Annotated in this window: 60 protein-coding genes, 3 tRNA genes and 1 pseudogene (1 of these 64 cut by a window edge); 35 read left to right on the plus strand and 29 right to left on the minus strand. The window is 39.6% G+C overall.

Going from position 1 to position 56,221, the window contains the following annotated elements; all coding sequences use genetic code 11:
- The 5 genes from EP1X_RS07700 to EP1X_RS07720 form a co-directional block, all read left to right on the plus strand.
- A partial coding sequence (locus EP1X_RS07700) for a 2-oxoacid:acceptor oxidoreductase subunit alpha (RefSeq protein ID WP_055283322.1) occupies positions 1–933 on the plus strand: 933 nt, incomplete at its 5' end.
- Between the two features lie 5 nt (positions 934–938).
- Positions 939–1,784, plus strand: coding sequence for a 2-oxoacid:ferredoxin oxidoreductase subunit beta (locus tag EP1X_RS07705; protein ID WP_055283324.1), 846 nt, complete (start codon positions 939–941; stop codon positions 1,782–1,784).
- Positions 1,781–2,341, plus strand: a complete 561-nt coding sequence (locus tag EP1X_RS07710; RefSeq protein WP_055283326.1) for a 2-oxoacid:ferredoxin oxidoreductase subunit gamma — start codon at positions 1,781–1,783, stop codon at positions 2,339–2,341. The genes EP1X_RS07705 and EP1X_RS07710 overlap by 4 nt, the downstream gene beginning before the upstream one ends.
- A gap of 59 nt (positions 2,342–2,400) precedes the next feature.
- Complete coding sequence (locus EP1X_RS07715) at positions 2,401–2,865, plus strand: DUF192 domain-containing protein (RefSeq protein ID WP_055283328.1); 465 nt, start codon at positions 2,401–2,403, stop codon at positions 2,863–2,865.
- Position 2,866: 1 nt separating this feature from the next.
- Positions 2,867–3,547 (plus strand): nucleotidyltransferase domain-containing protein, encoded by a 681-nt coding sequence (locus EP1X_RS07720; RefSeq protein WP_055283330.1) that lies wholly within the window; start codon positions 2,867–2,869, stop codon positions 3,545–3,547.
- On the opposite strand, the gene EP1X_RS07725 is transcribed toward EP1X_RS07720, so the two are convergent.
- Complete coding sequence (locus EP1X_RS07725; protein WP_055283332.1) at positions 3,525–4,517, minus strand: class I SAM-dependent methyltransferase family protein; 993 nt, start codon at positions 4,515–4,517, stop codon at positions 3,525–3,527. The two genes, EP1X_RS07720 and EP1X_RS07725, sit on opposite strands and share 23 nt — an antisense overlap.
- Before the next feature lie 86 nt (positions 4,518–4,603).
- Between EP1X_RS07725 and EP1X_RS07730 the strand changes: the two genes are divergently transcribed.
- From EP1X_RS07730 to EP1X_RS07745, 4 genes are all read left to right on the plus strand, one after another.
- A tRNA-Glu gene (locus EP1X_RS07730) sits at positions 4,604–4,681 on the plus strand.
- Between the two features lie 89 nt (positions 4,682–4,770).
- Positions 4,771–5,769 carry an iron ABC transporter permease gene (locus EP1X_RS07735; RefSeq protein WP_055283334.1) on the plus strand — a complete coding sequence of 333 codons (999 nt, stop codon included), beginning with the start codon at positions 4,771–4,773 and terminating at the stop codon, positions 5,767–5,769.
- Positions 5,762–6,481, plus strand: a complete 720-nt coding sequence (locus EP1X_RS07740; RefSeq protein ID WP_055283336.1) for an ABC transporter ATP-binding protein — start codon at positions 5,762–5,764, stop codon at positions 6,479–6,481. Before EP1X_RS07735 ends, EP1X_RS07740 begins: the two co-directional genes overlap by 8 nt.
- A gap of 64 nt (positions 6,482–6,545) precedes the next feature.
- A complete protein-coding gene (locus tag EP1X_RS07745) occupies positions 6,546–8,759 on the plus strand; it encodes an alpha-amylase family glycosyl hydrolase (protein WP_082391529.1) in 2,214 nt (737 codons plus the stop codon).
- Here EP1X_RS07745 and EP1X_RS07750 read toward each other — a convergent pair.
- Positions 8,739–9,260, minus strand: a complete 522-nt coding sequence (locus EP1X_RS07750; RefSeq protein ID WP_055283338.1) for an NTPase — start codon at positions 9,258–9,260, stop codon at positions 8,739–8,741. The genes EP1X_RS07745 and EP1X_RS07750 overlap by 21 nt on opposite strands.
- A gap of 93 nt (positions 9,261–9,353) precedes the next feature.
- Complete coding sequence (locus EP1X_RS07755; RefSeq protein WP_055283339.1) at positions 9,354–10,529, minus strand: cell wall-binding repeat-containing protein; 1,176 nt, start codon at positions 10,527–10,529, stop codon at positions 9,354–9,356.
- Positions 10,530–10,826: 297 nt separating this feature from the next.
- Here EP1X_RS07755 and mtnA point away from each other — a divergent pair, with 297 nt between their 5' ends.
- The 3 genes from mtnA to EP1X_RS07770 are packed head-to-tail and all read left to right on the plus strand — an operon-like array spanning position 10,827 to position 15,841.
- Positions 10,827–11,891 (plus strand): S-methyl-5-thioribose-1-phosphate isomerase, encoded by a 1,065-nt coding sequence (gene mtnA, locus EP1X_RS07760; RefSeq protein ID WP_055283341.1) that lies wholly within the window; start codon positions 10,827–10,829, stop codon positions 11,889–11,891.
- Positions 11,892–11,918: 27 nt separating this feature from the next.
- Positions 11,919–13,061 carry an iron-containing alcohol dehydrogenase gene (locus tag EP1X_RS07765; protein WP_055283343.1) on the plus strand — a complete coding sequence of 381 codons (1,143 nt, stop codon included), beginning with the start codon at positions 11,919–11,921 and terminating at the stop codon, positions 13,059–13,061.
- Positions 13,062–13,090: 29 nt separating this feature from the next.
- Positions 13,091–15,841, plus strand: a complete 2,751-nt coding sequence (locus EP1X_RS07770; protein ID WP_055283345.1) for a DEAD/DEAH box helicase — start codon at positions 13,091–13,093, stop codon at positions 15,839–15,841.
- Positions 15,842–15,848: 7 nt separating this feature from the next.
- Here the strand turns inward: EP1X_RS07770 and EP1X_RS07775 are convergent, their stop codons facing one another.
- Entirely contained in the window at positions 15,849–16,901 is a 1,053-nt protein-coding gene (locus EP1X_RS07775) for a M20/M25/M40 family metallo-hydrolase (RefSeq protein ID WP_055283348.1), read from the minus strand.
- A gap of 175 nt (positions 16,902–17,076) precedes the next feature.
- Here EP1X_RS07775 and EP1X_RS07780 point away from each other — a divergent pair, with 175 nt between their 5' ends.
- Complete coding sequence (locus EP1X_RS07780; protein WP_055283349.1) at positions 17,077–17,766, plus strand: MBL fold metallo-hydrolase; 690 nt, start codon at positions 17,077–17,079, stop codon at positions 17,764–17,766.
- Positions 17,763–18,026 carry a DUF504 domain-containing protein gene (locus EP1X_RS07785; protein ID WP_055283351.1) on the plus strand — a complete coding sequence of 88 codons (264 nt, stop codon included), beginning with the start codon at positions 17,763–17,765 and terminating at the stop codon, positions 18,024–18,026. Before EP1X_RS07780 ends, EP1X_RS07785 begins: the two co-directional genes overlap by 4 nt.
- Here the strand turns inward: EP1X_RS07785 and EP1X_RS07790 are convergent.
- A complete protein-coding gene (locus EP1X_RS07790) occupies positions 18,003–18,953 on the minus strand; it encodes a DUF835 domain-containing protein (RefSeq protein WP_055283353.1) in 951 nt (316 codons plus the stop codon). The genes EP1X_RS07785 and EP1X_RS07790 overlap by 24 nt on opposite strands.
- A gap of 80 nt (positions 18,954–19,033) precedes the next feature.
- On the opposite strand from EP1X_RS07790, the gene EP1X_RS07795 reads away from it, so the two are divergent.
- Both EP1X_RS07795 and EP1X_RS07800 read left to right on the plus strand, forming a co-directional pair.
- Complete coding sequence (locus EP1X_RS07795; RefSeq protein ID WP_055283356.1) at positions 19,034–19,795, plus strand: YchF/TatD family DNA exonuclease; 762 nt, start codon at positions 19,034–19,036, stop codon at positions 19,793–19,795.
- A 5-nt stretch (positions 19,796–19,800) separates the two neighbouring features.
- On the plus strand, positions 19,801–20,100 hold the full coding sequence (locus EP1X_RS07800) for a DUF3216 domain-containing protein (RefSeq protein WP_055283358.1): 300 nt from the start codon (positions 19,801–19,803) through the stop codon (positions 20,098–20,100).
- Positions 20,101–20,206: 106 nt separating this feature from the next.
- On the opposite strand, the gene EP1X_RS07805 is transcribed toward EP1X_RS07800, so the two are convergent.
- Positions 20,207–21,721: a dihydropteroate synthase-like protein gene (locus tag EP1X_RS07805; protein ID WP_055283442.1), complete on the minus strand. Its 1,515-nt coding sequence runs from the start codon at positions 21,719–21,721 to the stop codon at positions 20,207–20,209.
- Positions 21,722–21,914: 193 nt separating this feature from the next.
- Here EP1X_RS07805 and EP1X_RS07810 point away from each other — a divergent pair, with 193 nt between their 5' ends.
- Positions 21,915–22,676 (plus strand): ABC transporter ATP-binding protein, encoded by a 762-nt coding sequence (locus EP1X_RS07810; protein ID WP_055283359.1) that lies wholly within the window; start codon positions 21,915–21,917, stop codon positions 22,674–22,676.
- Positions 22,677–22,685: 9 nt separating this feature from the next.
- Positions 22,686–24,167, plus strand: a complete 1,482-nt coding sequence (locus tag EP1X_RS07815; protein ID WP_055283361.1) for a hypothetical protein — start codon at positions 22,686–22,688, stop codon at positions 24,165–24,167.
- Here the strand turns inward: EP1X_RS07815 and EP1X_RS07820 are convergent.
- From EP1X_RS07820 to EP1X_RS07830, 3 genes are read right to left on the minus strand one after another with little or no spacing between them, the layout of a single operon-like run.
- Positions 24,157–24,510 (minus strand): Mth938-like domain-containing protein, encoded by a 354-nt coding sequence (locus EP1X_RS07820; protein WP_055283362.1) that lies wholly within the window; start codon positions 24,508–24,510, stop codon positions 24,157–24,159. The genes EP1X_RS07815 and EP1X_RS07820 overlap by 11 nt on opposite strands.
- A complete protein-coding gene (locus EP1X_RS07825; RefSeq protein WP_055283364.1) occupies positions 24,503–25,027 on the minus strand; it encodes an NUDIX hydrolase in 525 nt (174 codons plus the stop codon). Before EP1X_RS07825 ends, EP1X_RS07820 begins: the two co-directional genes overlap by 8 nt.
- Positions 25,028–25,073: 46 nt before the next feature.
- Positions 25,074–25,913 carry a PfkB family carbohydrate kinase gene (locus EP1X_RS07830; protein WP_055283366.1) on the minus strand — a complete coding sequence of 280 codons (840 nt, stop codon included), beginning with the start codon at positions 25,911–25,913 and terminating at the stop codon, positions 25,074–25,076.
- A 47-nt stretch (positions 25,914–25,960) separates the two neighbouring features.
- Between EP1X_RS07830 and dapA the strand changes: the two genes are divergently transcribed.
- From dapA to hypD, 3 genes are all read left to right on the plus strand, one after another.
- Positions 25,961–26,842, plus strand: coding sequence for a 4-hydroxy-tetrahydrodipicolinate synthase (gene dapA / locus EP1X_RS07835; protein WP_253276558.1), 882 nt, complete (start codon positions 25,961–25,963; stop codon positions 26,840–26,842).
- A gap of 77 nt (positions 26,843–26,919) precedes the next feature.
- A complete protein-coding gene (locus EP1X_RS07840; RefSeq protein ID WP_055283372.1) occupies positions 26,920–27,144 on the plus strand; it encodes a HypC/HybG/HupF family hydrogenase formation chaperone in 225 nt (74 codons plus the stop codon).
- A 2-nt stretch (positions 27,145–27,146) separates the two neighbouring features.
- Positions 27,147–28,256, plus strand: coding sequence for a hydrogenase formation protein HypD (gene hypD, locus EP1X_RS07845; RefSeq protein ID WP_055283374.1), 1,110 nt, complete (start codon positions 27,147–27,149; stop codon positions 28,254–28,256).
- A gap of 8 nt (positions 28,257–28,264) precedes the next feature.
- Here hypD and EP1X_RS07850 read toward each other — a convergent pair whose 3' ends face one another.
- Positions 28,265–29,089, minus strand: coding sequence for a DUF835 domain-containing protein (locus EP1X_RS07850; protein ID WP_055283375.1), 825 nt, complete (start codon positions 29,087–29,089; stop codon positions 28,265–28,267).
- 310 nt (positions 29,090–29,399) lie between these two features.
- On the opposite strand from EP1X_RS07850, the gene EP1X_RS07855 reads away from it, so the two are divergent.
- The gene (locus EP1X_RS07855; protein WP_055283377.1) at positions 29,400–30,593 is read left to right on the plus strand and encodes a pyridoxal phosphate-dependent aminotransferase; all 1,194 of its coding nucleotides are present in this window, start codon (positions 29,400–29,402) and stop codon (positions 30,591–30,593) included.
- A gap of 263 nt (positions 30,594–30,856) precedes the next feature.
- On the opposite strand, the gene EP1X_RS07865 is transcribed toward EP1X_RS07855, so the two are convergent.
- Both EP1X_RS07865 and EP1X_RS07870 read right to left on the minus strand, forming a co-directional pair.
- Entirely contained in the window at positions 30,857–31,060 is a 204-nt protein-coding gene (locus EP1X_RS07865) for a MoaD/ThiS family protein (RefSeq protein WP_055283381.1), read from the minus strand.
- 181 nt (positions 31,061–31,241) lie between these two features.
- Positions 31,242–31,319 (minus strand) — tRNA-Arg (locus EP1X_RS07870).
- Positions 31,320–31,434: 115 nt separating this feature from the next.
- Between EP1X_RS07870 and EP1X_RS07875 the strand changes: the two genes are divergently transcribed.
- Positions 31,435–31,878 carry an Lrp/AsnC family transcriptional regulator gene (locus tag EP1X_RS07875; protein WP_055283443.1) on the plus strand — a complete coding sequence of 148 codons (444 nt, stop codon included), beginning with the start codon at positions 31,435–31,437 and terminating at the stop codon, positions 31,876–31,878.
- Here the strand turns inward: EP1X_RS07875 and EP1X_RS07880 are convergent.
- The 6 genes from EP1X_RS07880 to EP1X_RS07905 form a co-directional block, all read right to left on the minus strand.
- The gene (locus EP1X_RS07880) at positions 31,867–32,217 is read right to left on the minus strand and encodes a hypothetical protein (protein ID WP_055283383.1); all 351 of its coding nucleotides are present in this window, start codon (positions 32,215–32,217) and stop codon (positions 31,867–31,869) included. The two genes, EP1X_RS07875 and EP1X_RS07880, sit on opposite strands and share 12 nt — an antisense overlap.
- Positions 32,218–32,245: 28 nt before the next feature.
- On the minus strand, positions 32,246–32,959 hold the full coding sequence (locus EP1X_RS07885; RefSeq protein ID WP_055283385.1) for a phosphoribosyltransferase family protein: 714 nt from the start codon (positions 32,957–32,959) through the stop codon (positions 32,246–32,248).
- A gap of 64 nt (positions 32,960–33,023) precedes the next feature.
- Positions 33,024–33,548, minus strand: coding sequence for a YkgJ family cysteine cluster protein (locus tag EP1X_RS07890; protein ID WP_055283386.1), 525 nt, complete (start codon positions 33,546–33,548; stop codon positions 33,024–33,026).
- A gap of 12 nt (positions 33,549–33,560) precedes the next feature.
- Positions 33,561–33,800, minus strand: a complete 240-nt coding sequence (locus EP1X_RS07895) for an Lrp/AsnC family transcriptional regulator (protein ID WP_055283388.1) — start codon at positions 33,798–33,800, stop codon at positions 33,561–33,563.
- Positions 33,797–35,143 carry a signal recognition particle protein Srp54 gene (locus EP1X_RS07900; protein WP_055283390.1) on the minus strand — a complete coding sequence of 449 codons (1,347 nt, stop codon included), beginning with the start codon at positions 35,141–35,143 and terminating at the stop codon, positions 33,797–33,799. The genes EP1X_RS07895 and EP1X_RS07900 overlap by 4 nt, the downstream gene beginning before the upstream one ends.
- 469 nt (positions 35,144–35,612) lie before the next feature.
- Positions 35,613–36,896, minus strand: a complete 1,284-nt coding sequence (locus EP1X_RS07905; protein WP_055283392.1) for an MFS transporter — start codon at positions 36,894–36,896, stop codon at positions 35,613–35,615.
- 69 nt (positions 36,897–36,965) lie between these two features.
- Here EP1X_RS07905 and EP1X_RS07910 point away from each other — a divergent pair, with 69 nt between their 5' ends.
- The 5 genes from EP1X_RS07910 to EP1X_RS07930 all read left to right on the plus strand — a co-directional run bounded on the left by EP1X_RS07910 (position 36,966) and on the right by EP1X_RS07930 (position 40,503).
- A complete protein-coding gene (locus EP1X_RS07910; protein ID WP_055283394.1) occupies positions 36,966–37,811 on the plus strand; it encodes a damage-control phosphatase in 846 nt (281 codons plus the stop codon).
- 82 nt (positions 37,812–37,893) lie between these two features.
- The gene (locus tag EP1X_RS07915; protein ID WP_055283396.1) at positions 37,894–38,103 is read left to right on the plus strand and encodes a hypothetical protein; all 210 of its coding nucleotides are present in this window, start codon (positions 37,894–37,896) and stop codon (positions 38,101–38,103) included.
- 101 nt (positions 38,104–38,204) lie between these two features.
- Complete coding sequence (locus EP1X_RS07920; protein ID WP_055283398.1) at positions 38,205–39,251, plus strand: hypothetical protein; 1,047 nt, start codon at positions 38,205–38,207, stop codon at positions 39,249–39,251.
- A gap of 41 nt (positions 39,252–39,292) precedes the next feature.
- The gene (gene mtnP, locus EP1X_RS07925; RefSeq protein ID WP_055283400.1) at positions 39,293–40,093 is read left to right on the plus strand and encodes an S-methyl-5'-thioadenosine phosphorylase; all 801 of its coding nucleotides are present in this window, start codon (positions 39,293–39,295) and stop codon (positions 40,091–40,093) included.
- 80 nt (positions 40,094–40,173) lie between these two features.
- The gene (locus EP1X_RS07930) at positions 40,174–40,503 is read left to right on the plus strand and encodes a cupin domain-containing protein (RefSeq protein WP_055283402.1); all 330 of its coding nucleotides are present in this window, start codon (positions 40,174–40,176) and stop codon (positions 40,501–40,503) included.
- A 62-nt stretch (positions 40,504–40,565) separates the two neighbouring features.
- Here the strand turns inward: EP1X_RS07930 and EP1X_RS07935 are convergent, their stop codons facing one another.
- From EP1X_RS07935 to EP1X_RS07945, 3 genes are all read right to left on the minus strand, one after another.
- Positions 40,566–41,201: a DUF257 family protein gene (locus EP1X_RS07935; RefSeq protein ID WP_055283404.1), complete on the minus strand. Its 636-nt coding sequence runs from the start codon at positions 41,199–41,201 to the stop codon at positions 40,566–40,568.
- A 519-nt stretch (positions 41,202–41,720) separates the two neighbouring features.
- Positions 41,721–41,798 (minus strand) — tRNA-Gly (locus EP1X_RS07940).
- A gap of 57 nt (positions 41,799–41,855) precedes the next feature.
- Complete coding sequence (locus EP1X_RS07945) at positions 41,856–42,563, minus strand: nucleotidyltransferase domain-containing protein (RefSeq protein WP_055283405.1); 708 nt, start codon at positions 42,561–42,563, stop codon at positions 41,856–41,858.
- An 83-nt stretch (positions 42,564–42,646) separates the two neighbouring features.
- On the opposite strand from EP1X_RS07945, the gene EP1X_RS07950 reads away from it, so the two are divergent.
- Positions 42,647–43,063 (plus strand): hypothetical protein, encoded by a 417-nt coding sequence (locus EP1X_RS07950; protein WP_055283407.1) that lies wholly within the window; start codon positions 42,647–42,649, stop codon positions 43,061–43,063.
- Between the two features lie 74 nt (positions 43,064–43,137).
- Complete coding sequence (locus EP1X_RS10025; protein ID WP_082391533.1) at positions 43,138–43,356, plus strand: winged helix-turn-helix domain-containing protein; 219 nt, start codon at positions 43,138–43,140, stop codon at positions 43,354–43,356.
- Here the strand turns inward: EP1X_RS10025 and EP1X_RS07955 are convergent.
- The 7 genes and pseudogenes from EP1X_RS07955 to minD form a co-directional block, all read right to left on the minus strand.
- Entirely contained in the window at positions 43,343–44,527 is a 1,185-nt protein-coding gene (locus EP1X_RS07955; protein ID WP_055283409.1) for a hypothetical protein, read from the minus strand. The genes EP1X_RS10025 and EP1X_RS07955 overlap by 14 nt on opposite strands.
- A 113-nt stretch (positions 44,528–44,640) precedes the next feature.
- The gene (locus EP1X_RS07960) at positions 44,641–45,666 is read right to left on the minus strand and encodes an L-threonylcarbamoyladenylate synthase (RefSeq protein ID WP_055283411.1); all 1,026 of its coding nucleotides are present in this window, start codon (positions 45,664–45,666) and stop codon (positions 44,641–44,643) included.
- Positions 45,617–46,699, minus strand: coding sequence for a glycosyltransferase family 4 protein (locus EP1X_RS07965; protein WP_055283413.1), 1,083 nt, complete (start codon positions 46,697–46,699; stop codon positions 45,617–45,619). The genes EP1X_RS07960 and EP1X_RS07965 overlap by 50 nt, the downstream gene beginning before the upstream one ends.
- 35 nt (positions 46,700–46,734) lie before the next feature.
- The gene (locus EP1X_RS07970; RefSeq protein ID WP_055283414.1) at positions 46,735–47,901 is read right to left on the minus strand and encodes a cell wall-binding repeat-containing protein; all 1,167 of its coding nucleotides are present in this window, start codon (positions 47,899–47,901) and stop codon (positions 46,735–46,737) included.
- A gap of 144 nt (positions 47,902–48,045) precedes the next feature.
- Positions 48,046–49,491, minus strand: coding sequence for an asparagine synthase (glutamine-hydrolyzing) (asnB, locus tag EP1X_RS07975; RefSeq protein ID WP_055283416.1), 1,446 nt, complete (start codon positions 49,489–49,491; stop codon positions 48,046–48,048).
- 125 nt (positions 49,492–49,616) lie between these two features.
- A pseudogene (locus EP1X_RS07980) lies at positions 49,617–50,360 on the minus strand (ATP/GTP-binding protein).
- Between the two features lie 11 nt (positions 50,361–50,371).
- Positions 50,372–51,094: a cell division ATPase MinD gene (gene minD / locus EP1X_RS07985; protein ID WP_055283418.1), complete on the minus strand. Its 723-nt coding sequence runs from the start codon at positions 51,092–51,094 to the stop codon at positions 50,372–50,374.
- A gap of 100 nt (positions 51,095–51,194) precedes the next feature.
- Between minD and EP1X_RS07990 the strand changes: the two genes are divergently transcribed.
- Both EP1X_RS07990 and EP1X_RS07995 read left to right on the plus strand, forming a co-directional pair.
- Positions 51,195–53,003 (plus strand): PINc/VapC family ATPase, encoded by a 1,809-nt coding sequence (locus EP1X_RS07990; RefSeq protein WP_055283419.1) that lies wholly within the window; start codon positions 51,195–51,197, stop codon positions 53,001–53,003.
- Between the two features lie 103 nt (positions 53,004–53,106).
- Positions 53,107–53,664 carry a Maf family nucleotide pyrophosphatase gene (locus EP1X_RS07995; RefSeq protein WP_055283421.1) on the plus strand — a complete coding sequence of 186 codons (558 nt, stop codon included), beginning with the start codon at positions 53,107–53,109 and terminating at the stop codon, positions 53,662–53,664.
- On the opposite strand, the gene EP1X_RS08000 is transcribed toward EP1X_RS07995, so the two are convergent.
- On the minus strand, positions 53,659–54,339 hold the full coding sequence (locus tag EP1X_RS08000; RefSeq protein WP_371180449.1) for a PHP domain-containing protein: 681 nt from the start codon (positions 54,337–54,339) through the stop codon (positions 53,659–53,661). The two genes, EP1X_RS07995 and EP1X_RS08000, sit on opposite strands and share 6 nt — an antisense overlap.
- Positions 54,340–54,444: 105 nt before the next feature.
- On the opposite strand from EP1X_RS08000, the gene EP1X_RS08005 reads away from it, so the two are divergent.
- The 3 genes in view from EP1X_RS08005 to mce are tightly spaced (at most 44 nt apart) and all read left to right on the plus strand, a layout consistent with a single transcriptional unit that may run on beyond the window.
- The gene (locus EP1X_RS08005; protein ID WP_055283425.1) at positions 54,445–54,879 is read left to right on the plus strand and encodes a cobalamin B12-binding domain-containing protein; all 435 of its coding nucleotides are present in this window, start codon (positions 54,445–54,447) and stop codon (positions 54,877–54,879) included.
- 44 nt (positions 54,880–54,923) lie between these two features.
- Complete coding sequence (gene meaB, locus EP1X_RS08010; RefSeq protein ID WP_055283426.1) at positions 54,924–55,883, plus strand: methylmalonyl Co-A mutase-associated GTPase MeaB; 960 nt, start codon at positions 54,924–54,926, stop codon at positions 55,881–55,883.
- Positions 55,880–56,221: the 5' portion of a methylmalonyl-CoA epimerase gene (gene mce, locus EP1X_RS08015; protein ID WP_055283428.1), read on the plus strand. Its footprint extends 60 nt past the window's final position; the window shows 342 of its 402 coding nt (coding positions 1–342); the start codon lies at positions 55,880–55,882; its stop codon lies beyond the right edge, outside the window. Before meaB ends, mce begins: the two co-directional genes overlap by 4 nt.

Below are 56,221 nucleotides of genomic sequence, written 5' to 3' on the forward strand. Positions count from 1 at the left end.
GCTGGTGCAAAATCAATGACCGCCACCTCTGGTCCTGGATTCAGTTTAATGATGGAAAATCTGGGTTATGCTATAATGACTGAGACTCCATTGGTTTTAGTAAATGTCCAAAGAAGCGGCCCATCAACAGGACAACCCACACTTGCTGCTCAAGGGGATATTATGCAAGCAATATGGGGAACTCATGGGGATCACAGTGTAATAGTGTTAACTCCTGCAACAGTTCAAGAGGCATTTGACATGACAATAAAAGCTTTCAATTTAGCTGAAAAATACAGAACACCAGTGATACTCTTAACTGATGCCGAAGTTGGACATATGAGGGAGAGAGTTTATGCTCCAAATCCTGATGAGCTTGAACTTATTTATAGAAAGCTTCCAGCTAATGAGGAGGAGTCTAAGTATCCTTTTGGAGATATTCACGGAGACTTAGTTCCCCCAATGCCGATTTTTGGGGAGGGACACCGAACATATGTCACTGGACTAACGCATGATGAGAGAGGAAGGCCCAAGACGGTGGAAAGTGAGATTCATGAGAAGTTAATAAAGCGCATAGTTGAGAAAATAGAGAAAAACAAAAAGGACATAATTGATTATAATGTGTACGAACTTGAAGATGCTGAAATTGCTATTGTGAGCTTTGGAATTGTTGCGAGATCTGCAATGAGGGCAGTTAAGGAATTGCGCAAGAGGGGAATTAAAGCGGGACTTCTTAAATTAAACGTTCTATGGCCGTTTGATTTTGATCTCATAGAAAATATAGCGAAAAAAGTTGAGAAGATCTATGTAGCAGAGATGAACCTTGGTCAGCTTTATCACATGGTTAAGGAAGGTTCCAACGGAAAAGCTCCTGTGGAATTGATCCCTAAGATCGGTGGCGAAATTCATACTCCTCAAGAGATAATAGAGAGAATTGAAGATGATTTGAGGTGAAGAGAATGTATCTAAAGTCAAGTTACGAGATTAGGGATAAGTACCTTAGAAAAGATATGCTTCCAACAATTTTTTGTCCTGGCTGTGGTATAGGGGCTGTTTTGCAGTATACTCTTAGGGCTATCGATGATCTTGGATTGAATCAGGATGAGATTGTGTGGGTAAGTGGAATAGGATGTTCCTCAAGAGTTCCAGGTTATGTTAACTTTGATGGTTTGCATACAACTCATGGGAGAGCATTAGCTTTTGCAACAGGAATAAAAATGGCCAACCCCAAGCTTAAGGTAATCGCCTTTATGGGGGATGGGGATGCAGCGGCAATAGGTGGTAACCATCTGATTCATGCTATAAGAAGAAATCTTGATATTACAGTGATTCTGATCAATAACTTTACATATGGTATGACAGGAGGGCAGGTGGCTCCAACAACACCAAAAGGACTTAGGGGGACTACAGCACCTTATGGGAGCTTTGAGAACCCATTTGACATAGCCGAGCTTGCTGTAGCTGCTGGAGCCAACTATGTTGCAAGGTGGAGTGTCTTTAACTACATCCAGGGTATAAACAGTATAAAGAAGGCCCTTCAGAAAAAAGGCTTTACTTTGGTTGAGTTCCTCTCCCAGTGTCCGATAAGCTTTGGAAGAAGGAACAGGTTGAAGACAGGTACAGAGCTGATAAAATGGTACCAACAAATAACAGTGCCTATCAGTAAAGCAAAGAATATGACTCCAGAAGAACTTGAAGGCAAGGTTGTAATTGGGGAATTTGTTGATAGAGATAGACCAAGTCTGGTAGAAGAGTACGAGGCATACAAAAAGAGAGCGAGAAAAATGATGGGGTGGGAAGAATGAGAAAGGAAGTTCTCATAGGTGGCTTTGGTGGTCAGGGCGTTATCTTGGCAAGTGTCATTCTTGGAAGGGCTGCAACGGTATATGAAGGCCTTTATGCAGTTCAAACTCAGGCATATGGTCCAGAATCTAGAGGAGGAGCAAGCAGAGCGGAAGTGGTTATAAGTGATGAACCTGTAGATTACCCAAAGGCATTAAATCCAGAATATGCACTCCTTCTTTCTCAACAAGCATATGAAAAGTACCTTCCTGTTGTTAAAGAAGGCGGTATAGTTATAGTGGAGAAAGATCTTGTTCCAAACAGAAATGAAGAACTCGAGAGAAAATTCAAAGTTTATGCGCTTCCCTTAACTGAAATAGCTGAGGAAACTACTGGTCTCAGTTTGACAATGAATATTCTTACTCTTGGATTTTTGGTGAAATTAACTGAAATAGTGAGTGAAGAAGCAATAGAAAAAGCTGTGCTTGACTCGATTCCTAAGGGTACAGAGCACCTTAATTTAAGGGCTTTAAAGAAGGGTTTTGAGCTCGGGGAAAAAGCTCTTAATGGGGAACTTTAATTTTCCTTGTTTTCTTTCTCCGCAAGATTTATTATGAATGTCCTGGTATTTCTCTTAGTATGCTGATAAACAAAACTAAGAACCAAGTATGGAATGGAAGAGTAAAAGTTGCAGACACATTTTTCAAGCGATTTAGGGGATTAATGCTTACTCCAGAAGTTAACTATGCATTGGTGTTTATTCTACCTACAGAGAGCAGAATAAATGCTTCGATTCATATGTTTTTCATGTTTCAGAGCATAGATGTTCTCTTTCTTGACTCTTCTCGAAAAGTGGTTGATCTTAAGCGCGCAAAGCCTTGGAGAGTTTATATGCCAAAGGAGAGTGCAAAATATATAATTGAAGCTCCAGTAGGTGTTATAAATGCTATTCATGCTGAAATAGGAGACGAGATTGACTGGCAAGTAGAGGAAGAGAGAAAAGCTGTTCCTTCTCCTGCAAGTGCGATTAATAAGATAAACATAAAAAGTTCAAATGGTGTTATAAGCTTGGCTGAACCTAAACCAAAGCTTAAAGGGAAATGACATGCTTGAGAGTATTATTGAATGCATAAAAAACAAAATTGAAAAGAACAGAGAACTTAGAGATGAACTTTACTCCTTGATTCTGTATGGCTCTTTTGTGAGAGGAGATTTTATTGAAGGAGTCAGTGATTTGGATTTCTTTGCTGTAATAAAGGATAATGAAAAAGTTATTGCTTCCTTAAAAATAGTTTTAGAGGAATGTTGTGCTAATCTAGGTGCTGTTGAGATTGACTTAGCGTGGGAGTACCTTGAGAATTTAGATGATCCATTACATAAAGGATTTCCATTTAAATTTTTAACAATATACCAGCAAGACTTTTTAGAGCATCATGTTGTAATATATGGAGATGATATAACTTCCTTACTTCCGAGATACTATTTTAAGGATCTTTTGAAGTGGAGAATTGAAAGGTTGCTGGCTTCAATAAATAAGTTCAGTGGAAATTTAAAGATGCTACATATAGGTGCCGGAGAAGTAGTCCGTCTTTTGGCCCTTATCCATGGTGCTAGAAGCCTCAGAAAAAAAGAGGTGTTAAGAGTTCTTGAGATAATTGGAGACATAGAAGCATTGGAAATTTATAGGGCGTATCTTAATGGCAGGGAGTTAAGATTTAGTGAAGATTATCTTAAAGAGTTCGTTCGTTCTAGGTGCGAAATACTCAAAAAACAGCAAAATCTATAGCGATGTTGTATTGATATGGAGCATAGGGCCTTACTTTCCTTTTCTCCAAGATCTTAATTTCCCTTCCAAGGTTTTTGGCAATTTCCTTTATTTTCTTCTCGTGCTCTCCAAAAAGATCATCCTCATGTGAGAAACCGTAATAGTGGATTATTCCTTCACGTCTCACACTTAGCATAGCCTCTCTTAGGAACTCGTGTGCGAACTTGGGAAGATTCATAATAACTCTATCTGCCTTTATTTGCCCAGCGACTTTTCTTACATCTCCGAGGATGGGAATGATATTGTTAACCTTGTTCAGTTTTTTGTTCTCTTCTAAATATCGTATGGCCCAGGGGTTGATGTCACATGCAAAAACGAGCTTTGCCTTCTTTGCTAGAAGAACCGAATAGGGCCCCACGCCTGCAAACATGTCAAAAACTATTTCTCTCCTTTGAACTTTTTTGAAGATTCTCATTCTTTCTGTAGCTAATCTTGGGGAGAAGTATACCTTTCCGACATCTAATTTTAGCCTGATTCCGTTTTCTCGGTGAATGGTTTCAGTTCTTTTCTCTCCAGCGAGATGAATAAGTTCCCTAACTCTGTATTCTCCTAAGACTTTACTACCTTTTGCAAACACGGCTTTTATATGCTTATGAACCTGTAGTATAGCCTCGCCAATATTTTTTCCATATGGGGTTAATTCTTCGGGAAGTTCTAGTATAGCTATCTCTCCAATAATATCAAATGAGGAGGGTAAGAGTGGGAGGAAATCTTTAGGAACTTCAACAACTTCTCTATAGCTATGGGGTCTTTTAGAAGCTTGCTCAAAACTTGTTTCAACTAGTTCAAATCCTTCTATTCTTTCTTTCACTGGAAAAATCACAAAATCCCCAGTAGTTTTGACTTTGAATCTATTATCCAGTAAATTAAGCTCAAGAAGAGTTTTTCTCACGTTTTCTGCCTCTTTTTTTGGGACTTTTATTCCGAGCATTTTCATCACTAAAAGAATTTGCAATGGACTTAAAAGAATTTTGAGCGAAAAGTTTTTAAATAGATTTCAAGGTTACGATATTGGACGCCCCGGTGGTGTAGCCCGGTCAAACATGCGGGCCTTTCGAGCCCGCGCCCCGGGTTCAAATCCCGGCCGGGGCACCAAAATTCTTCTGTATTGTAATCAAACACATCTAGTTTTAGAATAAGTTAAGCTTTTAAACTATGACTTGGATAAATAATCCAGTGGGAACATGAAAAAGTTAATATTCCTATTGCTCTCATCCATTGTATTAATACTCTTGGGAATAGCTGTGGGTTCTGTTAGGATATCCTTTGGAGAAATTCTTTCATCATTCAGTTTGAAAACTTTGAAAATGGCATTTTCAAATCCAAATTCACTTCGAGGCAATACTTACATTGTGCTTCAAATACGACTGCCAAGGGTTTTATTGGCGTATTTTGTTGGAGTAAGCTTGGCATCTGCTGGTACGGCTTCTCAAGCTCTCTTTAAAAATCCGCTCGCAGATCCATATATTATTGGGATAAGTGGAGGTGCTGCAGTAGGGGCTTCAATAGCAGCCCTTTATTTTCCTCCTTATATGAGTTTTTTTGCTTTGCTTGGTGCCCTATTAGCAGTTTTCACGGTCTACAGGATCGCGAAGGTAAATGGACATATTCCAGTTGATACGTTGCTTTTAGCTGGAATCGCACTTGGATTTTTCACAAGTGCTTTGACCTCTTATCTTCTTTATGTCGGGAGAGAGAGTATCCATAATGTTATTTTCTGGCTCATGGGAACTTTCAATGGAGCGATGTGGAAGGAAGTGAGAGTGGTTATGCTCTCATCAGTTTTAGGAACATTGTTCCTATTTCTAAGCTGGAAAGAATTAAATTTGCTTCTTTTGGGAGAGGAGAGTATTTCAATGGGGTTGGATATCAATTTGTATCGGAAACTTATTATAGGTGTTATATCGCTCCTCACTTCTTTTGCTGTAGCAACCAGTGGGATAATAGGTTTCGTGGGTCTAATAAGTCCTCATGCCATGAGATTGGTATTTGGGCCTAACCATAAGAGATTACTTCCAGCTTCTGCACTTTTTGGAGGTAGCTTAATGGTCTTCGCTGACCTTATTGCAAGAAGTTTACTCAGTCCTACTGAAGTGCCAGTAGGAATAATAACTGCCCTTTTTGGTGCTCCGTTTTTTATCTACCTTTTGATGAAGAAGAAGAGGGGTGAGCTCCTTGGTTAAGCTTGAAGTTAAAATATCTTTTTCCTATGGGGAAAAGGAGGTTCTTAAGGATGTTTTCTTCTCAACTAAAAGGGGAAAACTTCTGGCTATTGTAGGCCCTAATGGGGCTGGAAAATCAACCCTTCTCAAGTGTTTGGTTGGAATTTTAAAGCCTCGAGGTTATGCAAAATTGGATGGTATAGATCTTTTAAGCTTAAAACCGAAAGAGAGAGCTTACTATATCTCTTACGTTCCTCAAACGTCCTATCCAGAATTTGCTTTCACTGTTGAAGAGTTTGTTGAACTTGGAACTTATGCCACCGGAGGAAGTGTGGAAGATGCCCTAAAACGAGTTGGGATGGGAGATAGGAGCCATGAATTGGTAACAAAGTTGAGTGGTGGAGAATATCAGCTAATTTTAACAGCAAGGGCACTAGCACAAGGAAGCGAAGTTATGTTGCTTGATGAACCCACATCTCATTTGGACATTAATCATGCCCTTCAGGTAATGAACCTCTTAAAAGAACTGAAAGAGGAGAAAATTGTTATAGCTGTTATGCATGATCTGAATCTTGCTTTGAATTATGCGGATACTCTTTTAATTCTCAATAATGGGAAAGTGCATTGGATGGGCAGTCCATCAGAGCTCATTCCAGAAACTCTGGAAGAGGTTTACCATGTGAAAGCAAGGATAAAAGATGTTGAAGGCCTGAGGCTTGTCACAGCATTTTAATGTTTCCTTTTCCAAAAACCTAATATAAGAGATCATCAATATTCACTGAGGGTGATACTAGGCTATGGAAAAAAGATATCTTAGCCTGATTTTTATTCTGCTAATACTTAGCGTAACTTTCGCTGGATGCATAACTCAAACAAATACTAAAACAGAAACTCTCGTTATTCCGGAAGGAAACTACACAACTATTTATCTTAACGAGAAAGGCACCTCTCAATGTCCAGCTTCCAAAGTGCCTGTGACCTTCACATACACGCCACCGAAGAATGAATCTATAGACTCGGTAAGTCTCCGGGGAAGCTTTAATGACTGGGCGGAATGGCCAATGCAAAAGGAAAATGGAGCATGGAGCATAACAGTCTGTCTTGAACCGGGAAGATACGAATATAAGTTTTTCATCAATGGAGAGTGGGTTAAAGATATGTCTTCTGACAAGTATGGTAATCCAGTGGATCCAGAAGCTGACGAGTACGTGGATGATGGATTCGGCGGGAAGAATGCTGTAAGGATTGTTGAAGGCAACATGGGGTTTGTCCTAGAACATAATCCTAGAGATCCTGCTTATCTCTGTGTAGCAGATAATAGAACAGTTGTGAGGTTTAAAACTAGACCAGGTCAAGTGCAGTCAGCAGTACTAGTTACAAACTTGGGGGAATACAACATGTCGCTCCAACTGTGGTGGGGTTCAGGAGAGATGTGGAGGGTAGAACTTCCATTTGTTGAGCCGATTGAGTACTATATTAAGCTCACAACCCCTGATAATGAAGAATTCCTTGTACTGAATACTTCAACAGATGCATTTTTCTCTTTTGATGGCAATAACAGCTTTCCCCAAGTAGAGTGGGTAAGTAAAGGAGTAGGGTATCAGATCTTTCCGGAGAGATTTAACAATGGAGATCCAAGTAATGATGCATTAGCGTTACAAACAGACGAGTTTTGGTTTAATGAACTCATAGAGGATAGACCAATTCTTTCCAATTGGAGTGACCCAATAACACCCCTCCACTGTTGCCATCAGTACTTTGGTGGGGATATTAGAGGGATAATTGAGAAGCTTGATTATCTTCAAGAGCTTGGAGTAACTTTCATTTATCTCAACCCGATTTTCCTTGCTGGAAGTGCACATGGATATGACATTTATGATTACTATCGTGTTGACCCACAATTTGGAACGGATGAAGATCTTAAACTTCTCCTTGAAGAGGCTCATAAGCGGGGCATTAGGGTTATTTTTGACTTTGTGCCTAACCACAGTGGAATTGGCCATTGGGCATTTCTCGATGTAGCATCAAGGGGGAAGGAAAGTCCTTACTGGAACTGGTATTTTGTCCAAAAATGGCCATTTAAACTGGGTGATGGTAAAGCTTACATAGGCTGGTGGGGTATTGGGAGCCTTCCAAAGCTTAATACGATGAATCCGGAAGTTAAAGAATACCTTATAGGCGCAGCTCTTTATTGGCTTGATTTTGGGTTCGATGGCATCAGAGTTGATGTTCCAAATGAGCTTATAAATGCAGATGAATTCTTTTCAGAGCTCAGGCAAAGGGTTAAGGAAAAACATCCTGAGGCATATATTGTGGGAGAGATCTGGCAGCTTTCACCTAAGTGGGTTCAGGGGGATAAGTTTGACTCTCTGATGAACTACGCTCTTGGAAGAGATATTTTGCTCAATTATGCATTGGGCACATGGAATGGGGAAAGAACTCTTGAACTGCTTGGAAGATATTTTGCCAGCTATGGTGAAAATGTTGCAGCTATGGGCTTCAACCTGATTAGTTCCCATGATACGTCAAGACTCTTAACCGATCTGGGTGGAGGAAGATTTGGGGAAAATCCAAAGCCAGAGGCAATAGAAAGACTTAAAATGCTCTCTACACTGCTTTATAGCTTACCTGGAGCTCCAGTAACTTTTCAAGGTGATGAAAGAGGAATTTTGGGTGAAAAAGAGTATTATGATGCTCATAGATATCCTATTCAGTGGGATAAGGTGAACGAAGAAGTTCTTACTCATTATAAGGGACTTGGGATGCTGAGAAAAAGGATTCCAGCATTAACAAGTAGTGCAATAAAGCTTTACACAGCAAAAGATGGTGTGATAGCGTTTTTCAGGGGACACGAAAATGAAGTTCTAGTTTTAGCAAACAATGGAAAAACTTCAACTTCAATTGCACTTCCCCCTGGGAAGTGGAAACTCGTCTGGCCGGCTGAAGAGGGAATCTTTGAGGGAGAAATAGAAGTTCCACCAGTGATGACTTTAGTCCTTGAAAGAGAATAATGCCTTCAGTTCTTTGACAACTTCATCTTTAATTTTTTCTCTATTTTCAGTGGTAAGCACGTAGAGTTTTCCCATCCCTCTAAAGCGTTCTGTATATCTTCTGTGCACTGTTGCTAAGAGAGGTTTCTCTTTTTTGAGAACTTCGTTGATTATCATAGCAAATTCCCTGCTTTTATATTCCATGGCCCCTATTTCATCAATAATTATAAGGTCTGCTTCACTTATTGCCCTTCTTATCGCAGATACTCCGACTCTATTTAAGTCTTCAAGATTAACGACGTATTTTCCAACTCGTGGATAGCCTTCTCCAACCCATGCGAGGATTCCTTCTTCTTTGGTGTCAATTGCTTTAATCTTAAATCCTACTCTCCTACCTTTTTCTCTTACTTCTTGTGTCGTGAACCCTCCAATCTTTAGGCCCAAGCCTTGCATTTCTTCTGCAACTTTTAAAACAAGAGTAGTCTTTCCAACTCCCGGTAACCCGGTTACGAAGAGTCTCATATCCTCACCGAAAGAGTATAAAGAAAAGAGAATTTAATAATTTGTCGAAAAATAAATAATGAAGCAGAGATTGTTCAGTTTGTTTTTATCTATTTAACCCTTGTCGTGTCTATGCTTATTCCTTTCTCTCTCTTTCCATTTTTCTCTTATCATTAGTTTCTCTGTGTGGAACTTTTCTTTTATCATATCTCTCAACTGGTTAATTAACTCTTCCGCTCGTTCGTAGTCGCCTTCTTTGAAGGCATCCTTGAGTTCCTCAAGTAGTGTTCTTTCTTCCGTCATGTTAAGTCCTATTTTCTCGAATTTTGTCATGATTCTTTCGAGTTTCTCTATTCTGATTTCGATTCTAAGGGTTTGGTTTGTCCTGAGCATGATTTCTCGTTTTTCACCTGCCATTCTAATCACTGCTTCTGCGTGTGCTTTGGCTGCTATTGCCTGACCATAGGCTTTTCCGTATTTTCCTTCGTCATACGCTTCTTTAGCATTTTCAAGTTCCTTTTCGGCAAGGAGTAGAAGTCTCTCTGCAGCTGGAACTTTCACACTCTCGTTTTCCAATAGCTCCTTAGCAAGTAATGTTTTGTTCTCAGCAATTTCTATGGCCTCCCACGCCATTTCAGCTGTTATGTTGGCTTCCTCTTTGGTTACGTTGACTTTCAGCTCTTTCCTTATTCTTTTTTCCATCATTTCCGTCGCATTTTCTGAAAATGGGGTTTTTATTATTACAATATGAGTTACCTTGATCATGGCAAGTATTTGAGTTTGGTTCTCAGTCTTGTTAGTGTCTATATACACAGGAAAAGCCTTTTCGACCTTAATTTTCTTGAGGGCACCTATGTCTCGGCCGTGAGCAATAATGATCTTAACGTTATCTAAAATCTCTGGATAGTTTTCCAAAACATACTCTAGCACTTTAATATTTGTCTCATATCTGTCATTTCCCCATATTCTTGTCCATTCTATTCCCATATCGTCTAAATCTTCCTCATAATCCTTGGGCACAGCCGCCGGGCCACCTATGATTAAGACCTTATCTGGGGCAGCGCTCATTATTTCCGCTGTTATGTTTGGGTCGTACATTCCCCACGATGTTATGAATATTGTGAGGTTCATGCTCTCTCCTAACTTTTGTGCGAGTGTTAGGTCAGCTTCATTATCACTTACGAGTATTACAAGAGTAAGGTCACTTTCTTCAGTTGCGGTAGTGGTGGGTACTATGCTTAGCAAAAGGAGGATTCCAAACAGCCCAACAAATACTTTTTTCACTATCATGCTATATCACCTCACTTATTATTAAGGAAAAACATCTATTTAAGCTTTTTTCGTGAAATCGTTTTGTTTAGTTTTTGTTTGTTCAAAAATAATCCATTTCAAAGGAGTTTGAGTACCTCATCGTTAAATACCGTTTTTAAGTGTTTACGAATGTTTAAAGAGGGTTATAAGACCCCTTTATGCAAATTCTACACTTAATCTTTTAGTTTAGGCAATGAAACAATACTGGAAGTAAAAACTTGTTGAGTAAAAGCAAACTTTAAATCATTCAGTGAAGAAAGGATGGTGGTGGTTGGAATGAAAATAAAGTATAAACCTGAGGAATTGACGAGACTTCCTAGAAGCGTGGAATTTAGAGATGGGAAAGTTCATATAATCGATCAGCTCTTGCTTCCAAAAGAGTTTAAAGTAATATCATTGGAGACTGTTGAAGAGGTAGCTAGGGCAATAAAAACTCTACAGGTTAGAGGCGCTCCGGCTATAGGTGCAACCGCTGCCTATGGACTTGCACTGCTTGCTGAAAAGAGTAAAATGGAAAATAAAGAGAAGTTTTTAGATGAGTTCTACAGAGCTTTTGAAGTTTTAAAGAATACACGGCCAACAGCTGTGAATCTTTTCTGGGCTCTTAATAGAATTAAGGATATTGTGGAAGAACACAGAGAGGAGAGCCTTGATAAAATAAAAAGCCTGATCATTGAAGAAGCACATAAAATAGCAGATGAAGACGTAGAGGCAAACCTTAGAATGGGTCACTATGGAGCTGAGACTCTTCCTGAAGGGAACATTTTAACTCACTGTAATGCCGGAAGTTTAGCAACAGTGCATCTCGGTACAGTAGGAGCAGCTTTGAGGGTAATGCACAGAGAAGGTAAATTGAAGCTCTTATGGGTGGATGAGACAAGGCCAGTTCTCCAGGGAGCCAGACTTTCAGCTTGGGAGTATCATTATGATGGGATTCCATTGAAACTGATAAGTGATAATATGGCCGGTTTTGTGATGCAACAGGGAAGAGTAGATGCAATAATTGTTGGGGCAGATAGAATTGTGGCAAATGGTGATTTTGCCAATAAGATTGGGACTTACTCTTTAGCAGTACTTGCAAAGGAGCACAATATACCCTTCTTCACGATTGCACCGTTGTCAACAATAGACATGAGTCTTAAGAGTGGTAAAGAAATCCCAATTGAAGAGAGACCAAAGGAGGAAGTTTTAACATGCGGGGGATGTAAAATAGCTCCGGATGTCGATGTTTACAATCCGGCCTTTGACATAACTCCGCACAAATATCTCACAGCAATAATCACCGATAAAGGAGTAGTCTATCCTCCTTTCGAGAGAAATTTAAAGAAACTCTTTGAATAACTTTATAATTTTCCATGGTGGGGTGATATGAAGTTCTTTGGCTTAAAAACAAGGATAATAATTGGAGAAGGAAGCCTTCGATATGTTCAGAGTATTGCGAGAAATTATGAGAGAGTTATGGTCCTTTCCAGCAAATCTATGCGAATTCACGGATTTCTCAATGAGGTTATGGACTATGTAGAGGAAGCGGGAGCAGAGGTGGATGCCATAGAAGGTTTACCTGCTGAACCTGATTATGAAGATGTTGAAGAGTTAATACCGAGGGTTAAGGCTTTTTCTCCAGATTTGCTCATAGCTCTTGGAGGGGGAAGTGTAATAGATATCACAAAGGCCGTAAAGGTCTTCTATGATGCACCAGAACTTAGTTTTGAGGAGGTAGCATTTTTTAGTAGGTTTACGAAGCCTGTAAAGGTTATACCAAAACTTAAAACTCCATTAGTGGCAATACCCTCTACAAGTGGGGCTGGAAGCGAAGTTTCTGCTGCGAGTGTGCTCAGAAAAGACGGAGTAAAATACAACCTTGTTTCCTACGAGATTGCTCCGGAGTATGCAATTCTTGATCCACGGTTACCAAGAACAATGCCGGAGGACGTTGCGAGAAATTCAGGTTTAGACGTTTTAGTTCATGGAATTGAGGCGTACACCACTAATGCTACAACTCCATTCAGTGATGCCATGGCAATAAAAGCAATAAAGACTGTTTTTAAATGGCTTCCACTGTCTGTTAAAGGGGATGAGAAAGCTAGGGAGAACGTCCATTATGCGGCAACAATGGCTGGGATAGCATTTTTAAATGCTCGTCTTGGCATGTGCCATAGTATGAGCCATAAAGCCGCTTGGATAGCTCCACATGGTCTGCTTAATGCGATCTTCTTGCCATATGTAATTGAATTCAACATGAAGAGTGAGTATGCAAGGAAAAAGTATGCAGAGATAGCTAGAGAGGTTGGATTTAATACAGCTGAGGAACTTATTGAAGTTGTGAAGGAATTCAATGAGATGCTTGGTGTTCCAGCACTTAATAAAGTGGTGAATGAGGACATATTCCTCTTGAAACTTGATGAAATGGCAGATATGGCCTATGCTGACCCCTTGATAAGTTTTAACCCTGTTGAACCAAGTGTGGGTGATATTAAAGAACTTTACAGAAAGGCGTACTATGCCGAGTAGTTTTTAAACCCTCTTTCACTTTTTCTATCATGCACTTTCTCTTAAAAAGGGCAATAAAAGAAAGATTTGGGAGTCTTAATAAACTCCAAATAAGGGCTTTTGAAGAGGTTAGTTCTGGAAGGAGTGTCCTAATAGTTGCTCCCACCGGTAGTGGAAAGACTGAGGCTGCAGTGTTACCAGTTTTTAATGCAATCCTCGAAGAAGGCCTGAAACCAATTTCTGTTCTCTATATAGCACCTTTAAAGGCCCTTAACAGGGATTTACTTGATAGGTTAATCTGGTGGGGAGAAAAACTCAATTTGGATGTAGAGGTTAGGCATGGAGATACTTCTGCCTATAGGAAATCTAAACAAGTGAAAAAGCCTCCTCATATGTTAATAATAACTCCTGAAACTCTTGGAGTTATTCTTACAATGAAGTCTCTTCGCAAAGCTCTATCCAATGTCAGGTTTGTAATTGTTGATGAGATAGTAGAACTTGTTGATAATAAAAGGGGAATACAACTTAGCTTAGCTCTTGAAAGATTGGCAGAAATAGCTGATTTCCAGAGAATTGGACTTTCTGCAACTGTAGGAAATGAGGAAGAAATCAAAGCATGGCTTAAAGCCGATATCGTCGTGAAACCCCCAATAGCTAAGAGGTATAAGGTTAAGGTCTTATTTCCGCAACCTGATGAAAAGGACTTTGAACTCTCCAGAGAGCTTAGTATCCCATTGGATGTTGCTACTCGACTGAGAGTGCTCTGGAAGATAATAGAACGATATGAAAGGGGATTGATTTTTACAAACACAAGGCAGTTTGCTGAGATTTTAGCTCATAGACTTAAGGCTTGGGGAAAGCCCGTTGAAGTTCATCATGGGAGTCTCTCAAAAGAGGCTAGAATTCAAGCTGAAAGAGCTCTTAAAGAGGGGAAAGTAAAGGCCCTTGTGTGTACATCCTCAATGGAGCTTGGAATAGACATAGGAGAGGTGGATGTTGTAGTCCAGTACATGAGTCCAAGACAGGTAAACAGGCTTGTCCAACGGATTGGGAGGTCAAAACATAGGGTAGGAGAGATAAGCGAAGGTTATATCATCACGACAAATATGGAAGATTATTTGGAAAGTTTGATAATTGCTAAGAGGGCCCTAGAAGGTAAGCTGGAAGCCGTGAGACCATATGAAAATGCTCTAGACGTTCTGGCTCATTTTATAGTTGGACTTCTAATAGAACACAAAAAACTCCCAAGAGAAGTTCCATTTGAAATAGCTAAAAGGGCGTACTCTTATAGAAATCTAAGTTGGGACGAGTATGGTGCGGTTTTAAACATGTTAAATGATGCTCGGTTAGTAGGTTATGATGAAGAAAGCGGACTATTATACCTGAGAAGAGGGGCATATCAGTACTATTATGAGAATCTTTCCACAATCCCAGATGAAATCAGCTACAGGGTTTTTGACGTCAAAACTGGTAAAATTGTTGGTCGTCTGGATGAGAAGTTTGTGATGGATCTTGAGGAAGGGATGGAGTTTATCATGCATGGAAGGAGCTGGATAATTTTGGGAATAGATGAGGAGAGTAGGCTTCTTAAAGTTAGGGAAAGCAAAAGCTTAGAAAGCGCAGTTCCAAGCTGGGAAGGCGAGATGATCCCCGTGCCGTTTGAGGTGGCTATTGAAGTTGGAAAACTTAAAAGAGACCTTCTTTTTGATTTTGTCTCCGCTAAAAGAGTAATATCAAATGTAGATTTTGATGAAAAAGAGCTTGAATTTGTGAGGATCCTTCTTGAAAAGCAAAAACCTTTAGGAACGGATAGGGATATTGGGATAGAGTCCATTCCAAAGGCTCTTGTGATTCATGCTGATTTTGGAAACCAGGTTAACGAGAGTATTGGAAGATTTCTCATGGCATTTTTGACAGCCAAGTATGGCAAAGTATTTGCAATGAAAGCTCAAGCTCATGCGATAGTACTTCACACTCCGTTCCAGCTCAATCCCAATGAAGTCAAGAACTACCTCCTCCAAGACCACAGGGTTCTCGAGTTTGTGATAGCTAGAGAATTGAGAGGGAGCACGGCCTATCGGTGGAGAATGCTCAATGTGGCAAAAAGAATGGGGGCTCTAAGAAGGGAGGCTAAAATAAGAAAAGTGGAGAGGCTTTTTGAAGGCACAGTTATTGAGAAAGAGACTTTAAATGAACTTTTCCATGATAAACTTGATATTAAGCAGGCGGAAACAGTTTTAAAGGCATTAAAGGAGGGCAAAATTAGAATCAAAGTAAATCTGGGGAGAGAACCATCTCCACTTGCAACTCTTAACTTAACTGTTGGTGGAGAGTTTCTAGTAAGTGGGGAACTGGAAAAGGATGAAATATTAATTCTCTTTAAAGAGCGTCTCTTAAATACGGAAGTAGCCTTAGTATGCACAAATTGTGGATGGAGAGGTACTACAAGAGTTTCACGTTTAAAAAACCGAGTTAAAGATTTACAGTGTCCCAAATGCTCTTCCCTAATGATAGCTGTAGCCCATCCAATAGATGCTGAACTCTTTATTTCGGCTTTAAAGAAGTTTAAACGTGGGGAAAAACTAGAAAAAGAGGAAGAGAGTGCTTATAGGAGGCTAATAAAAGCAAGCGATCTTGTAAAGGCCTATGGGTTTGATGGGATCTTAGCCTTGGCGAGCTATGGGGTAGGTCCAGATACGGCTGCAAGGCTTTTAAGTCAATATCGAGGAGAAGCTCTTCTTGTGGCTCTCCTTGAGGCTGAAAGGAGATATATAAGAACAAGACGGTTTTGGAAAGAGTGAAAAGATACTACATTTTCCCAAAAATTTTATTTACTTCTTTTAGGAATTCACTGGCGCTAACCACGTCTCTAACATCTATACGTTCATGTTTGGTGTGTGAGATGTCGAGGTTTCCTGGCCCGAAGACAATAGTTCTTGTACCGTTGTACACAAAGTTTATAGCATCTGTCCAGCTTCTCATCCCTCCAAATTCATCTAGACCTACTGCATCCATGGCCTTTTTAGCTATTTGCACGATCTCTTCATCCTCTTCAAGTTCATATCCATCCCATATCTCAGTGTATTCATATTTGGAAGTGTATTCTTCAAGTATTGGCTCCATAAGGTCTAGAATATCCTCGACCTCTTGCTCTGGTAATAATCTTGCCTCGAATCGTCCCCTACATAAAGCGGGGATTAAATAATATGGGTTCTCACATATCAGTTCTTGAAGGCCAATGTACGCATCGAAGTATTTGCCCTTCTGGTTAAAAGGTTCAAGAGCCTTGAGTTCTTCAATCATTTTGTAAGCTTGGTCGATGGCATTTATTCCGCTTTCTGGGCAGGCACCATGAGCCTCTTTTCCATCTACTTCGAAATATGCTTCAATGTTACCTGCGTGAGCTACATGTACTTCTAAGTCTGTAGGCTCAAGTACGATAGCCATCTTTGGTTTGTAACGTTCCATGAACAATGCTGAGCCCATTCCACCTTTTTCTTCATCACTCACAAAGACGACTCCAACGTTTAGTTCGCCATTCTCTTTTTTCAGACTCTCTAACATGAGAAGTACACTGGCAAGTCCACCTTTTACGTCACTTGCTCCAGTACCATAGACTATGTTTCCTCTCACGAAAGGTTTTGCTCTTATATCTATTGTGTCCATGTGGACCTCAAAGAAGAGTTCAGCTTCAGGATTGACAACTAGATCGATTACTCTTCCATCACTCTCTATATGGACTTCATAGTCAAGTTTATGAAGGAATTCCATTATGTGCAATGCAAGGCGATCTTCATGGTCTGAAGGGGAAGGAATCTTTAATAGCTCAACTAAAATTTCTTTTGCCCTTTCGGCTTTCATTAGGGTCACCTAAGTGGAATGGGATTTCCTCACTTATAAACACTTTGGGTTGAGGAAAAGTTTATTTTATCCTCCATCAACTATCCTTGGGCGATGAAGAGATTCATCCCTCCTGACGGGACAAGTCCTCGGATGAGGATGCGGTCCCCCCTTGAGCCTTTTTGAGGTGAACAACATGATTCCTATAGAGATACCCCCTAATACTGTCATGCTCAGAGGAGTGGGATATGATTCAAATATTTACCTCTTTCGGGATGGGGAAGAGGGACTCATAGTAGACACCGGGACCGGAGTTTACTGGCACAGGTATTTTGAGGTTTTTGAACGTGAAGATTACCTTAGGGGACTTAGACGGGTTATTATCTTAAGCACACATGAACATTTCGACCATGTGGGGGGTAACAGGAGGTTTAAAGAATTTTTTGAGAGAATGGGACTTGAAGTAAGTTTTGCGGCTCATGAAGTTGCAGCAGAAGTTCTTGAGAAGGGTGATGATTACGTGATACTTTCCTATGCTTATGGAAGAAAGTTTGCTCCCCAAAGGGTGGATCTATTTATTAAAGATAAGGATGTCTTAAGAATTGGGAGGAAAGAATTGATTGTTCTTCATACTCCTGGCCATACAGCAGGTAGCGTTTGTATATATGAACCTAAAGAGAAGCTCCTCTTTACAGGAGATACTCTATTTAAGGGTTCTGTAGGTAGAACTGATCTACCAACAGGGGATTTTAAGGATCTCGTAACTTCTTTAGAAAAATTAGAGGGGATTGAAGTAGATATTGCCCTGCCTGGGCATGGGAGACCCATACTTGATTGGAAGAAGAACCTTAAAGATATTCAAAAATACTTGGGGGTTATTGAGTGAGAAAGGGCTTTGTTAAAGAAGTATTGTCCAAGCTTAAATATGATCCTCGTGAAAATGAGGAGGATTACTATATCGTCATAGAACATAGGGGTGCTTATGGAGATATAAAAAAGATTCCTGTTAAACTGATAACTCTTGGACATGGGTATTTTTTCATTGAAGATACACAAATTCCCTACCATAGAATCCTTGCAGTAGTTAGAAAAGATGGGAAAATAATATGGAAAAAACGTGGATTAGGAGATAAATTCAAATTCTGAAATTAGAAGCCCCTTATTCTTTTCTTCAAATGTGTTCAAATCTCCAGAAATTAGTAAAAAGCTTTTACTCACAATTGCATGGTCTTTTAGGTATGTCAGTATTTCAAAGAGCTTTTTGAACCCAATTTTGGCATTAAGGTGTTCAATTCCCTCTATTGCGAGTATGGTGTTCCCTTGTTTCAAAAAGTCTATCATGAACTTCTTGGAGTCTTCAAAGCGTTCTGGTGAAATTGAACCGATTACAGGGACGTTTGTTATCCAGTAAACCTCTATCTCCTTCTTAAAGAGCCCTTTAATAGTTTCTGGGTCATCTCGTGTTATAACCATGCTTTTTCTGTTGTCTAAAATGTTCATGAGGAAGTAACGGGATTTGAATTTGCTTGAGAAAAGATATCCTCTTGGCGAAGGCTCTTTGAGCTTAACTTCATCTTCAGATAGTGCAAGGAGCAAGTCATATAGTTCTTTTAACTCCTCATAATGTTGTTGCGCTTTTCTTGACATTTGGGAAAGAATTAACTTTAACTTTTCATCCATGGAAACCCTCGCTAAAATTTCATAAATCTCTTTTTCTAGCAGTTCATTGTTCATGCACACACGGAGAACCTTTAGATACTCAGTAACACTAGTCAATGTCTTTTGAGGGGGTTTGATCTCAAGAAGCGGTAAGTCAAGTTCTATTGGTTCTTCTTCTGGATAAAGGAGTTTGAATTCGTTATAAAGTTCATCTCTATGTTTAAGATTTTCTTCAGAAAGCATAGAAAAGAGAGCTTTTGCACTCTCTATATAGCTGTTTTCAGCAAGTTTTTTGTAATACTCGCTCTCTTTTTCTTTATTAGGTATCAAATAACTAAGAATTTCCTTTGGAGATTTATCTTTAAGATATTTAATGATTTGATCATTCTGTATTAGATGTGACCAAATCTCCATTCTATCCCCCTCTACTTTTTAGTCAGTTCAAATAGAAAAGCTTTTCTATGATTTAGGCTATGGCGTTAGGAGGGTAAAAGATGATAGATGCTCATGCTCACGTGGAGATGTTTAAGAGAGACGTTTCACCCATTATAATGGAGAGTAAAGAAGAATTAAAAGCTATAGTGGACTCTATAACCGAATACAGAAAGTTTCATGTGTGGAAAAGTTGGGAACTTTTGAAACCTTACTTTGGCTTTATATTTCCCACTTTGGGATTTGCACCTAATGAAGCTCGGAGAGGTAACTGGGAGAAGGTCAAAAAGGTAGAGGATTTTATTTGGCAACATAAGGATGAGATAGTTGCGGTTGGAGAGATAGGTCTTGATTACTACTATGCTCAGACGGAAAAAGAAAGAGAAAACCAGAGAGCGATATTTGACTATTTTCTTGGTGTTGCGGAGGAATTAAAGCTTCCTGTAGTCATACATGCTAGAGATGCTGAAAGAATAGCCTTTGAAATGGTTCAAAGAAGAGGGTTAAAGGCTTACTTTCACTCATATAGTGGAAACATCGATGTTGCTAAGGAAATTGTTGAAAATGGTCATTTTATTGGCATAAACACGGGTATAGTTTTTATCCCAGAAATCGAAAATGTCACGAGGGCTCTTGAAATTGAGAGCATTCTCGTTGAGACTGATGCTCCATATATGAGTCCGTTTAAAGGTGAAAAGAACAAACCTCAGTACATAAAAGTTGCTATTAAAAGAATATCTGAAATCAAGGAAATTAGCTTTGATGAAGTTGAACAGATAACAGAAAGGAATACGTTAGAATTTTTCAGACTAAATTTGGGGTGAGGAAAATGGAAGAGATTGAAAAGGTTAAACTCTTGTGTGAAAAGCTTGGAGAAAAAAATATTGTAAGGGCGATAGACTCATTTGTAGCTCTTCAAAAAGAACTTTCGAGTAAGAAAGGTGAGGACTTTGTAAATGTATCGATTTTGGGTTTCATTGAAGGAATGTTGGTAAGTTTTCAAAGAAAATATCCGGAAAACGAAGATGTTCAAGCTCTTCTAGAAGAAGTGAAGGCAAAGAGAGAAAGGCTTGAAGAGAAGTTCAAAAGAGCAAAGGTGCCACTTTTTGAGGGAAATAATAGTACTTAACTCTCAGCCCTGGCTGTATTCATCATAGCCAAAGGGCTCGGGCCGTAGGGAAAGCTCATCACGAGCCCGCCAAAATAACTTCTCCGTTTACTTTTAAATTTTTTCGCTAGTAGAACTCTTTGAATAGCTCACCTTCTTGGAGGTAGGTTCGTTTGAGCTTAAGGGCAGTTTTTGCCTTTTCTAGTTCTCTACCTAAATAAAAGGCATGTCTTGGAGAGATTTTGAAGTTTTCGAGAATTGTGTCAATTATTGCATTTGGTTTGTCTCCGACAACGGTTAAAACCTGATCAGTGCCCTTATGGGCTATGACCCAGATTTTATCATCTTTGAGGAATATCCGGAAGTAAATGTCTTCTAACTTAATCTCCCTTTCTCTAGCCTTTATAACAGGTGAGTCTATGATATACTCCACTTTTTCACTTCTCTTCTCTTTAAGGATGAGAAGATCAAAGCCTAGGTCTTTGGGCATGTTAAATAGCATCATATCTAGGGCCCTCTTGAGTTCTTTAACGACTCCTCTGCATTTTGGACTAACTTCGGTGGTTAAAAGTAAAGAGATATTAAGTTCTTTTGCAATTCCGGCCAAAATAGCGTTTATACCAACACTATCTGCATCAATCATTTCTACGACGTTACCAACACCAGCCAATAGAACGTCCTCTGGATTTCTCTCACGATAAAATTGAAGAGCACTTAAAGACCGTGTTAGATGAGGGATGTGTTCAAGAATTGGATCCAAGATAATTCTCTTATAACCAAGGCTAATTGCTTTTTCTTTGAGTTTCTCTAAAAATTCGACTCTTTCTTTTGGATTTTCTGGGAAATATCCTCTTTTCTGATTAGTTGGAATTAAGACAACTGGTTTTTTTGTAACAAGAGCATCAACATTGCCTTCGTCCACACTTAAAAGAAGATCCACATAGTTCAACGCGTTCTCAAGTTCTTGTTCATTTAGGGAATCAAAACTTATAGGCGGGTTAAAACCATTTCCTCCTAACCTTTCTCTGATTTCTGGAATGTTTTCAATAAATTCAAGATTTTCTTCTCCACTTATCATCCCTACATCTATGATGTCGGCACCATTCTTTAGGTAATATATAGCTTTTTCTACGATTTTGTTTAGATCAAGTTTAGGTGCATCTACGATTTCTGCGACAATCCTCTGAGGAAAGTCCAATCCAACGGGTAAATTCCCTACCAAAAAATTGTATGGCTTCTTAAGAGCTTTTTCGATGTAGTTTTTATTTTTTGTTTTATTTTTTATATCCTCCACTCTTTTTAGCGCATCAATTTGAAATAGTTCATCAGCAGGAGTCTCTTTGCTTAGTTTAAAACCATTTCTAAGAGCCTCGAGTGTTTGAGGGATGTCATATGCATATTTGGGCCCTTTGAAAGTTGGGATTCCCAAGGCCTCTTCGATCTCCTGAGTAGAGCCTTTAACTAATCCTGGAACCATAATTAGGTCGTAGTTCTTTATTTTGGCCTGTTTTAGATAATTGGTTATCATTCTTGGAGTTAAAAAAGCCGCAACACTAACCGGACAAACAAAGACATCACATCCTTTTCCATATTGTCTCACTAGAGGCTCTGCAATTTTTCCCGTGACTAAGAGAATTTTCATGGTTTGGTATTGGAGATAAATATATTTAGAGATTTTGCTTAAACATCCTTCCCGCCTGAAAGCCTCACCCTTCACAGTAGAAAGGAGGTAAATGTTTAGAATATTTACTTGATAATATCCTAGAAAAATGTTCAATATAGAGGGAAAGCTATTAAATATGGTGTGGACTTATTCGGATTTAGGTGTAAACATCATGATTAGGGTTGAGGGACTCTCTAAAAAGTTTGGGGAGAAGATTGTACTTGATAAAATTAGTTTTAGTGTCAATGATGGTGAGATTTATGGATTATTGGGACCAAATGGAAGTGGAAAGTCCACAACAATGAAAATTCTTGTTGGGATACTAAAGCCAACTGCGGGAAAAGTGGATATTAATGGAATTGACCCCTCGAGAGATCCAATAAAGGTTAAAGAAATCTCGGGCTATGTTCCAGAAACACCTGTTCTATATGAGAGCTTAACCCCTGCAGAATTTTTCAACTTCATTGCTAGTATTAGGGGGATCCCTGAAAATGTCTTGGAAGAAAGGGTCAACTATCTTGTTGAAGCGTTTGGAATTGAAGAATACCTTGACCAGTTTATTGGAACTCTCAGTTTTGGGACCCAACAGAAGATTTCATTAATCTCTGCTTTGCTTCATGATCCTCAGGTGCTGATTCTCGATGAGGCCATGAATGGTCTTGACCCTAAGAGTGCCAGGATCTTAAGAGAGCTCTTACTTGAGTTTAAAAGGGAGGGAAAAAGTATAATCTTTTCTACCCATATTTTGCCTTTGGCAGAGATGATATGTGATAGAATTGGGTTGATATATAGAGGAGGGCTTATTGTAGAGGGGACAATAGAGGAGTTGAAGGAGAAGGCTCATGAGGAGAATCTTGAAGACATATTCCTTAAGCTTACAGAGAGCAAGGAGGAGATTTACAATATAGTTCAGGCTTTAAAAGGAGCATTATAGGTGATTTTTATGATCGGCACTCTTTATCGTGAACTTCATTATCAAATAGCTAAAAGGAATCCTCTCATTGCAAACGATGAAAAGCAGTTTAAAAAAGCTATCAAAAATGCAATGAGTATTAAGCGTGGCGTTGGGATACAAATTTTAGGTTTTTTGCCTTTTGGGCTCATAATGGCTTCTACTTTTATTTTCACAAGCGAGAAGATAGTTCTTGCTTCATTGATGGTCTCTCTATCCCTTCTTCCCTTTATTTTTGCTATGTACGTGACTGCGATTCAAACTTCGTATATTCTCTCAGTTGGAATTTTTGAACCTTTGAAGTATCTTCCAGTGAGACTTGGGTCAAAATACCTTAGTGGGCTTTTATTGCTTGAGATTTTCCCAGCTTTGGCCACAGTGCTCCCAAGCGTCTTCGTCTTAATGGTAAAGTATCCATACGCAGGAGTACTTGGGGTCTTTTGGGTATTTATGGGCCTCTTTTTAGGTCACACATTAGGACTCATTGCGGTAAACTTTTTCTCTCTTAAAATTCAGCATAGGGCCGGGAAGGGGCAGTCCATTAGAAACATTGCAAGAATTGTGCTTTTCTTCCTCTTTATAGGCATGTTCATGGTGATGAACTACCTTCAGTATTATATACGGGATCATTCAGAAGAGGTTGCGAGAATAGTTGGAAAATATTTTATTGCATATCCTTTTTCAGTAGCCTCTATTTTTGATCCATTAAGGAGTCTTGTTCTTCTTGGTACATATTTCTCTGTATTTGGATTCCTCTATTATTTGACTCTTAGAAGTGTATGGGGTAAGATACTAGAGCCTGCCGTGGTTTCGGAAAAACACATCGTGACTAAATTTAAAGCAAAGACCACGAATAAAATCTTTGCCGTAGTCTTCAAGGATTTTAAGGTATTTTTACGAAAGCCTGCAATGCTCGTTGCATTCTTGTTTCCAATTTATATACTTTTTCCAACGCTTATCTCCTCCTTTAGAGAGGGACATCTTAGCCTAGTGGAAGTTCTTCCTCTTCTCTTTATGATTGGCCTCTTTTCTGTTCCTGGCGCTGATGCAGTTCTCAAAGTTGAAGGGAAAGCCTTGGACTTTTTAAGGACACTTCCCCTGAAAAAGAGAGAATTTGTAGTTGGAAAAGTTTTATCTATGGCCACTGTGCCGATTTTGTTAGGGATCGCTCTTGTAGGCCTTGGAAGTTATTATGACTACAAGGCAGTAGTTTTATTCCCATATGCAATCTTGCTTCCATTGATAGCGTCTTTTACGACAATGTTATACTTTTTCCATTATTCCGGAGAGGAGATTGGAATACCGGACCTCAAGTGGATTCATGTTATTTTCATGTTTATCTTAGTGGGAGCTATTTTTGCAATCATAGCTATTCCCGTTATTTTGAGCCTAGAAAATATTTTTATAAGTCAGTTTATAGGCTTTATAATCCTGTTAATCTTGGTATTTCTTATACGCGGCTCTAGCAGGTAATATGGAATATCCCAAGAACTCTCTCCTCTTTTCTGAGATCGTTGAAGATTTTTATCGCTTCCTGGGTAGGTCTTTCAATAACTCTTTTCCCTTTCATCAGTTCTTTGCTCTCTGGGAGGAGGGAAAGTATGCCGTAAATTCCAGTTCCAACTACGAGCACATTAAAATCTTCTCCCATATACTCTTTTAACTCGTCAGGGTCGAGCTTATGGCTTGTACCATGTTTGTTTTTGGATATCCACTTCTTTCGCTTTTCAATCTTTCCGGAAGGGTAGATAACAATATCATGAGTATAGTCTACTCCATTCACAGTTATTCTCCCAAATTCCACTCTCTCAATCATTTTTCTCACCTAATAACTTTAAGGCATCGTTTATGATTTCTCTATGGTCAAAAGCAAGTTTAAGGTCTTTTAATTCACTAATTCCAAAAACTTTGGCCTCTTTAGCATCATCACCACCCTTTAATATGCCCTTGCCCTTGGCTAAAAAAGCTGTTGTGACGGTATGACCTCTTGGGTCTCTATTGGGGTCACTGTAAACTCCAATAAGCTTTATAAGTTCTACGTCAAGGCCTGTCTCTTCCTTTGCCTCTCTTATTGCTGCATCTTCTACCCTCTCACCATATTCTACAAATCCACCTGGTAGGGCCCAATGGTCTTTGTAGGGCTCATTACGGCGCTGTATCAGAACTATACCATCTTTATAGAGGATTACTAGGTCTACGGTTAAACCTATACACCGATGTGTTTCTACCCTAAGCTGGGGGTGTTTAGTCTCAATGAGCTTTTTTATTTCCTCTTTAAGAGGGGTGATATTGTACCCCTTTGGAGTTTTTATAAGCAGGATATATCTTTCCATATGAGACACCTTGCTTGATAATAACTCACGTGGATTCAACCAGTGTTTATTTCTCACTATCTACTTTCTCAACTTCTACAAATTTAGCATTTTCTGAAACCTCATTGAGTGAAAAATCAAAATTTCTTCGTTCTAAGAACATTGCCGTGAATGCGTTGGCGCTCTTCAGAGCTGGGATGAAGGGTAGTGTCTTGTAAAAGTAAGAGAAGGCCGCTAAAAATACATCTCCTGCCCCAGTAGATTCTTTAACGTCTTTTTTTATAGGTTTATAGAGATACTTTTGTCCTTCGTGATATGCAATCCCGCTTTCAGGGCCGTTAGATACCAACAAGACATCCACTTTTTTTGGATCTATATTATTTAAATGCTTGAATTCATTAACATCAGCATGAAGGATCTTTACTTTGCTTAGGAAGCTTCCATCAATATCTTTCAATCTTATGCTCTCGTTTTTTACTTCTCTAATGAACCCTTGGATATCTATAGCTAGCCATTCCTCTTTAAACTTGTGCACCACCTCAGGCGGAATTTCATTTGCCACTGGATTCAGTAAGATCATGTCAAATTTTCCCTCTGGAATTTCTTCCGGAGAAAATGGTTCGGCTTTTGATAGAAGTCTAAGGGTTCTCCTGTTTTCATTGATGTATTTTAACTCATATGTCGTACTGTTTTTTGAGGGAATGATTATAACAGAAATTCCATGTTCTTCAAGTTCATTTAGCCATGAAATTGGAAATTTCTCCCCAACTTTGGTTAGAACCACTACCTCACAGAACTTTGAGAGCGCTAAAGAGGAGTAATAAGCGCCACCACCAACTCTCTCGATTCTCTCGCTTCCTTTTACTATTATGTCGTGTGTTATATGTCCAATTACTAAGCACCTCATTTCTTCCACCCGCAAGGTTTAATTAGGTTAAGGTTCTTTTTAAATTGATGCCTATGTTTGAGGGTATTTTTGTTCCTCATATAACACCCTTTGATGATAGAGAAGAGATAAATGAGGAGATACTGAGAGAACTCGTCCATTATTTTGCTGACGCAAAGCTTAATGGGCTGGTAACTTTGGGAAGCAATGGTGAATTTCCCTATCTTAGCTTTGAAGAGAAATTAAGGGTTTTGAAGATTGTCAGAGAGGAGTCTCTTCTCCCTGTTATAGCTGGGGTTGCTGAGAATTCAACGAGAGAGACTATTCAGCTTGCAAAAGAAGCTTGGGATATTGGTGTTGATGCAGTTCTCATTGCCCCACCCTATTACTTTAAGCCCAATAAACGCGAACTTTTGGCTCATTATTCAAGGATAGCTTATGAGGTAGATATCCCTATTTTGCTTTATAATGTTCCAAAGTTTACTGCAGTTAATATTGATCTTGATACGATTGAAGAACTTGTAGAGGAGCATTCAAATATTGTGGGAATAAAAGACTCTAGTGGATCAATAGGTAGAATAGCCGAACTTATAAGAAGAGTGGGAGACAAAATAAACATTTTGGCTGGAACGGCAGATGTGATGTACCCTTCATGGCTTTTGGGGGCACATGGGGCTGTTGTTGCTGTAGCCAATGTGGCTCCAAGACTTTGTGTGGAGCTGTATAACGCATTTCTTGAGAAAAAGTATGAAAGAGCTAGGAAACTGCAACTCATGGTAAACTATCTCAATGAGGTTATTGTGAAGAAGTATAACCAGATAAGTGCCATAAAAGATGCTATGAGAATGTGTGGGCTTGAAGTAGGTTATCCCAGAATGCCTGCTCTTCCCTTGGATGAGGAAGCTTTAGAGGATATAGAGCAAGTTCTGTTGGATATTGGTCTCATTTAGTACACAATTCTGTGAACAACTTATGGTTTAAAAAAGAATTAAAAACCAGTTCCCGTACCCATTTTAGGTGAGAGAAAATGTGTTTGGCAATACCTGCTAAGGTTATTGAAATTAAGGATAACGTTGCTATAGTAGATTTTGGAGGAGTTAAACGAGAAGCGAGAATAGACTTCGTAAAAGATGTCAAAGTAGGAGATTATGTTATAGTCCACACTGGATTTGCTATTGAGAAGCTTGATGAGAAAACCGCCCTTGAGAGCATTAAAGCTTGGGAAGAAGTTATGAAGGCCATGGAGGAATGAACATGGAGCTCTCAATATTTCAAGATAGGGAATTAGCTCAAAAAATATTGAGGGGCATAAAGAAAGAGGCTGAAAAAATCGGAAGAGAAGTAAAACTTATGCACGTTTGTGGAACTCATGAGGATACAGTTACTAGAAATGGAATAAGGTCTCTTCTCCCAGAGAACGTTAAAATAATGAGTGGCCCTGGGTGTCCTGTTTGTATCACACCTGCAGAAGATATAGCGACAATGATGGAGATAGTTCGGAAGGCGAAGGAAGAGGGTGAGGACATTATCCTCACAACCTTTGGTGACATGTATAAGATCCCGACTGCAATTGGTAGCTTTGCAGATTTAAAAAGTGAAGGTTTTGATGTTAGGGTTGTTTACTCAATATACGATTCTTATAAGATCGCTCTTAAAGAGAGTAATAAACTTGTTGTTCACTTCTCTCCAGGTTTTGAAACTACAACAGCTCCAGCGGCAGGAATATTAAAAGAGGTCATTGAGAGGGAGATCGAGAATTTTAAAATATATTCTGTGCACCGACTAACTCCTCCTGCAGTGGAGGCACTAATAAAGCAGGGGACAGTCTTCGATGGATTAGTTGATCCTGGACATGTCTCTACCATCATAGGAGTTAAGGGATGGGAATATATAACAAAGGAATACGGTGTTCCTCAAGTTGTGGCGGGTTTTGAACCGGTAGACTTCCTTATGGGTGTGTTTATGCTTCTAAGGATTATACGGAAAGGGGAAGCTAAGATAGAAAACCAGTATACAAGGGTTGTTAAATATGAGGGAAATGTGGAAGCTCAAAGGACTATAGAAGCTATTTTTGAGACTGTAGATGCAAAATGGAGGGCCCTGGGAGTAATACCCAATAGTGGCTTGGAGCTTAAAAAGGAATACAAAGACTACGAAATAAGGAGCCTCTTCAAGATTAAGCCTCCAGAGCTTCCTGATTTAGAAAAAGGCTGCATATGCGGGGCAATACTAAGGGGTCTAGCCTTGCCTACTCAGTGTCCTCTATTTGGAAAAACATGCACTCCGAGGAATCCCGTTGGTCCATGTATGGTATCTTATGAGGGCACATGTCAGATATTTTACAAATATGGTGCACTCTTCTAATTTTAATTTTATTCTATCACTGGGAATTCCTTCTTTAATATTGCCCATTGGTTTTTACTCCACGCCTCTGGAGAAATTACCAGGAGAACTATTGAATTCGTTAGAACAGCGTAATCTTTAATGCTGGAGAGAAACTTAAAGATCCTCTCAAAGTTGTTCTCAAGAGCGAGGTATTCCAACCCCTCTATCAATACTACTTTTGGAATATTGTCCTTTTTGAGAAAGTCTACTATCAAATGTCCTAGGTACTCAAGGTTTGTGGGCCATATGCACTGTTCACATTCTACTTTTGTGAGCCACATTATAGGGGTCTCCTTGACTCCAAAAAATGTTTTAACTTTGTCAGGCGAAGTTCGGGAGATAATAAACCCAGGACGCTTTTGTAAAATACTTAAGAAAATCTCTTTCTCCTTTCCGGGAATTATAATATAAGAACCTGAAGTTAAACCAGCATCTAGGTTGTCCGAGTCGTTTAGAGATCTCTCTTTGATAACTCCTATTGCATACCTACTCACAAGTGCCCCAAAAAGGGATGCAAATGCATAAAGAAACAGCAGTTGGAATATTACCCATATGTTATCTGCGATCCATTCCGACTTTTCTATAAATTCTTCGGTGAAGTAATCTGAAAAATATGATGGAGCATAAAAGCATTCTGCGATAAACCATACCACTGTGGCAAGGAGCAAAGCATCATAAAACTTTCCTACACCCATATATCGCTCTTTAAATGGTTTCCTGAACTTGAGAGCTAGAGCTATTGTTATTATATTGATTAGGAGAGTGATCCCTTCATTAAACTCTTCACTTAGGAGGATTTCAACAATCCCCATTATGTCCACTTTTTCTAACTGTGCAACGTGTGTTAATAAATTTTTTGATCAAAAGAACAAGAATTAGGTAACTACAAAAGGAATAAAGACAAATATTCGCTGATTTTCTTAAACTTTGAAGTGAATACAAAGGCTCGGAGGGTGTTCACGTCATCACTCTTCAGCATGCTTGCTAATCGTCATTGCCTGAAATAGCTACGTTTTTTCTCTTTTAAAGCTATCTCTCAAATATGAAGGGTAATTCTACAATAAGAAAAATTTTTATGCTCGGAAAACAAATATTTCTGACCTAATTTGGAAGGTGATGGTTATGATAAAGGCATCTAAACGGGCTATGGGCATTGAGTATGCTATTAGAGACGTCGTTCTTCCGGCAAGAGAACTTGAAAAACAAGGTGTTAAAATTATCAAACTGAATATAGGGGACCCGGTAAAGTTTGATTTTCAACCACCAGAGCACATGAAAAAAGCCTATTGTGAGGCTATAATGGAAGGTCACAACTATTATGGGGACAGTGAGGGAGATAAAGACCTTAGAGCAGCTATAGTTGAGAGGGAAAAGAAAAAGAATGGGGTTGATATAACACCAGAGGACGTTCAGGTTACAGCAGCTGTTACTGAAGCGTTGCAATTTATCTTTGGCGCTCTGATAGATGGAGGGGAAGAGATACTTATCCCCGGTCCAAGTTATCCGCCCTATGTGGCTTTGGTACACTTTTATGGTGGAGTCCCAGTGGCCTATAGGACAATTGAGGAAGAGGGCTGGCAGCCGGATATTGATGACATGAGGAAAAAAATAAGCGACAAGACGAGGGCCATAGCAGTCATAAATCCAAACAACCCAACTGGTGCATTATATGAGAAGAAAACTCTTCAGGAGATAATTGATCTTGCTGGAGAATATGACATACCAATAATAAGCGATGAGATCTACGATCTTATGACATACGAAGGAAAACACGTTTCTCCAGCTTCTCTAACTAAAGATGTACCTGTGATAATAATGAATGGCCTTTCAAAGGTTTATTTCGCAACAGGTTGGCGTTTAGGATACATGTGTTTCGTTGATCCAGAAAACAAGCTTGTTGAAGTAAGGGAGGCCATTGGAAAACTGGCAAGAATTAGGCTCTGTCCAAACACTCCTGCTCAAAAAGCTGCTATAGCTGGTCTTACGGGTCCAATGGATTATTTGGAGGAATACATGGCAAAGCTTAAGGAGAGAAGAGATTACATCTACAAGCGCCTAAATGAAATACCTGGAATAAGCACCCAAAAACCGGAAGGAGCTTTCTATATCTTCCCCAAGATTGAGGATGGGCCATGGAAGAACGACAAGGAATTTGTACTTGATGTTCTCCATAATGCCCACGTGCTATTTGTCCACGGTTCTGGATTTGGAGAAGGCGGAGAAATGCACTTCCGTTCAATATTCCTTGCACCAGTGCCTATTTTGGAAGAAGCTATGGACAACTTGGAGAAGTTCATGAAGGAAAGACTTGGTTAATTTTTTCTTCTTTTTTGGCAGGAAAGAGTATTGGTTCTCCAAGGCTTTCTAAGACCTTTTTGTTTCCTCCTCTCAATAACCACGCCGACCTCCTCCCCGTCCTAAAGGGCGGGGCTTGAAAAAAGAGAAAAGTCAACATGATTTTAAGATCCCACCTCTTGCCATGATCTAAAAGCTTTTCAGTCTCGGCTATTCCAGATTCTTTGTGGGACTCTTGGAGGATAAGTTCCATGAGGATCTTCTAAAAAAGGGAGAGTTAAATCTCAACCCCCAGAAACGACTGGAATAACTTCAACATAATCCTCATCTTTAACAGGATCATCTTCTAGGGCAACTTTCCCATTCACCTTTGCTATCGCACTTTCTGTATTGAATCCAACTGCTCTAAGCACGTCTTTAACTTTCATACCCTTCTGATGTTCTATTTCTCTCTCGATTTTTCTTCCAATGACTTTGACCTTGATCATAAGACCTCACCTGAGGAGCATTTTATCTGATATTTTTAACTTTGTCGAAAATTTCTTTAAATTAGTTATTAAAATTCCAATGTCGATGATGGTCGTGGCCCGGCACTGAAAGATGATGAGGGCCATCACACCTGAGACAGAACTCCCTTTGTTTCTTATATAAAACAATAAAGAACTCTTCTGGCGGACCGGCGGGGATTCGAACCCCGGACCCTCGGCTTAGGAGGCCGATGCCCTATCCTGGCTAGGCTACCGGTCCACTCCCGTTTTCCTATCCCTTCTTCCTCGCTTATAAATTTTGTGTTAAACTATTCTATTTAACAAAAATCCAAGGGTATTTAAAGTATTTTTCAAATTCTCTTTGGTGTGGAGGAATGGTGGATGAGCTCGATAGGAAGATAATCTCGATCCTTCAGAAAGACGCTAGACTTTCTTATAGAGAGATAGCCAAGAAATTGGGAATTGCAGTTGGAACAGTTTATAACAGGCTTAAAAAGCTGGAAGAAGAGAAAGTGATCTTGGGTTTCACTCCAAAACTCGATTACAGTAAGTTGGGTTATGATCTGACAACCATTATTGGAGTTAGGGCTCAAGGGAAGAGAATAATTGAGATCGAACGAGAAATATCTAAAGATCCCCATGTGGCATGCGTATATGACGTAACTGGAGAGTATGACATAATTGTAATTGCAAAATTTAGGGGACGAGAAGATATGAATAAATTTGTGAAGAAACTTCTCAGGATAGATGGGGTGGAAAAAACTTACACCCATGTTGCTATGGAAGTGGTGAAGGAGGACTTGACATTAGAGGTTTAGAAAAGTATCTATGAAACGTTTGGCGAGGCTTTGAACGCTCTCTGCGGGAAGTTTTACCTTTTTTCCGTTTACAGTGCCTTCAAATATCAAGGGAGTTGGATTTAATGTTTTAATGGCTTCAAATTCTGCATGTTCTTTGAGAGTCTCTTTGAGGACTCTCTTGTACTCTTCCAGTGATACCATTTTTATAATGCCTTGAATTTCTATGGTTTCTCCACATTCTTCAATTGGACAAATAAATCTAAATTCCTTGTTTAACCCTGTTTCCACCATTATACTTTTACCCATAACGTTGTATATCATAAATCTATCTTCCGTTTGGATATTTTCAACTTCCATTGAGAGGCCTCCAAAAGTAATAAAAAAATCAAAGTTGGATCATAACATCCACGGGGATCTTATATTCCTCGTTTATTCTTTCAACTACGCTACCAACGCTTATCAGGAAGAACATCCCCACGGGGGTGGCATTAGCCTGCTTACACATTTCCAATAATGCCTTTTGAGTTTCTCCACTCCTCACAACATCATCGACTATGAGCACATTTTCTCCTTTTTTAATAGCCCAGTAGGGCAGATAAAGTGTCATAACACTGCCAGAAGAACTTGATACATAATTCACCTCATAGAACTTCTCTACACCAACCTCTCTTTTCTTTTTGGCATAAACTACATCGACACCAAGTTCATTTCCGATGTGGATTGCCAAAGGGATGCCATCTGTGGCAGCCGTTAATATCTTGTCTATCTTCACTTCTCTATATTTCGAGGCAATGTTCTCGGCAATGAGGCTCATTAAGTCACTATCACTAAGAATCTTCAAATTATCAAACAACCCATGCTTATCAAATATTATCCTTCGCCTAACTTCTTCTTCCAGGTTTAGGTAAGGTGAGAGTATCTCTATTAACTCCTTAGTCCTCTGTGTACTTGGGAGGACTTTCCCTCTTACATATCTGTTTAGCACTGTGATTGGAAGGCCTGTAATCCTTGATAACTCCTCATAGGTGTAATTCTTCTTCAAAAGCCTTAAAATCCTGATAACTCGAAGTTTTTCCTTGACAGCTTCTATTTGACTCAAGCTCCCACCTCCTATTGGTAGATAATATTGACAGAAAAATGTATAAATATGTTTCGGTTAGGCTTCAAATTGTAAGATTTTCTGGTTTATAGTGCGTGTTTGAAATTCCCAGTTTATGCTGGTATTCTCTAATAACGTCGCCAAAGTATCTGAGGACAAGCTCAAGTGTAATAGGTTCCCCCTCAGGATGGTTAATCCCCTTACAGAAAGAATCTTCTTTGAGGTATACTTCAAGGGCTAGGCCATGTCTAACTAAAATAAAGGGATAGAGTTTACATGCAAGTGGTCGGTGGGAGTATATCTTGCACTTACCATCTTCCTGAAGGAAGGGGCAAGCGTCGTCAAATGGTCTCTTTTTTAGACCATACCCTAAAAATTTGTTCCCACGATAGAACATTTTCTCATAATCAACGAATTCCCACGCGTTATATCCAAGATCCTCTATTTTGGCGATGTCCTCATCCCTTAAGGGTATGTCTAACTCAATGCAGCATCTACCACATCCTGGTAAGCACTTAAATTTAAAAGAAGGGTCATTTTCAATTCGAAGGCTATCCAGGTGTATTGTGGCTACCCACCTTTTCTCCACCTTTTTATCACCTCAGCTCCCATAGGAGCTTGCTATTAACGTCTCGGTCATCTCTATCTCCCTTATTTTCCTCAAAACTGTGTCATGAAATTCATCGAGGGCCTTGATATTATCCACTTCAACGCGGAGTATAATATCATATTCTCCGTAAACCTTGTATATCTCCTTAACTTGGGAGACTCCATTCAGTTTGTCATATACCAAATCTTCATTTCCGGGCTTAACAATAATCAACACAAAGGCCTCTATCATAGACCAAACCCTCCAACATTAAACTTCCTGGCCATCTTGGCCAATTTTCTTTTATCCATACCCTTAAAGAATTTTTTCATTTGATTGTATTGGTTGAGCAGCTCCCTTACGTCTTTTGGTGTTGTGCCTGAACCGCGAGCTATTCTCTTTATCCGTGAATAGTTTATTATCTCGGGATTTTCAAGTTCCTCCTCAGTCATGGAGTCCATAATAACTTTGAACTTCTTTAACCTGGCTTCACTGACTTTTATCATTTCATCAGGGATGGAGTACCCCATTCCAGGGATCATTTTCAATATTTGCTGAAGTGGCCCCATTTTACTCATGGCCTCAAGTTGGGCGTACATATCCTTGAGGTTGAATTTCCCTCTGAGGAACTTTTCTACATCCTCCTCTTTGAACTCTACTTCCTTGCTCAGCTCTTCAAACTTCTCCAGCAACCCTTGGATATCTCCAAGCCCGAGAAGCCTTGACACAAATCTTTTCGGGTCAAATGGTTCAAGATCATCTATTTTCTCTCCTACACCAATGAATTTTATTGGAGCACCAGTAGCAACTACTGCGGATAAAGCTCCTCCTCCTTTTGCAGAACCATCAAGTTTGGTAACAATAATTGACCCAATGGGAGTTGCCTCTTTGAAGGCTAAAGCTTGGTTATATGCCTGTTGCCCGATGGTACCATCTATTACCAAGATGACTTCATGTGGGTCTATTGTATTGCTTATTTGTCTCATTTCCTCAATTAGGCCTTTCTCTTCTTTGTGTCTTCCAGCGGAGTCAACTATTATCACGTCTACTCCTTTCTTTCTGAAATACTCAACACCTTCTTTTGCGAGTTTTATTGCGTCTTTTTCCTCTGGATCTCCAAAGACTTCGATACCATGGGGTTCTACAAGCTGTTTAAGCTGGTGATAAGCACCAGGACGCCATGTGTCTGAACACACCACTCCAACTTTGTAACCGTGTTTCTGAAAATAGCGAGCCAGCTTTGCGACGCTTGTAGTTTTTCCAGAACCTTGGATACCTACTGTCAAAAGTATAGTGGGCTTTGCTTTGATTTCAATTGGCTTGGCCTCTTTTCCTAAGAAGTTTGTGAGTTCTTCATACACTATCTTTATTATATGTTCTTTTTTGGAGACCCCAGCAGGGGGTTTCTCCTCTAGGGCCCTCTTTTCTATTTTTTTGGTTAAATCAAGAACAAGACGAACATTAACATCACTCGTGATTAAAGCTCTCTGAATATCTCTAACAACCTCTCTCACAAGGGCCTCATCAACCGTGCTTGCACGTGCAAGCTTTCTCAGAGCATTATTTAATGACTGTCCCAGTTTATCTAGCACCATTTTTTTCCACCATACATAAAGGCGTTTGTAAGTTTGTGACCTACCCCACCCTGAAGGGTGAGGCTTTGTGAGAGTTCATTTGGCATCCCGTTGCCGGTAGCCTCACTCTCACTGGCCGGGTCACGCGGCCACTACCGGCTATCTCCCTAACGGGGGGAATCGCCGGCTACCTTTGAATGTTCAACCGGGCTGGAGCCCGTCCAAGACCTCACGGTCTTGTAGTAGCCTGAATATTGTCTGACGGTGGGTATTTAACTTTTTCGGTGCCTGCTTTTGGAGTGTTTGCATCCCCGCCCTAAAGGACGAGATTTTCGAGAGATAAGTCCTCACATGGATGATTGAAGATTAAAATGAACTCGGAGGGATAGAAAATGGAGTGGCTTTTGAGACTTTACGAGTACCTGTTTGTGAGTGGGTTGGAAAAAGAAAAAGAAGGTTCTTAGTTGAGGGATTCTCATGTATTAATCTTTTACGCTAATTTTATTCCTTTTGTTTCTTTTCCAAGGATAAAGACGTCAAAAGCGCCTATTATTGATATGATTGCTATTACTAGCACCGCTACTCCAACTGTGGATGTTTCCATGATTCTTCCTGCTAGTATTGGGGCTAGTCCACCACCGATTCTAGCCATTGCACCGGCCCAACCAGCTCCGCTTCCCCTAACTTCTGTTGGATAGAGTTCGGGAGTGTATGCATATATGGCCCCCCATGCTCCCAAGTTGAAGAAACTGAAGAGCACAGCACTAGTCAAGATCATCGAGACATTTCCAGAACTTGCATAGTTGTAAAACATTACTCCTGCGAGCCCTGAGAGGAGTAGATATCCTGAAAGGGTTTTTCTTCTTCCAATTTTTTCTAAGAGATAAGCGGCGCTCCAATAACCAGGAAGTTGAGCTATGGCAGTTATTATAAAGTATTGAAAGCTTTTAAACACTGTTATTTTAAGAGTAGCCGCTAAGAACTTTGGAAGCCATACAAAAAACCCGTAATAGGCAAAAGCGATGCTAAACCATGCAATTGATAACATTAATGTGATTTTTCCATATCTCTGCCAGAGCTCTAGAACGGTAACTTTTGCTCTTATTTCTGGTGGTTGTTCCACTTTTGCTTTAACTCCAAATATTCTTTCTAGTATTTTCTCAGCATCTCCGGTTTTTCCCTTCAGAGCCAAGAACCTTGGGGATTCTGGAAGCCACAGTACTAAGGGTAATAGTGCCAAGACCGAGCCTCCAAAGAGGAGTATGCCTCTCCAGCTGGCCTTTAAGATTATTGCAACTATCCCTATTACTATTGTACCGATTGCCCAAAAGCTTTCGAGAACTGAAATCATTGCCCCCCTGATTTTTGTAGGCATGAATTCTGCAAAGTACGAGCTCGCTACGGGAAGAGCCCCTCCAAGGCCTAAACCTACGATAAACCTGAGACCAATAAGCTGATCCAATGTACCTGCAAAGCTGCTTGCAATACTACCAAGGCCAAAAAGACTAATCGCAAGTCCTAAGGCTTTTTTTCTTCCGAGGTAGTCTGATAGGGTTCCAAATGACCATGCCCCAACTAACATTCCCCAGAGTGCCGCAGAGCCCATTGCACCAAGCTTGCTTAGACTCCCTTGGAAGGCAGGTTCTTTACTTATAAGAGGAATCACAAAACTTACTGAGAGCGTGTTTATCGCTATAAAAGCCCATACGGTTCCGAGTATGCCTAAAAGTAAATAATGAAACCTTCCGAATTTTGCTTTATCTATGACCTCCACTTCACTCACCGAACATCTGTTCGGTAAACACTTTTTAAATTTATTTTAAATTTTGAAGTAGGTGGGAGCATGAGAATTCATTATGAATGTTTCATGTGTATTGCTGATCAGTGTCAGAGAATCATTGAAATGTCAACAGATGACTTGGAAAAAAGGAAAAAGGCAGCAGTTTTCGCAGCAAAGCTCATGAGTAAACTTAAGGAAGATTCAATCTCAGGAATAGTTGCTAGTGAAATATTTTCTGAGCTCTATAAGTTTCTTGGGGTTGAGGATCCATTTAAGGAATATAAAGAACGCTCAAATGAACTTGCAAAAAAAGTCTTAGGCAGTATTGAAAAAAATTTAGACATTGACCTTAAGACTGCCCTTAAGCTTTCAATAGTTGGGAACATCATTGATTTTGCAGTGGGATATTCTCTAGAAAAAGTAGAGGAGGATATTATTCAACTGATTAATGAAGAGCTGTACATTGACAACTCAAAGGAACTTTTTGACAGACTTAAGGATGCAAAGATACTTCTTTACCTCACCGATAATTGTGGGGAGATATATTTCGACAAGCTCTTTTTGAAAAAAATACGTGAAGAATTTCCCGATATTGAGGTATATATTGCTGGAAAAGAGCAACCTGCTATTAACGATGCCACTGTAGAAGACCTAAGGGATGCAGGCCTTCAGGAAGTTGGAGAAATAGTGTCCACAGGTTTTGGAATTGTGGGGGTTCCGTTTGACAGGATTTCTGGGAGATTTAAAGAAATCTTTGAAAATGCCGACATAATTATAGCAAAAGGCCAGGCGAACTTTGAGACATTAAACGAGCTCGGTGACGATAGAATATTTCATCTGTTGAAGGCAAAATGTAAACCGATTGCGAGAGAGTTAGGGGTTCCACAAGGGGCCATCCTATGTATATAGACATTTGACGATATTAATGTTGACAAGCATCGATTAGAAAGCCTTTTATACCCTGGAGTTGTATAATATAATGGTGATATCTATGCCAACCATGATTAAAAAGGATTTGAAAAAGTTTATGAAGGAATTAAAACTTCATTATGATGATGTCTGGCGTGTTCCTTCTAGTGAGTACCTTAAACAACCAGATTTCGTTGTAGTTGACCCCAAGACGGGCAAAAAAATAAAAGTTAGTTTTGTGTCATTGGATGATGGAGAAGTTGTCAGTGTAGTATATGATGACCTTAGCTAATTTCGTTTTTTGACGTATTTTTTTGCGACGCTTATTTTATATACATAAAATTGTGAAAAGCGTTAAATATTTCTTTGTCCAATTTTTCTTGATGATGAGACATGGAAGAGGATATTATCAATACCATTTTTGATCTAGTCGAGATAATTGCGGATCCAAAAGTTAGGGCAATTACTTATGCACGTATTGGCTTGGAACTTTTTAGGATAGAAGATCCCAGGTATGTAAAGGCATTTAGAAAATCCTTTGAAGCCGCAGAGCTTGTTGAAGACATGCGTGAGTTGGCTGATCTTCTCATAAACATTGGGATATACATAGGCGAGACAAACAGAAATTCGGCGATTAGGGTTTTTAGACATGTTGTGGAACTTATTGAGGGCTTGCCTTTCCAAGACAGGGACAGAGCATTGGAGAAAATGATAAGGTCGATGCTAAAACTTGGGATCACCGAACATGCCCTCCCATATGCACTGCTGATTGAGGACAGTAAAATAAGGAATGAGATGCTTTTCTCAATCCTCAAGAAATACCTCTCCGAGGGGAACCTGAAAAATACTATTCAGGTTTCAAAAGAGCTTCTTGAAGAGCCTTGGAGCTCTAAAGCAAAAGCGGAGATCTTAAAATTTCATATTGGCAAAGGTGAAATTGAAAATGCATTGGAAATTTTTAATACCATCGAAGAGGACAGGGCGAAGCTGCTCATAGAGATTGCTGAGGAGCTTATGAAGTATCCTGAGTATCTCTCTAAGTTTCTCAACTCATTGGGAGAGGATGAGCTAAAAGAGGTCTCTAAGAATTTGCTGACTATTTTAATTGATTCTCCAAGAAGGGAATACATAGACCTAGTAGAGGAAATTGCAGGAAAAGTGCCCGATGAGACTATTAAAGTAAAGACTGTGGCTTTCTTGAATAGAGTCGGGGAGATGGAAAAGGCCCTAAAATATGCTAAGGAGATAAAAGATGACTATCTACGGTCCTTAGCTTTTGGAGAGGTAGCAATAGCCTACCTTAAACAGCAAGACCTAGACAGGGCCATAGAAGTTGTAATGAATGTTAAAGACCCCAGATGGAACTCACGGCTTCTGGGAGAGATACTTGTTAGGGTATTCAAATTGGCAGCAGAAGAGAGTTTGGAAGAAGAGCATTAGCTTTAAATTCTCTTCTTTTAACTATCTTTGGTGATGTTTTGATGGTAAGAATAGCCATAATCGGTGGATCAGGAGTATATGACCCAAAACTTCTTGAAAATTTGAGAGAGGAGGTTGTAAAAACTCCTTATGGGGATATTAAAGTCAAGATTGGGACATATAAAGGAGAAGAAGTAGCATTTTTGGCAAGACATGGAGAAAGACATAGCGTTCCTCCTCACAAGATAAACTACCGGGCTAACATATGGGGGTTACATGAGCTCGGTGTTGAGAGAATACTATCAACTTCAGCAGTGGGTTCATTAAATGAGGCCATGAAACCTGGGGATTTTGTAATACTGGATCAGCTGATAGACTTTACCAAGAATAGGACGTACACGTTCTATGATGGCGAAGATGCACCTCATGAGAGGAATTTTGTGGCTCACGTGGATTTCACAGATCCTTACTGTCCAGAGCTTAGGGACTCTTTAATTAGAGCTGCAAGAGAGCTTGGCTTCAGCTACCATCCAAGGGGAACTTATGCTGCAATGGAAGGCCCAAGGTTTGAAACAAGGGCTGAAATTAGAGCCTTGAGAATATTGGGTGCAGATGTTGTAGGGATGACACAATCACCTGAGGCCATCTTAGCTAGAGAACTAGAAATGTGCTATGCTAGCGTTGCTATAGTGACTAACTACGCCGCAGGGATAAGCAAAACTAAGCTTACTCATTCAGAAGTTGTTGAACTTATGCAGCAGAAGAGCGAGGAGATTAAGCTTCTCCTCATGAGGGCTGTTGAGTATATTCCAAAGATTAGGAGATGTGCATGCAAAGATGCTTTGAAAGGTGCTACAGGTTGATCTTTATCTATTCCTATTTATTTTCGGGGTTGCCTTTTAATTGAAAAATGGCTTGGTAATACTCATTTAAAGAAGGTGGTATGGTGATTTTAAAGACCAATTTGGTGGATAAAATTAAAGAAATTGACAAACCGTGGTCTCCAGTCGAAATAGCACGGGTTAACGACTACGTGATCCGGATGGCCCTTTTTGATGGTGAGTATCACTGGCATAAACATACAAATGAAGACGAGCTTTTTTATGTATACAAGGGGAGCATAGTGATTCAGCTAAAGGAGCAGCCTGACATAATCTTACACGAAGGTGAAATGGCAGTGGTGCCAAGGGGCATTGAACACTGCCCCAGGGCCTTGGAACCATCCTATGTCCTAATGTTTGAACCAGCAGTGTTGAAAAGCAAAGGGGATTAGAGGAAAAAAATAATAGGTTTTTTATTAATCCCTTGAAGATCTTTATAAGTGAGAAAAAGTAGTTATATCATCACTTCCATACCGTCGATTTCGTTATTCACTGACTTCACGACATTAAAGGAGAACCTCCTATCTTCCTTAGTTACCTTAATCACAGTAGTTGCCATGTTTTCAAACAATAACAAAGCATAAGGAACACTTTTCTCTAATAAATCAGTAGTAATAAAGTAGAATGCTATTCTTTTGGTCCCAGTGAAGGAGAGAACTGTGTTCATAGTGGTTAAAGTATCTTGCTTAGAATCAGCTATTAATAAAAGCTTTTCAAAACCCAAAACAGGATTAACTACTTTGTCATTTGGTGAGATGGACTTGAAAATTCTCCTATACTCACTCTCTCTAATAGAGGGCTCCTTGAGACTAATACGGCCGAGAATTTGACCAACCTCAAGCCTGCCCCCAGCCTTTATCACTTTAAGCTCGTCTAGAATACTTGTATCAAAACCAGCTAACTCCAAATGAATCTTATACATGTAAAGGGTGTCTAAAACATCATCCACCACTACAGTGTTCCCCTTCTCCCTAGCCCAACTTATTAAGTGATAAAATCCCAACACTGGACTTGTCACTGAGTCATGTTCAATTAAGACAGTTTCCCCATACTTTATTGAATTCCAAATCTTATGAAGGCTCTGTTCCACACAGGCCACCTCCCATAACCCGATATTGGAAGTATTCCTTAAATATTTTGTGCAGATTTAAGCTCAAATATTGTAGAAGTTCTAATTTTTATACAAAAATACTGAAAAAATCACAAAAATAATGAAATTTCCTGAAATTTGTAAACTATTGAGGATGTGAAATCAACCGTTGGTGTTGTTAATTTCTGTGGATCTTCCTAAAATAAGCAGACAGAAAATTCTCTTCCTTTAGAGACTTTTTTGAGAGGTGGTAATGAGGGAAGGCTGGATGTGCAAAGAAGAAGTCCGAGTATTAAGGATACTGAAACAAACGAAAAATAAAAGGAAAATATTCTCAGTCATGTTCCAAGTAGTGGGTCAAAATGAGCAAATGTGGGCATAAAAATAGCAGCTCTCATTTGGGGGATTTGGTCGCGGAAGCTTGTAAAAGAGAGTATAACATTTCACAGGTGGTTAATATGATTCTTGCAGCAATAGTTTCACAAGAAAACGCTTTAGAAAAACTTCAAAAACAAATTGTGGTGCGGTGGCCGGGATTTGAACCCGGGCCCGCGGCGTGGCAGGCCGCTGTCCTAGGCCAGGCTAGACTACCACCGCACAAGTCCGGTAGATAATCAATTGCAGACGCTTTATAAATCTTTCGCTGAGATATTTTCAAATCCCGCCGCTTTCTTTGATCTTTCTTCTAATGTTGGGGTCTCTATCGGCTATTCTTTTCAACGCCTCTTCAAAGCTCATCCAATCGGGCACCTCTTCATTGAGATAAATTCCTGTCCTTCCTATTGAGTCTCTTCTTGTAAGTATTTTTACCCTCTCTTGTACAAGTTCGATGCTCACTCCAAGAGCCTTTGCAACTTCGCTTTCTCTCCCCACAACTTCCTTCTCTATGTGCCCTTTATCTGTAGGGAGTATTAGAATTAGCTTCTTATTGACTCCTGGAACCCTTAGATTTGTCTTAACTCCCCAGATATCGATCATTCCTCCCCATTTATAAAATTCGAATTCTCTGTCAGTAGGATTGATAAGAGGAAAAGTTACTGTTGTCTCTTCATCAATCTCGATATGACCCTTTATTAGATGCCATGGAGTGGCCATTACAATTCTTCTATTTTGAAAGGGGACTCCCTCCAGGCTAAGCTCAACTAAAAAGCTCGGGACCTTATAGGGGATGATTATATCTATATCGCTGTCTTTTCTTACGTCTCCCCTGGCTACGCTTCCATAAACATGAGGGTCAAACTGTTCCAGCCTTTCCATTATTTTTAATGCCTTCTCCCTTTTTTCCCTTAAAATTGTCCATCTTTTAGGGGAATAGACCACTTCTCTCTCGTCCCACACTCTCACAACTTTTTCTCTCGGCATGCTTAATGATTCGTGTAATTCTTTTTAAGCATCACCGATACTTTTTAATAACTCCACAGTAATTGTTGAAAGGAGGTGGAAAAATGCCAGTACTTGGTATTAATATTACTAAAGTAGAAATGGAAAAGCAGGGAGGAATGGCAAGTAAAGTGGAGATCAACCTTTCACCAAAAGTTGAAGAGGTAAGATTGGGAGAGATAAAGACTCCTTCAGGCAAGGTAAACGGTATCGAAGTTCTTTTCACGTATCAAATAGGTTATAGACCAGATATAGCCCGTGCTTCGATAAGTGGCATGGTATTTTACCTTCCACCACAAAAAGAGAAAATTGACGAAATACTTGATAGCTGGGAGAATGAGAAAAAGATCCCTCCAGAGATGTTTGCGGAGATCGTGAACTTCATCACAAACGAGGTAACACCGCTGTTAATGCTTATCTCAAAAGAGATGCGGATTCCCTACCCAATTCCAGTGCCTAGGGTCTCTATAAAGCAGCCTTAATTTTTCTTTTGCCTCTTTCAAAACACTTATAAAGGCAATGTGTTATCCTTTTTCGGTGGTTGTGATGAGGGGGGATTTACTTTGCTTTACCCAAATCAGCTCTTCAGGTCTTTAATGCCTTAGAGGATAGACCAATATCTTCTAAAGAGCTAGCAAGAAGAACTAACCTTTCTGAAAGGACTGTCCGATATGCGTTGAAAGTTTTGAAGGAAAATGGGCTTGTTGAGGAGATATTTTTCTTACGCGATGCCCGGAGAAGGGGGTATAAACGGAAGAAACTTACTCCGGGCTGAGGCCTTCTACTTTTTGAAGGCCTTTTTTAATTTCTGGATACCTGGTCTCAAAGACAAGTTCCGCTATTTCAATTGCTTGGGCATAGGCTTCTCGTTTTGCGTAGAACTCCATCTGCTCCACAAACTCTAGGTAGTTCTTACTTTTCTCTTTAGCTGCCAAATAGAGCATTAAGGCTCGCCTTATGTGGTACTTGTGTTCTAATGTTGTTTCGGCTTCCACCATGAGGCTCTTGTACGTTTTAAGACCGTCTAGGAGTTTATCAATCCCAAATAGGGCCTCAGAAAGCATCAACAACCCTTCACCAAGTTCGTCCCTGAACCTAGCTCTTCTATACTCTTCCACAAGTTGGTAGAACATTTTGGTTGCATTTAGCCCTGCAAGTTTTACCCGCTGGGTGTTGCCAGCCAGTAAATACGAATACTCTGCATTTAGGAGCATTCTTGCAGTGGAGTAAAGATCCCCCTTTGCATACCAGTTTTTGCTGGCTCTTTCATAGTTTCGTCCAGCATCTTCCATTAGCTCCATGAAATGAGAATCATATCCAAAAACATCTTTTACGATAAATCCAAGCCTGAAGAATGTGTCGCCGGCTTTTTGGTATTCTTTTTTGTTCACAAATATTTCTGCCCCCTTTCCAAAAAGGTCAAGAAGGATGCTTACTGTGTCCTCTATTCCCTCTCTATGGTGAATTATTTTATAGTATCTGCGGGCGGTTTCATAAGATTGGATGGCCAGCTGAATATTTCTATTTTTGAGCTCAGTATCTCCCAGGTTTTGGTACATAGCTCCGAATTCCTTGGCATACTTTTCAAATTTCTCCTTTTCACCTAGGATCTCAAATATTCTTAGAATATTAGAGCAGAACTCATCGAGGAGTTCTAAGTTTGGGGTCTCGGCCTCAATCTCTCGTTCTAAAATATCTAAATAATAATAAGCGCTTTTGAGAAGGAAGGGCCGAGCATCTTTTATCCCTTGGGGATTAACATTAAGAATCAAATCTCCTATGTATCTATACATACGAGCAGCATCTAAAAATCGTTTTTGTAATTCATACTCTTTTGCAGATTTTATCAGGAGGTTTATTCCTTTTTTAAACTCTCCTTTGGTTATCATAGTTTTTCCAGCTAGTTCCAGCTCTCCAGGACTAGATCTTATTATACCTGTGATCAAAGGGGCACCCCCGGATAGTTTCTGATTTAGCATATGTTCTTCTACTTCAAAATATTTAACAATTTCTCCCATGTACAATTGGATACTTTAATAATTGTAAAATTTTCGAAGAATTAGACTTTTATGATTCTGTAGCCGGCAGCTTTTTTAAGCCTATTCATTACGGCCAGACCTAATCCATGTTCTGCTATTCCTTCTGCCAATATTATCTCCACTCCACTTTTATCAAGCTCTCTAAGCGCTTTAAATAAATTGCGAGCTATTTCTTCTTCACTCTCCCCTATGTTAAAATATGAATCTGCCTCATAGAAATCTCCTGTCGCCATAACACCTACTTTTATTCCTTGCTTTTTATACTCATCAATAAGCTCTTTGATTTTCTTAATAACTCGTTCACGTTCACCATCTATTATTATTACTTGGGCCTCTGGAGCGTAGTGTTTGTATTTCATTCCTGGAGCTTTTGCAAGCTCTACTGCCTTTCCTTTGACTGCGGGATGTATTTTAACTTCGCCGATGATGCTTTTTATTCTTTCTAAAGGGAGGCCTCCTGGCCTTAGGAGCATTGGGGGGTCGGTTGTGAGGTCTATCACTGTAGATTCAACGCCGATTTTAGTTTCTCCCCCGTCTATTATGCACTCTATTTTCCCGTAGAAGTCATCGGCTACGTGTTCTGCTAGAGTAGGACTAGGTTTTCCACTAATATTTGCAGATGGTGCAGCAATTGGTCGGCCACTTGATTTTATCAATGCAAGAGCAATTTCATGAGCAGGCATTCGTATTGCAACGGTGTCCAGACCTCCTGTGGTAACGTAGGGAACTTCCTCTTTTTTGGGCAATACTATTGTTAATGGGCCAGGCCAGAAGTTTTCGGCTAAAATTTTGGCTCTCTCGGGGACATCTCTTGCCAGTTCATAAACCTGATTAAACTCTGCTATGTGTATTATAAGAGGGTTATCGGGGGGCCTGCCCTTGGCTTTGAATATCTTTCTCACAGCGTTATCATTAAGAGCGTCTGCTCCAAGCCCATATACGGTTTCAGTAGGAAATGCAACTAACTTAGCTTCTTTAATAAATCTTGCAGCTATCTTAATTTTCTCCCAGTCCACCCCTTCTCGCATGTTTATTATTATCGTCATATCTCTCACCGACAAGTTCTCTATATCTCTCTTCAACGGCTTCCCCAATTTTCTTCCAATTGTATCTTCCACTGATAGTGTTCCCTATTTTCCCCATTTTTAAAGCTTTTTTATTTGGCAATAAAGAATCAACTTTTTTCACAAGCTCCTCAAAAGTCTCAAAAGTATAACCGTTTTTACCCTCTCGAATAAGTTCTCTTATGCCACCTACAGCCCTACCAATGACGGGTACTCCAAGGGAATTGGCTTCGAGAACAACTAATCCAAACCCTTCTCTCACAGAAGGAAGAATTAAAAGCTTGGTTTTTGAGAGAATTTCTCCGATGTCTTCTCTATATCCTAGGAATTTTACATTTTTAGGTGCCTGTTTTTCAAGCTCCTCCCTTAGTGGCCCGTCTCCAACAACTAGAAACTTCTCATTTGGAAAATGTCGAGCAAGTTTTATGAATGTGGCAGGGTCTTTATACGGGGTTAAGCTGCCAATGAAAGTGATATATTCCCTTTTTAGGCTTTTTCTTTTTAGGTTTTTAATGGCGTTAGGGATTACTCTTACTTTGTTTGCTCCCAGTGCTAAAGCCCGCTTTTTAAGATAGTGACTTACCGTTATTGTTAGATCGCTCTTTGTCAAACTTTCCTTAACAAAATATCTTCCAAGAGGAAGTTTAGACATAAAATCAAGATCACTCCCGTGAGCTGTGATAATAAGCGGAATTTTTAATCTGTTTTTTGCAAGTAACCCTGCATAACTTGTGGTTCCAACGTAGTGGGCATGAATAATATCAAAATCGAATTTTTTATGAAGTTTGATGGCCTTAACGGCAGCAAGAAAAGTGAACAGAATGCCTCTCAAACCGAAAACCTTTGGAACAGTTACTTGGTGGACAAATTCTTTCTCAAACTCTCTAGGACTTATTGGTCCATAGGTTATTATGTGAACTTCATGTTTCTTTCTTAATTCCTTCACTAGACTCTCAGTATGAGTGGCAACGCCGCCCTTGTGGGGAGGATAATGGCCTATTATCAAAATCTTCATGAATAAAAAATATGGAAGAAAAGTAAAAAGCCTTTCTATGGCCTACCCCTACCTCTTCCAACTGGTAGGTTTATTTCTTTCATCTTTCCTCTTCCTTGCATGAAAGCATCTCTGAGCATGTTTTTGGCTTGTTCAATGAGTTCTCTTGCACTCTCGTAATCTCCTGCTTGGATTGCATTTTTGGCTGCTTCTATTTTTTCGCTTATTTCAGTTACGTCGATTCCAGCTTTTGTAAGAACCTTGAGTTTAATCTCAAGCTTGTAGACTTCCCTTTCGAGTTGTATGTCCACTTTAGCATGCATGACGTTTCTCCATTCTTTTCCTGCCAGTCTGATAACAGCTTCAGCGTGGGCCTTAGCGGCTATTGCTTGGCCATATGCCTTTCCATAGTTACCTTCGTTGTAGCTCTCTTTTGCTATTTGTATCTCTTTTTCGGCGAGCTCCAAAAGCTTTGTGGCACTTGGGATTGTTAGGTTATCTAATACCTCTTTTGCAGTCTCTGTTCTGTTAATTGCTATTTCTATGGCCTCCCATGCCATCTCAGGGGTTATTCCAATATCTTCCTCGGTTATATTCCCATTTTGAACTCTTTCTCTCACGCGCTCTCTTATCATTTCAGCAGTTTCATTGTCCATTAATGGGCTCTTGATTATTATAACAGTCTTTGTTTTGAGTAATGTTCCAATTATTTCAGTTTGGTTGGTTAGATTCTTGTCTACATAAATAACAAATTTCTTTCCTTGGATACCTTTTACCTGTTTAATAGCTCCAAGATCTCTTCCATGGGCGATGACAATCTTAATATTGACGAATAGTTCTGGATACTCTTCTAGTGCATATTTAATGACCTCAAGATTGGTCTCATACCTGTCTTCACCATACCACCTTACATAGGGTATTCCCAACTCATTTAGATCTGTCTCATACTCTTTTGGAACTGCGTCGGGTCCGCCAATAATTATCACTTTGTCTGGTGCATAGCTCATTATCTCTGCAGTTACGTTTGTATCGTAGACTCCCCAAGTAGTTACAACTATTGTTGCATTTAAAATGCTGGCAAGATCTTCTGCAAGTGCTGAATCTGCTTCATTGTCACTTACAAGTATAACTATTGAAAGTGTTGCCTGTGCTTGTGAGAGGGGTATCATACTTGCTAAAAGCAATATTCCAAACAGCCAAGCAAATCCTTTTTTCACCATCATGGTCTTTCACCTCAATTATAATTAGTGAAAACCTACTATTTAAGCTTTTTTCATGAAATCGTCTTGTTTGGTTTTCGTTTGTTCACTTTACTTTTATGAGAAGGGTTTTTACTGATGGGAATGTTAAAAAAGGTTTAAAATTGTTTATCTTTGTTCAAATACCTCATTAAAGACTTTTTCTGCAAACTTGGAAAGTTTGAGCCCTTCTTTTTTGGCAATCTTCTCTAAGAGTTTTTGAGCATTGGTTCCGTATTGGCAGGCCTTTTTCTCTCTATATGCCACTTCTTTGGGCAGTCCTAGTTCAAGGGCCACTTCTCTTAGGATAGCTTTTCTTGTTCCATTATGTATCTTATATTTCAGAGGTACTCTAAGTGCACTTTTGACCATATTAATGTCTAAAAATGGAAATCTCCCTTCTACGCTGTTAAGCATGGCAATCTTATCATCCCTTGCGAGGTTTTTCTCTCCCATTTCAGTTAGGTCCTTTTCCATAATCCTTGGATTGGTGAGATATTTTGCATATCCACCAAAAAGCTCGTCTGCACCCTGTCCACTTAAGAGTATTTTTGTCCCATCTTCGCTTGCGAGCTTTGTTGCAAAGTAAAGAGGAATACCTATTGCAAGATTCATGGCATTTGGCTCCTCTATGGCGAACATAACCGAGGGCACGGCATCTCTCACGTCATCGATGTCAAAAACGTATTCTTTTAACTTTAGACCTAATTCCTCACTTACCTTCCTTGACCACTCTAAGTCTGGACTCCCCTCAGCTCCTGCTGTGTAAAGAGTAACCTTCTTTGAATACTTGGATGCGAGAATGGTTATTAATGAGCTGTCTAACCCTCCTGAAAATAGAATTCCTATCTTCTTACTACCTCTTAAGCGAATTGCGTAGTCCAAACTTCTGGTTATGCTCATTTTACTGTTGCTATAGTCAAAGAAGCTTCCCTTCATGTCTAAAACATTGAAAAGTTTGAACTGCTCAATTTTTCCATTGGAAATTCTTACTAGTTCTCCTGGTTTTACTGGAATGGCATTTTCCCCTATACTCCATAGTACTTTCTTTTCTGAGGCAAAAAATCCATTAGGGGAATAGTATAGTGGCCTGACTCCTATGGGATCTCTGAAGAGGTAAATATCTTTTTTATCTGAGAAGGCCACTGCATAATCTCCATTTAAACTCGTCATTAACTTCTTTACGGCTTGTGGTATTGGAATATTTTTTTCAATTAGGAATTCTAGAAGGCGGAGGATAACCTCAGTATCCACATCGCTTTCAAATTCAATCCCTCTCTTTTCCAAAAACGCCTTTATTTGGTGGTAATTGTAAATCTCACCATTGTGGACTAGGATAAATTCATTATAAAAAGGTTGAGTGAAGCTTTTTGATCCAGTCATCGCAAGACGACACTGTAAGAGGCCAATTTTACCGTCTGGAATCTCATTAATTTGGGAGAAGTCTTCACTTTTTAATACTCCTTCATTAGTCCATACTCCAAAAGAATCTCTCCCCCTATGTTTTCCAGAATTTATCATGGTTGCTAATTTGATCTTGAGGTTTTTTCCCATCCCACCAGCTATCAAGCACATTATTCTCACCAGCCTTTCTAAGAGAGAAGAAGCTAAAAACTTTCCCTGTTTCTTTCTGAAAAGGGGTTCATTTTTCTAGGGTAACAAATGAACAAAAACTTGTCTGCGATGTAATTTGATGAATCTCAGGTCAAGTCCCCGCAGGTGCAATAATGCTCATAAGCTACAGTTTCAAGGTCTTCAAACCCCTCTCTCCTTTTTGCTGAGAGGTATAGGACTCTAACAGGAGGGGATACTTCAGGTAAAATCTTACACAATTTCTATGCTAAAAGTGATTGCATGGACGTTTCAAGGTTTAGACGAGTCGAGAGATACTCAACATCTTCTAGATACTTTTTAATTTCTGTTAAATTCTCAAGGAGATCCACTTTGTTAAGCCCTGGTATTGTTGTGGTGCCGAGTCGGAGGTCTATCATCAAGGTGAAGAATTTAACAAAACAGTAGTCGTGAGGTTTCTGGAGTATTGTTGGGTCGAAAAGATAAATGACAAGTGGATAAGGTATGTTTTCCATTAACTTAACCCCAAATTCGTGAAATAAGAATGTTTCCATCTGCCCGGGTGTGTCTATCAACACATAATCGTTTTCTTTCTCCAGCTCCAGTATTTTAGGGAGGTAGTAGTTTACATGAGCCATTAGCCTATCGTAGCTTTCTACTATAGCTCCGTTGGGCCCATATCCTTCTTTCATAAGGTCTTCAACGGTAATGTGTTCTCTGACATCAATATCTGCTTTGTATGGAATCCTCTTTACACCTGTGTCTAGATTAACATAGGCAACCTTATTCCCATTCTCTACTAAGTATCTTCCAAATTCTGCCGTTAAAGTGGTTTTTCCACTTCCGGCTGTTCCCACAAAAGTCAATATCACTTCCTCCACCGTTATAATTCCTCTTCCGTTTTTATGAGGTTCTGTGCAGTTTCGATTATTGCTCGACTAGCTTTTGTATCTGGGTCATAAACTAGTACTGGCATTCCACTAAGGGCTGCTTCTCTAACTTTCGGGTCCTCAGGGATGATCCCTAAGAGGGGGAATTCCATTATTTCTTCAGCTATCTCGGGTGAGATCCCATTTTTATGAGGTTCATAACGATTAAAAATGAATCCTAGAACGTTTTTTCCAGCCTTTTTCAAAATTATTCCAACTTTCATGGTGTCGCTTATACTGGCTATCTCAGGGTTCGTGATTAATAATACTTCCTCTCCACTTAACATTGCGCTCATAGCATCCATCTGTAACCCTGCGGGGCAGTCTAAGAGCACGTAATCAAATTCGTCCTTTATTTGTGGAATAACTTCGGGTAAATCTCTTGGATCTGCCTTAGCAACATGTTCCCAATCAAATGCCCCTGGAATCAGATATACGAATTCATATCTGGTTGTGTGAATCGCCTGCTTAATGTCTATTTCTCCCATTAGAACATCGTGAATAGTTTTGGTTGTATCCTCCAGGCCAAAGTGTAGAGTTAGATTTGCCATTGTTAAGTCCGCGTCTACGGCACAAACTTTTTTTCCCAGTAAGCCTAATGCCATGGAGAGATTGGCTATCATAGTTGTTTTTCCGGTTCCACCTTTTCCAGAGGCCACTGCGATAATTCTTCCCATAATATTTCCCCCAATAAAATTCCTACTAAACCTTTATGAACTTTTACCAAAAGGTTATAAACAGAGAGGTCAAGTTGAGGCGCCGTGAGGGGTGAGGAAAATGAAAGTATTTGTTGTTGATACGAGTGTTATAGTGGATGGGAGACTAACCCAATACTTAGAGAGAATTAATGAGAAAGTTAAGGTGGTTATCCCAGAGGCTGTTGTTGCTGAGATAGAACATCAAGCTAATGAGGGTAAGGCTATTGGTCATACTGGATTGGAGGAACTTAAGAAGCTTAGAAGTCTAGCTGAGAGAGATAAAATTCTGTTGGAGTTCTATGGCGAGAGGCCTGATCTCTGGCAGATAAGGAGAGCTAAGGCTGGAGAAGTTGATCACATGATAAGAGAGGTCGCTAGAGAGCTGAATGCAGTCCTCATAACTGGTGACCAAGTACAGAGAGACATTGCCATAGCGAAGGGGATTGAAGTAATCTATTTAGAGGCCAGAAAGGAAGTAAAGCACCGTCTCGAGGATTTCTTTGACGAACATACCATGAGTGTTCACCTAAAGGCAGGTGTAAGACCTTTAGCCAAAAAGGGTAAACCTGGTCAGTGGAGATTAGTTCCCATAAAAGAGGAAGAACTAACTGATGCAGAGCTTGAGGAAATAGCGGATGACATAGTTGAGAGAGCTAAAAGGGACCCAGAATCATTTATAGAGCTTGATGAGCTTGGTGCAACAGTGGTGCAGCTTAGGAATTATCGTATAGTCATAGCAAAGCCGCCATTTGCTGACAGGATAGAAATAACGGCAGTAAGGCCCATAATCAAGTTAAGTATTGAAGACTATGATATTCCAGAGAAGCTTTTAGAGCGTTTAACAGACAAGGCCGAAGGTATTCTGATTGGTGGTGCTCCAGGGGAAGGAAAAACCACTTTTGCCCAGGCTTTAGCAGAGTATTATGCGTCCATGGGTAAGATCGTGAAAACAATGGAAAAGCCCAGGGATCTTCAAGTTAGTGAGGAGATAACTCAATACACTGCCCTTGCAGGGAAAATGGAAAAAACAGGAGACGTCCTTCTTTTAGTTAGGCCTGATTATACAATATTTGATGAAATGAGAAAAACAAGTGACTTCCAGATTTACGCTGACTTACGACTTGCTGGTGTTGGAATGGTTGGTGTTGTTCACGCTACAAAGCCTATAGATGCTATCCAGAGGTTCATTGGAAGGGTAGAACTTGGAATGATTCCGCAAATAGTGGATACCGTAATATTCATCAAAGCTGGGGGCGTTGACAAAGTTTTAACTCTCGAGTACAAGGTTAAAGTTCCCAGTGGAATGACAGAAGAGGATTTGGCCAGACCTGTAATTGAGGTTAGAGACTTCGTGACTGGTGAGCTAGAGTACGAGATATACACCTACGGTGAGGAGATAAGTGTTGTACCTGTGAAGAAAAAGGAGAAGCCACCCGCAATGAAATTAGCAGAAAAGAAGCTTAAACAAGAAATTAAAAAATTCCTACCAGATGTTTATACAGAGGTTGAGCTTGCAAGTCCCCATAAGGCCGTAATATATGCAGATGAATTTGATATACCTACCATTATAGGTAAAAAGGGCAAAAGAATCACGGAAATCGAGAAAAAGCTTGGAATAAGCATAGATGTCAGAAGTTTTGAGGAGAAGATGGTAGAAATGCCGACGGAGAAAATAACAGTTGAAGTTGAAGAAAAGAAAAAGCAAATAGTTCTCAGAGTTTCACCGGATTTTGCAAAGAAGCCTCTCAAGTTCTTTGCAGGCGATGAATACATCTTCACTGCAACTCCATCGAGAAAGGGTCTGATTAAGGTTAATAAGAACACTCCAATAGGGAGAGAACTAAGGAGAGCTTTAGAAGCAGGAATAGAGCTTTGGGCATCTCTTTAATTTATTTTTGGCTCAGATGCGAGGGTACTCATCATTTTTCAGCTAGCGAAATTGTCTTCATCGCCCGAAATTCTTATATTCCTAATTCTTTAAGTGCCTTTTGATGAGATTGATACTTGCATCTCAAAGTCCTCGAAGAAGAGAAATACTTGCAAAGTTTTTTGATAGTTTTGATATTGTCCCTAGCGCGGTTAGTGAGGAGTGTACCACTGAAAATCCTGTGGAACATGCTATTGAGGTTGCAAAAAGAAAGGCTTGGGATGTTTATACGAGATATGGTGGGGTAGTTATTGGAGCAGATACAATAGTTGTTCTGGATAATATGATATTAGGTAAGCCTGAAAACAAGGAGGAAGCTAAAGAAATGCTTAGAAGTCTGAGTGGAAAGATTCACAAAGTGATTACTGGGTACTGCATAGTCAGGGAAGGAGAAGAAATTACAGGGTATGAAATTACTGAGGTAAAATTTAGAGAACTTAAAGATGAGGAAATAGAGTGGTATGTTTCCACGGGAGAGCCACTTGATAAAGCCGGAGCTTATGGCATCCAAGGGAAGGGTGGTATTCTGATTGAATGGATAAAAGGAGATTATTACAATGTCGTTGGATTTCCGATAAAAATAATTCTTGAGCTTATAGATCTTGGCTTTAAGCTTTCATAAAAGTTCTGAGAAAAGCAAATCCTCTTTTTTACCACCTGCTTTCTGAAAAGCCTTTAGACTCCAGCTAATATTTCCCACGTCCCTGACTTGATGGGCGTCACTTCCAAAGGTTAGCTTTACTCCTTTCTCGATACAGAGTTTTATAAAATCTAGTTCCGGTGCTCTATAACGGCTGCTTATTTCAAAGGCCTTTCCATATTCCTCGGCAAGTGCGACGATTTCTCTGTATTCTTCTATAGAGGGATATCCAATGTAGGGAAAGACGTTTCCAAAATGACCGATTATATCAATGTTTTCATCTTGGATTGCCACCTTTACTAAGTTTAAGTACTCTTCGTGTCCTCCTAGGGTAAAGTACATGTGCACTGAAGCAATGGCATAATCAAGTTTTTTTCTGATTTCAGAAGTTATGTCTACTCCATCGGGAAGGATATTTGCTTCTATTCCTGCTAGAACGACTATCTCACTTTCTTTTTTCAGTTGTTTTATAATGGAAACGTAAGAATTTAGCACGTGGTTTGAAAAGAAATGCAGATGGTCACTTATTCCAATAATGTGTAGTTTCTTCTTTTCTGCCTCGGCAATATTGTCTTGAATGTCTCCTATCCCGTCTGAAAATCTTGTATGGGTGTGAATATCGATCATTTTAATCCTCTCTCTTTTAATTTTAAACATTTAAAAGTATTGCAGTATTTGGATAAAATATCCAATGTAAACCCTGAACTTTAGGTTTGACAATGTTTAAATACTATTTCACTCTAATGAAGGTCGGTGGTGATGATGGTAGAGCGCTCAAAAGTTAGAGTTCTAATAGCTAAACCAGGATTGGATGGTCACGACAGAGGAGCAAAGGTTATAGCGAGAGCCCTTAGAGACGCCGGGTTTGAAGTTATTTATACTGGGATAAGACAAACTCCAGAACAAATTGTAGAGTCTGTTGTTCAAGAGGATATAGATGTTTTGGGTCTTAGTATCCTTTCTGGAGCTCACATGGTTCTTATACCAAAAATTCTAAGGCTTTTAGAGGAAAAAGGTATAATCCCAAATGAAGATGTTCTTCTGCTCGCTGGGGGAATAATACCTCCAGATGATGCTCAAGAGCTCGAAAAGATGGGTGTTGGTAGAGTTTTTGGTCCTGGAAGTCCGATTGAGGAGATTATCAAGTTTATCGAGGAGAACGTTCCCAAACTTAAGAAATTTAGGAGCGAAAGCTAAAGGTTTATATTTTCTTTTTTGGATAATTAATCCAAGTGATAAACATGATAGATGAATTAATTGAAAGAATGCTTAAAGGTGACAAAAGAGCAACGGCTAGGTTGATTACGTTTGTAGAGAATAATGAGGAAAAAGCAAGGGAAATCGTTAAAAAAATTTACCCTTATACTGGAAGGGCCTATATAATTGGAATAACTGGCCCTCCTGGTTCTGGAAAATCAACCTTGGTTGATAAGCTCATTAAAAAGGCTAGAGAGGAAGGGAAAGTAGTAGGAGTTATTGCAATAGATCCGACTTCTCCCTTTACGGGAGGAGCTCTTCTTGGGGATAGAATAAGGATGCAACGACATTCAACAGATCCGGGAGTTTTTATAAGAAGCATGGCCACAAGAGGGTCTCTTGGAGGTTTAGCTAAGGCAACAAATGACGCTATAAAAATACTTGATGCGTATGGATGTGACGTTATTTTTGTAGAAACTGTAGGTGTCGGGCAAATAGAAGTGGATATAGTAAAGACGGCTGATACAGTGGTTTTAGTTACAGTCCCTGGATTGGGGGATGATATTCAAGCAATAAAGGCTGGTTTAATGGAGATAGCAGATATATTTGTGGTCAATAAAGCAGATAAAGAGGGTGCAGAGGCCACAATGTTTGAACTCGAACTTATGCTTGATCTAGAAAAAGAAAAATGGAATAAGAAAGGATGGAGGCCATCAATAGTTTCGACTATTGCGTTTACCAATAAAGGGATTGAACAACTGTGGGAGGCTATTAATAAGCACAGAGAGTTCCTCCTAAGTAGTGGGGAGATCGAAAAGAAAAGAAAGTTTAGGGTAGAGGAGGAGATTAAGGCTATTGTCTCAAGCACAATTGCAAGGAAGATTGGTGAAAAGATGGGAGAAGATGATATAGCTACACTTATAGAAAAGATAGCTAAAAGAGAAATCGACCCATATTCTGCTGCTGATCTTGTGCTGGAAAAGGCTTTGGGGGTGAAAGCATGATAAAAAAGGTTGACCATATTGGAATTGCTGTTAAAAATCTTGAAGAGGCTATTAAGATTTGGGAAGGCCTTGGATTGAAGGTTGAAGAAATTGAAGAGGTCGCAGAGCAAAAAGTTAGGACAGCAATATTCCATGCTGGCGAAACGAGGATTGAACTTTTAGAGGCCACTTCTGAGGATTCGCCGATAGCAAAGTTCATTGAGAAGAGGGGAGAGGGAATTCATCACATTGCGTTGGGCGTTGATAACATTGAGGAGCACCTCAAAAAGCTAAAAGAGGAAGGCTTTAGGTTAATTGATGAAACACCTAGGATAGGTGTTGGTGGGGCAAAAATAGCT

Origin of the sequence: Thermococcus sp. EP1 (genome assembly GCF_001317345.1) — an archaeon.
GTDB lineage: Archaea > Methanobacteriota_B > Thermococci > Thermococcales > Thermococcaceae > Thermococcus_A.

Coding starts and splice junctions, on each gene's coding strand:
- EP1X_RS07705 (WP_055283324.1), top strand. CDS start 939: ATGTATCTAAAGTCAAGTTACGAGATTAGGGATAAGTACCTTAGAAAA.
- EP1X_RS07710 (WP_055283326.1), top strand. CDS start 1,781: ATGAGAAAGGAAGTTCTCATAGGTGGCTTTGGTGGTCAGGGCGTTATC.
- EP1X_RS07715 (WP_055283328.1), top strand. CDS start 2,401: ATGCTGATAAACAAAACTAAGAACCAAGTATGGAATGGAAGAGTAAAA.
- EP1X_RS07720 (WP_055283330.1), top strand. CDS start 2,867: ATGCTTGAGAGTATTATTGAATGCATAAAAAACAAAATTGAAAAGAAC.
- EP1X_RS07725 (WP_055283332.1), bottom strand. CDS start 4,517: ATGCTCGGAATAAAAGTCCCAAAAAAAGAGGCAGAAAACGTGAGAAAA.
- EP1X_RS07735 (WP_055283334.1), top strand. CDS start 4,771: ATGAAAAAGTTAATATTCCTATTGCTCTCATCCATTGTATTAATACTC.
- EP1X_RS07745 (WP_082391529.1), top strand. CDS start 6,546: ATGGAAAAAAGATATCTTAGCCTGATTTTTATTCTGCTAATACTTAGC.
- EP1X_RS07750 (WP_055283338.1), bottom strand. CDS start 9,260: ATGAGACTCTTCGTAACCGGGTTACCGGGAGTTGGAAAGACTACTCTT.
- EP1X_RS07755 (WP_055283339.1), bottom strand. CDS start 10,529: ATGATAGTGAAAAAAGTATTTGTTGGGCTGTTTGGAATCCTCCTTTTG.
- mtnA (WP_055283341.1), top strand. CDS start 10,827: ATGAAAATAAAGTATAAACCTGAGGAATTGACGAGACTTCCTAGAAGC.
- EP1X_RS07765 (WP_055283343.1), top strand. CDS start 11,919: ATGAAGTTCTTTGGCTTAAAAACAAGGATAATAATTGGAGAAGGAAGC.
- EP1X_RS07770 (WP_055283345.1), top strand. CDS start 13,091: ATGCACTTTCTCTTAAAAAGGGCAATAAAAGAAAGATTTGGGAGTCTT.
- EP1X_RS07775 (WP_055283348.1), bottom strand. CDS start 16,901: ATGAAAGCCGAAAGGGCAAAAGAAATTTTAGTTGAGCTATTAAAGATT.
- EP1X_RS07780 (WP_055283349.1), top strand. CDS start 17,077: ATGATTCCTATAGAGATACCCCCTAATACTGTCATGCTCAGAGGAGTG.
- EP1X_RS07790 (WP_055283353.1), bottom strand. CDS start 18,953: ATGGAGATTTGGTCACATCTAATACAGAATGATCAAATCATTAAATAT.
- EP1X_RS07795 (WP_055283356.1), top strand. CDS start 19,034: ATGATAGATGCTCATGCTCACGTGGAGATGTTTAAGAGAGACGTTTCA.
- EP1X_RS07800 (WP_055283358.1), top strand. CDS start 19,801: ATGGAAGAGATTGAAAAGGTTAAACTCTTGTGTGAAAAGCTTGGAGAA.
- EP1X_RS07805 (WP_055283442.1), bottom strand. CDS start 21,721: ATGAAAATTCTCTTAGTCACGGGAAAAATTGCAGAGCCTCTAGTGAGA.
- EP1X_RS07810 (WP_055283359.1), top strand. CDS start 21,915: ATGATTAGGGTTGAGGGACTCTCTAAAAAGTTTGGGGAGAAGATTGTA.
- EP1X_RS07815 (WP_055283361.1), top strand. CDS start 22,686: ATGATCGGCACTCTTTATCGTGAACTTCATTATCAAATAGCTAAAAGG.
- EP1X_RS07820 (WP_055283362.1), bottom strand. CDS start 24,510: ATGATTGAGAGAGTGGAATTTGGGAGAATAACTGTGAATGGAGTAGAC.
- EP1X_RS07825 (WP_055283364.1), bottom strand. CDS start 25,027: ATGGAAAGATATATCCTGCTTATAAAAACTCCAAAGGGGTACAATATC.
- EP1X_RS07830 (WP_055283366.1), bottom strand. CDS start 25,913: ATGAGGTGCTTAGTAATTGGACATATAACACACGACATAATAGTAAAA.
- dapA (WP_253276558.1), top strand. CDS start 25,961: ATGCCTATGTTTGAGGGTATTTTTGTTCCTCATATAACACCCTTTGAT.
- EP1X_RS07840 (WP_055283372.1), top strand. CDS start 26,920: ATGTGTTTGGCAATACCTGCTAAGGTTATTGAAATTAAGGATAACGTT.
- hypD (WP_055283374.1), top strand. CDS start 27,147: ATGGAGCTCTCAATATTTCAAGATAGGGAATTAGCTCAAAAAATATTG.
- EP1X_RS07850 (WP_055283375.1), bottom strand. CDS start 29,089: ATGGGGATTGTTGAAATCCTCCTAAGTGAAGAGTTTAATGAAGGGATC.
- EP1X_RS07855 (WP_055283377.1), top strand. CDS start 29,400: ATGATAAAGGCATCTAAACGGGCTATGGGCATTGAGTATGCTATTAGA.
- EP1X_RS07865 (WP_055283381.1), bottom strand. CDS start 31,060: ATGATCAAGGTCAAAGTCATTGGAAGAAAAATCGAGAGAGAAATAGAA.
- EP1X_RS07875 (WP_055283443.1), top strand. CDS start 31,435: ATGGTGGATGAGCTCGATAGGAAGATAATCTCGATCCTTCAGAAAGAC.
- EP1X_RS07880 (WP_055283383.1), bottom strand. CDS start 32,217: ATGGAAGTTGAAAATATCCAAACGGAAGATAGATTTATGATATACAAC.
- EP1X_RS07895 (WP_055283388.1), bottom strand. CDS start 33,800: ATGATAGAGGCCTTTGTGTTGATTATTGTTAAGCCCGGAAATGAAGAT.
- EP1X_RS07900 (WP_055283390.1), bottom strand. CDS start 35,143: ATGGTGCTAGATAAACTGGGACAGTCATTAAATAATGCTCTGAGAAAG.
- EP1X_RS07910 (WP_055283394.1), top strand. CDS start 36,966: ATGAGAATTCATTATGAATGTTTCATGTGTATTGCTGATCAGTGTCAG.
- EP1X_RS07915 (WP_055283396.1), top strand. CDS start 37,894: ATGCCAACCATGATTAAAAAGGATTTGAAAAAGTTTATGAAGGAATTA.
- EP1X_RS07920 (WP_055283398.1), top strand. CDS start 38,205: ATGGAAGAGGATATTATCAATACCATTTTTGATCTAGTCGAGATAATT.
- mtnP (WP_055283400.1), top strand. CDS start 39,293: ATGGTAAGAATAGCCATAATCGGTGGATCAGGAGTATATGACCCAAAA.
- EP1X_RS07930 (WP_055283402.1), top strand. CDS start 40,174: ATGGTGATTTTAAAGACCAATTTGGTGGATAAAATTAAAGAAATTGAC.
- EP1X_RS07945 (WP_055283405.1), bottom strand. CDS start 42,563: ATGCCGAGAGAAAAAGTTGTGAGAGTGTGGGACGAGAGAGAAGTGGTC.
- EP1X_RS07950 (WP_055283407.1), top strand. CDS start 42,647: ATGCCAGTACTTGGTATTAATATTACTAAAGTAGAAATGGAAAAGCAG.
- EP1X_RS07960 (WP_055283411.1), bottom strand. CDS start 45,666: ATGACGATAATAATAAACATGCGAGAAGGGGTGGACTGGGAGAAAATT.
- EP1X_RS07965 (WP_055283413.1), bottom strand. CDS start 46,699: ATGAAGATTTTGATAATAGGCCATTATCCTCCCCACAAGGGCGGCGTT.
- EP1X_RS07970 (WP_055283414.1), bottom strand. CDS start 47,901: ATGATGGTGAAAAAAGGATTTGCTTGGCTGTTTGGAATATTGCTTTTA.
- asnB (WP_055283416.1), bottom strand. CDS start 49,491: ATGTGCTTGATAGCTGGTGGGATGGGAAAAAACCTCAAGATCAAATTA.
- minD (WP_055283418.1), bottom strand. CDS start 51,094: ATGGGAAGAATTATCGCAGTGGCCTCTGGAAAAGGTGGAACCGGAAAA.
- EP1X_RS07990 (WP_055283419.1), top strand. CDS start 51,195: ATGAAAGTATTTGTTGTTGATACGAGTGTTATAGTGGATGGGAGACTA.
- EP1X_RS07995 (WP_055283421.1), top strand. CDS start 53,107: ATGAGATTGATACTTGCATCTCAAAGTCCTCGAAGAAGAGAAATACTT.
- EP1X_RS08000 (WP_371180449.1), bottom strand. CDS start 54,339: ATGTTTAAAATTAAAAGAGAGAGGATTAAAATGATCGATATTCACACC.
- EP1X_RS08005 (WP_055283425.1), top strand. CDS start 54,445: ATGGTAGAGCGCTCAAAAGTTAGAGTTCTAATAGCTAAACCAGGATTG.
- meaB (WP_055283426.1), top strand. CDS start 54,924: ATGATAGATGAATTAATTGAAAGAATGCTTAAAGGTGACAAAAGAGCA.